Annotated in this window: 51 protein-coding genes (1 of these 51 cut by a window edge); 20 read left to right on the top strand and 31 right to left on the bottom strand. The window is 72.0% G+C overall.

What is annotated here, in order from left to right; translation table 11 throughout:
* Positions 1–307, bottom strand: the 5' portion of a protein-coding gene (locus JT362_RS31915) for a GNAT family N-acetyltransferase (RefSeq protein ID WP_260195601.1). It extends 227 nt beyond the left edge of the window; 307 of the gene's 534 nt are visible here — the first part of the coding sequence; it begins with the start codon at positions 305–307; its stop codon lies beyond the left edge, outside the window.
* Between the two features lie 74 nt (positions 308–381).
* Here JT362_RS31915 and JT362_RS31910 point away from each other — a divergent pair, with 74 nt between their 5' ends.
* The 3 genes from JT362_RS31910 to JT362_RS31900 all read left to right on the top strand — a co-directional run bounded on the left by JT362_RS31910 (position 382) and on the right by JT362_RS31900 (position 3,947).
* Complete coding sequence (locus tag JT362_RS31910; RefSeq protein ID WP_260195600.1) at positions 382–1,383, top strand: aldo/keto reductase; 1,002 nt, start codon at positions 382–384, stop codon at positions 1,381–1,383.
* Positions 1,384–1,575: 192 nt separating this feature from the next.
* Positions 1,576–2,937 (top strand): hemolysin family protein, encoded by a 1,362-nt coding sequence (locus JT362_RS31905; RefSeq protein ID WP_260195599.1) that lies wholly within the window; start codon positions 1,576–1,578, stop codon positions 2,935–2,937.
* Positions 2,934–3,947 carry a hemolysin family protein gene (locus JT362_RS31900; RefSeq protein ID WP_260195598.1) on the top strand — a complete coding sequence of 338 codons (1,014 nt, stop codon included), beginning with the start codon at positions 2,934–2,936 and terminating at the stop codon, positions 3,945–3,947. Before JT362_RS31905 ends, JT362_RS31900 begins: the two co-directional genes overlap by 4 nt.
* On the opposite strand, the gene JT362_RS31895 is transcribed toward JT362_RS31900, so the two are convergent.
* The 3 genes from JT362_RS31895 to JT362_RS31885 form a co-directional block, all read right to left on the bottom strand.
* A complete protein-coding gene (locus JT362_RS31895) occupies positions 3,934–5,022 on the bottom strand; it encodes a Gfo/Idh/MocA family protein (RefSeq protein ID WP_260195597.1) in 1,089 nt (362 codons plus the stop codon). The genes JT362_RS31900 and JT362_RS31895 overlap by 14 nt on opposite strands.
* Positions 5,007–5,651: a ThuA domain-containing protein gene (locus tag JT362_RS31890; RefSeq protein ID WP_260195596.1), complete on the bottom strand. Its 645-nt coding sequence runs from the start codon at positions 5,649–5,651 to the stop codon at positions 5,007–5,009. The genes JT362_RS31895 and JT362_RS31890 overlap by 16 nt, the downstream gene beginning before the upstream one ends.
* 80 nt (positions 5,652–5,731) lie before the next feature.
* On the bottom strand, positions 5,732–6,040 hold the full coding sequence (locus JT362_RS31885) for a hypothetical protein (RefSeq protein ID WP_260195595.1): 309 nt from the start codon (positions 6,038–6,040) through the stop codon (positions 5,732–5,734).
* Between JT362_RS31885 and JT362_RS35705 the strand changes: the two genes are divergently transcribed.
* Positions 5,931–6,266 (top strand): Scr1 family TA system antitoxin-like transcriptional regulator, encoded by a 336-nt coding sequence (locus JT362_RS35705; RefSeq protein WP_446014142.1) that lies wholly within the window; start codon positions 5,931–5,933, stop codon positions 6,264–6,266. The genes JT362_RS31885 and JT362_RS35705 overlap by 110 nt on opposite strands.
* 102 nt (positions 6,267–6,368) lie before the next feature.
* On the top strand, positions 6,369–6,710 hold the full coding sequence (locus JT362_RS35505; protein WP_311202781.1) for a DUF397 domain-containing protein: 342 nt from the start codon (positions 6,369–6,371) through the stop codon (positions 6,708–6,710).
* Here the strand turns inward: JT362_RS35505 and JT362_RS31870 are convergent.
* Genes JT362_RS31870 through JT362_RS31860 form a run of 3 tightly spaced genes read right to left on the bottom strand, consistent with a single transcriptional unit; the run spans position 6,608 to position 8,751 of the window.
* Entirely contained in the window at positions 6,608–7,495 is an 888-nt protein-coding gene (locus JT362_RS31870) for a phosphotransferase family protein (RefSeq protein WP_260195594.1), read from the bottom strand. The genes JT362_RS35505 and JT362_RS31870 overlap by 103 nt on opposite strands.
* 21 nt (positions 7,496–7,516) lie before the next feature.
* Complete coding sequence (locus JT362_RS31865; RefSeq protein WP_260195593.1) at positions 7,517–7,972, bottom strand: glycine-rich domain-containing protein; 456 nt, start codon at positions 7,970–7,972, stop codon at positions 7,517–7,519.
* Positions 7,969–8,751 carry a TauD/TfdA family dioxygenase gene (locus tag JT362_RS31860; RefSeq protein ID WP_260195592.1) on the bottom strand — a complete coding sequence of 261 codons (783 nt, stop codon included), beginning with the start codon at positions 8,749–8,751 and terminating at the stop codon, positions 7,969–7,971. The genes JT362_RS31865 and JT362_RS31860 overlap by 4 nt, the downstream gene beginning before the upstream one ends.
* Positions 8,752–8,912: 161 nt before the next feature.
* Here JT362_RS31860 and JT362_RS31855 point away from each other — a divergent pair, with 161 nt between their 5' ends.
* Both JT362_RS31855 and JT362_RS31850 read left to right on the top strand, forming a co-directional pair.
* Positions 8,913–9,350, top strand: coding sequence for an NUDIX hydrolase (locus tag JT362_RS31855; protein ID WP_260195591.1), 438 nt, complete (start codon positions 8,913–8,915; stop codon positions 9,348–9,350).
* Positions 9,351–9,356: 6 nt separating this feature from the next.
* Positions 9,357–10,550: a helix-turn-helix domain-containing protein gene (locus tag JT362_RS31850; RefSeq protein ID WP_260195590.1), complete on the top strand. Its 1,194-nt coding sequence runs from the start codon at positions 9,357–9,359 to the stop codon at positions 10,548–10,550.
* 62 nt (positions 10,551–10,612) lie between these two features.
* Here JT362_RS31850 and JT362_RS31845 read toward each other — a convergent pair whose 3' ends face one another.
* Together JT362_RS31845 and JT362_RS31840 are read right to left on the bottom strand one after the other, a co-directional pair.
* Entirely contained in the window at positions 10,613–12,148 is a 1,536-nt protein-coding gene (locus JT362_RS31845; protein ID WP_260195589.1) for a hypothetical protein, read from the bottom strand.
* A 55-nt stretch (positions 12,149–12,203) separates the two neighbouring features.
* A complete protein-coding gene (locus JT362_RS31840; RefSeq protein WP_260195588.1) occupies positions 12,204–13,622 on the bottom strand; it encodes a pyridoxal phosphate-dependent decarboxylase family protein in 1,419 nt (472 codons plus the stop codon).
* A 54-nt stretch (positions 13,623–13,676) separates the two neighbouring features.
* Between JT362_RS31840 and JT362_RS31835 the strand changes: the two genes are divergently transcribed.
* The 3 genes from JT362_RS31835 to JT362_RS31825 all read left to right on the top strand — a co-directional run bounded on the left by JT362_RS31835 (position 13,677) and on the right by JT362_RS31825 (position 16,996).
* Positions 13,677–14,675 carry a DNA topoisomerase IB gene (locus tag JT362_RS31835; protein WP_260195587.1) on the top strand — a complete coding sequence of 333 codons (999 nt, stop codon included), beginning with the start codon at positions 13,677–13,679 and terminating at the stop codon, positions 14,673–14,675.
* A gap of 229 nt (positions 14,676–14,904) precedes the next feature.
* Entirely contained in the window at positions 14,905–15,999 is a 1,095-nt protein-coding gene (locus tag JT362_RS31830) for a carboxylate-amine ligase (RefSeq protein WP_260195586.1), read from the top strand.
* Positions 15,983–16,996 carry an iron-containing redox enzyme family protein gene (locus tag JT362_RS31825; RefSeq protein WP_260195585.1) on the top strand — a complete coding sequence of 338 codons (1,014 nt, stop codon included), beginning with the start codon at positions 15,983–15,985 and terminating at the stop codon, positions 16,994–16,996. The genes JT362_RS31830 and JT362_RS31825 overlap by 17 nt, the downstream gene beginning before the upstream one ends.
* On the opposite strand, the gene JT362_RS31820 is transcribed toward JT362_RS31825, so the two are convergent.
* Positions 16,978–17,190 (bottom strand): CDGSH iron-sulfur domain-containing protein, encoded by a 213-nt coding sequence (locus JT362_RS31820; RefSeq protein WP_260195584.1) that lies wholly within the window; start codon positions 17,188–17,190, stop codon positions 16,978–16,980. The genes JT362_RS31825 and JT362_RS31820 overlap by 19 nt on opposite strands.
* A gap of 85 nt (positions 17,191–17,275) precedes the next feature.
* Between JT362_RS31820 and JT362_RS31815 the strand changes: the two genes are divergently transcribed.
* The 4 genes from JT362_RS31815 to JT362_RS31800 are packed head-to-tail and all read left to right on the top strand — an operon-like array spanning position 17,276 to position 21,184.
* Positions 17,276–19,183, top strand: coding sequence for a SpoIIE family protein phosphatase (locus JT362_RS31815; protein WP_260195583.1), 1,908 nt, complete (start codon positions 17,276–17,278; stop codon positions 19,181–19,183).
* A gap of 19 nt (positions 19,184–19,202) precedes the next feature.
* On the top strand, positions 19,203–20,099 hold the full coding sequence (locus tag JT362_RS31810; RefSeq protein WP_260195582.1) for an RNA polymerase sigma-70 factor: 897 nt from the start codon (positions 19,203–19,205) through the stop codon (positions 20,097–20,099).
* A gap of 3 nt (positions 20,100–20,102) precedes the next feature.
* Positions 20,103–20,807, top strand: a complete 705-nt coding sequence (locus tag JT362_RS31805) for an SDR family oxidoreductase (RefSeq protein ID WP_260195581.1) — start codon at positions 20,103–20,105, stop codon at positions 20,805–20,807.
* Positions 20,804–21,184, top strand: a complete 381-nt coding sequence (locus JT362_RS31800) for a hypothetical protein (protein ID WP_260195580.1) — start codon at positions 20,804–20,806, stop codon at positions 21,182–21,184. The genes JT362_RS31805 and JT362_RS31800 overlap by 4 nt, the downstream gene beginning before the upstream one ends.
* On the opposite strand, the gene JT362_RS31795 is transcribed toward JT362_RS31800, so the two are convergent.
* The 4 genes from JT362_RS31795 to JT362_RS31780 are packed head-to-tail and all read right to left on the bottom strand — an operon-like array spanning position 21,150 to position 24,371.
* Entirely contained in the window at positions 21,150–21,893 is a 744-nt protein-coding gene (locus JT362_RS31795) for a GNAT family N-acetyltransferase (protein WP_260195579.1), read from the bottom strand. The genes JT362_RS31800 and JT362_RS31795 overlap by 35 nt on opposite strands.
* On the bottom strand, positions 21,890–22,891 hold the full coding sequence (locus JT362_RS31790; RefSeq protein ID WP_260195578.1) for a LacI family DNA-binding transcriptional regulator: 1,002 nt from the start codon (positions 22,889–22,891) through the stop codon (positions 21,890–21,892). The genes JT362_RS31795 and JT362_RS31790 overlap by 4 nt, the downstream gene beginning before the upstream one ends.
* 41 nt (positions 22,892–22,932) lie before the next feature.
* Positions 22,933–23,505, bottom strand: coding sequence for a DUF305 domain-containing protein (locus JT362_RS31785; protein ID WP_260195577.1), 573 nt, complete (start codon positions 23,503–23,505; stop codon positions 22,933–22,935).
* Entirely contained in the window at positions 23,502–24,371 is an 870-nt protein-coding gene (locus JT362_RS31780; RefSeq protein ID WP_260195576.1) for a DUF1996 domain-containing protein, read from the bottom strand. The genes JT362_RS31785 and JT362_RS31780 overlap by 4 nt, the downstream gene beginning before the upstream one ends.
* Before the next feature lie 275 nt (positions 24,372–24,646).
* On the opposite strand from JT362_RS31780, the gene JT362_RS31775 reads away from it, so the two are divergent.
* Complete coding sequence (locus JT362_RS31775) at positions 24,647–26,380, top strand: discoidin domain-containing protein (RefSeq protein WP_260195575.1); 1,734 nt, start codon at positions 24,647–24,649, stop codon at positions 26,378–26,380.
* Here the strand turns inward: JT362_RS31775 and JT362_RS31770 are convergent.
* Entirely contained in the window at positions 26,377–27,378 is a 1,002-nt protein-coding gene (locus JT362_RS31770) for a DUF742 domain-containing protein (protein WP_260195574.1), read from the bottom strand. The genes JT362_RS31775 and JT362_RS31770 overlap by 4 nt on opposite strands.
* Positions 27,379–27,525: 147 nt before the next feature.
* Here JT362_RS31770 and JT362_RS31765 point away from each other — a divergent pair, with 147 nt between their 5' ends.
* Positions 27,526–29,628: a M14 family zinc carboxypeptidase gene (locus JT362_RS31765; RefSeq protein ID WP_260195573.1), complete on the top strand. Its 2,103-nt coding sequence runs from the start codon at positions 27,526–27,528 to the stop codon at positions 29,626–29,628.
* Between the two features lie 450 nt (positions 29,629–30,078).
* Here the strand turns inward: JT362_RS31765 and phoU are convergent, their stop codons facing one another.
* The 10 genes from phoU to JT362_RS31715 all read right to left on the bottom strand — a co-directional run bounded on the left by phoU (position 30,079) and on the right by JT362_RS31715 (position 39,751).
* A complete protein-coding gene (gene phoU / locus JT362_RS31760; RefSeq protein ID WP_260195572.1) occupies positions 30,079–30,723 on the bottom strand; it encodes a phosphate signaling complex protein PhoU in 645 nt (214 codons plus the stop codon).
* 71 nt (positions 30,724–30,794) lie between these two features.
* Positions 30,795–30,950 carry a hypothetical protein gene (locus JT362_RS31755; protein ID WP_260195571.1) on the bottom strand — a complete coding sequence of 52 codons (156 nt, stop codon included), beginning with the start codon at positions 30,948–30,950 and terminating at the stop codon, positions 30,795–30,797.
* Positions 30,951–31,130: 180 nt separating this feature from the next.
* A complete protein-coding gene (locus JT362_RS31750) occupies positions 31,131–31,706 on the bottom strand; it encodes a GTP-binding protein (RefSeq protein WP_260195570.1) in 576 nt (191 codons plus the stop codon).
* A 108-nt stretch (positions 31,707–31,814) separates the two neighbouring features.
* Positions 31,815–32,927 carry an acetate/propionate family kinase gene (locus JT362_RS31745; RefSeq protein ID WP_260195569.1) on the bottom strand — a complete coding sequence of 371 codons (1,113 nt, stop codon included), beginning with the start codon at positions 32,925–32,927 and terminating at the stop codon, positions 31,815–31,817.
* Positions 32,924–35,257 (bottom strand): phosphoketolase, encoded by a 2,334-nt coding sequence (locus tag JT362_RS31740; protein ID WP_260195568.1) that lies wholly within the window; start codon positions 35,255–35,257, stop codon positions 32,924–32,926. The genes JT362_RS31745 and JT362_RS31740 overlap by 4 nt, the downstream gene beginning before the upstream one ends.
* Before the next feature lie 508 nt (positions 35,258–35,765).
* Positions 35,766–36,584 carry a DUF2382 domain-containing protein gene (locus JT362_RS31735; RefSeq protein WP_260195567.1) on the bottom strand — a complete coding sequence of 273 codons (819 nt, stop codon included), beginning with the start codon at positions 36,582–36,584 and terminating at the stop codon, positions 35,766–35,768.
* Positions 36,585–36,717: 133 nt separating this feature from the next.
* Positions 36,718–37,785: an ABC transporter ATP-binding protein gene (locus tag JT362_RS31730; RefSeq protein WP_311202780.1), complete on the bottom strand. Its 1,068-nt coding sequence runs from the start codon at positions 37,783–37,785 to the stop codon at positions 36,718–36,720.
* Entirely contained in the window at positions 37,764–38,585 is an 822-nt protein-coding gene (gene modB / locus JT362_RS31725; RefSeq protein ID WP_260195566.1) for a molybdate ABC transporter permease subunit, read from the bottom strand. The genes JT362_RS31730 and modB overlap by 22 nt, the downstream gene beginning before the upstream one ends.
* The gene (gene modA / locus JT362_RS31720) at positions 38,582–39,352 is read right to left on the bottom strand and encodes a molybdate ABC transporter substrate-binding protein (RefSeq protein WP_260195565.1); all 771 of its coding nucleotides are present in this window, start codon (positions 39,350–39,352) and stop codon (positions 38,582–38,584) included. The genes modB and modA overlap by 4 nt, the downstream gene beginning before the upstream one ends.
* Positions 39,353–39,751: a TOBE domain-containing protein gene (locus tag JT362_RS31715; RefSeq protein WP_260195564.1), complete on the bottom strand. Its 399-nt coding sequence runs from the start codon at positions 39,749–39,751 to the stop codon at positions 39,353–39,355.
* 234 nt (positions 39,752–39,985) lie between these two features.
* Here JT362_RS31715 and JT362_RS35500 point away from each other — a divergent pair, with 234 nt between their 5' ends.
* Entirely contained in the window at positions 39,986–43,138 is a 3,153-nt protein-coding gene (locus JT362_RS35500; protein ID WP_311202779.1) for a glycosyl hydrolase 115 family protein, read from the top strand.
* 334 nt (positions 43,139–43,472) lie between these two features.
* The gene (locus JT362_RS31700; RefSeq protein WP_260195563.1) at positions 43,473–46,649 is read left to right on the top strand and encodes an AfsR/SARP family transcriptional regulator; all 3,177 of its coding nucleotides are present in this window, start codon (positions 43,473–43,475) and stop codon (positions 46,647–46,649) included.
* 54 nt (positions 46,650–46,703) lie between these two features.
* On the opposite strand, the gene JT362_RS31695 is transcribed toward JT362_RS31700, so the two are convergent.
* Together JT362_RS31695 and JT362_RS31690 are read right to left on the bottom strand one after the other, a co-directional pair.
* Positions 46,704–47,822, bottom strand: a complete 1,119-nt coding sequence (locus JT362_RS31695) for a ScyD/ScyE family protein (protein ID WP_260195562.1) — start codon at positions 47,820–47,822, stop codon at positions 46,704–46,706.
* Between the two features lie 95 nt (positions 47,823–47,917).
* Positions 47,918–48,115, bottom strand: a complete 198-nt coding sequence (locus JT362_RS31690; protein ID WP_260195561.1) for a hypothetical protein — start codon at positions 48,113–48,115, stop codon at positions 47,918–47,920.
* 180 nt (positions 48,116–48,295) lie between these two features.
* Between JT362_RS31690 and JT362_RS31685 the strand changes: the two genes are divergently transcribed.
* Both JT362_RS31685 and JT362_RS31680 read left to right on the top strand, forming a co-directional pair.
* Complete coding sequence (locus tag JT362_RS31685; RefSeq protein WP_260195560.1) at positions 48,296–49,129, top strand: hypothetical protein; 834 nt, start codon at positions 48,296–48,298, stop codon at positions 49,127–49,129.
* A gap of 130 nt (positions 49,130–49,259) precedes the next feature.
* The gene (locus JT362_RS31680; protein ID WP_260195559.1) at positions 49,260–51,965 is read left to right on the top strand and encodes a helix-turn-helix transcriptional regulator; all 2,706 of its coding nucleotides are present in this window, start codon (positions 49,260–49,262) and stop codon (positions 51,963–51,965) included.
* A gap of 57 nt (positions 51,966–52,022) precedes the next feature.
* Here the strand turns inward: JT362_RS31680 and rfbB are convergent, their stop codons facing one another.
* Genes rfbB through JT362_RS31660 form a run of 4 tightly spaced genes read right to left on the bottom strand, consistent with a single transcriptional unit; the run spans position 52,023 to position 56,534 of the window.
* Positions 52,023–53,006, bottom strand: a complete 984-nt coding sequence (gene rfbB, locus JT362_RS31675; RefSeq protein WP_260195558.1) for a dTDP-glucose 4,6-dehydratase — start codon at positions 53,004–53,006, stop codon at positions 52,023–52,025.
* Positions 53,007–53,009: 3 nt separating this feature from the next.
* Positions 53,010–53,891 carry a glucose-1-phosphate thymidylyltransferase RfbA gene (rfbA, locus tag JT362_RS31670; RefSeq protein ID WP_260195557.1) on the bottom strand — a complete coding sequence of 294 codons (882 nt, stop codon included), beginning with the start codon at positions 53,889–53,891 and terminating at the stop codon, positions 53,010–53,012.
* Positions 53,892–53,894: 3 nt separating this feature from the next.
* Entirely contained in the window at positions 53,895–55,121 is a 1,227-nt protein-coding gene (locus JT362_RS31665; protein ID WP_260195556.1) for a nucleotide disphospho-sugar-binding domain-containing protein, read from the bottom strand.
* Between the two features lie 3 nt (positions 55,122–55,124).
* Positions 55,125–56,534 carry a hypothetical protein gene (locus JT362_RS31660; RefSeq protein ID WP_260195555.1) on the bottom strand — a complete coding sequence of 470 codons (1,410 nt, stop codon included), beginning with the start codon at positions 56,532–56,534 and terminating at the stop codon, positions 55,125–55,127.
* Positions 56,535–56,689: the final 155 nt, after the last annotated feature.

The raw sequence follows: 56,689 nt of genomic DNA, 5'->3' as shown, positions 1-56,689 counted from the left end.
GGCGCAGCTGCCAGCTGAGTTCGAGGTCCTCCTCGTACGGCGGCAGCAGCCGGATGCCGAGCCCCCCGATGACCTCGTCGGTGTCGCGGCGCTGGATGGCCCAGCGGCCGCGTGGCGGCAGCATGTTCGGCTGGTCCTCGATCCACGCCTGTAACAGCAGGCGCATCGCGTCGGTGTCGGCGATCTGGCCCATGGCCGGCGTCAGCCACCGGGTGACCTTGTCGACGCCGTAGATCTCCAGCGCGGCATCCGCGTCGTCGAGCTCCCACTCGCGCACGACGAGCCGCTCGGTGGTGAGTACGCCCATGCGTGCAGATTACTCGCGCGGCGGATATCAGTGATACTCTTAAACTGGTATCAACGGAAACATCGAGGAGTTCCATGCGCACGCGCCAGCTCGGGTCCACCGGTCCGACCGTCTCGGAGATCGGTCTCGGACTGATGGGCATGTCCGACCTCTACGGCCCGGCCGACGAGGCCGAGTCCGTGGCCACCATCCACGCCGCCGTCGAGGCAGGCGTGACCCTGCTCGACACCGGCGACTTCTACGGCATGGGCACCAACGAGCTGCTGCTCCGCGACGCCCTGCGCGGCGTCGACCGCGACCGGGTGGTGATCAGCGTCAAGTTCGGCGCCCTGCGCGGCCCCGACGGCAGCTGGCTCGGCCACGACGCGCGGCCGGCCGCGGTGAAGACCTTCGCCGCCTACAGCCTGCGCCGGCTCGGCACCGACCACATCGACGTGTACCGGCCGGCGCGGCTGGACCCGGACGTGCCGATCGAGGACACCGTCGGCGCGCTCGCCGAGCTGGTCGAGGCAGGCCACATCCGCCACATCGGCCTGTCCGAGGTCGGCGCCGAGACCATGCGCCGGGCCGCCGCCGTGCACCCGATCGTCGACCTGCAGATCGAGTACTCCCTGCTGTCCCGGGGGATCGAGGCGGAGATCCTGCCGGTGGCGCGGGAGCTGGGGATCGGGGTCACCGCGTACGGGGTGCTCTCCCGCGGCCTGCTCAGCGGGCACTGGGACCCGTCGCGCGAGCTGACCGCGACCGACTTCCGGGCGAGCAACCCGAGGTTCCAGGAGGGCAACGTCGAACGGAACCTGGCGCTGGTCGAGTCGCTGCGCGCGGTCGCCGAGGCCAAGGGCGCGACCATCGCGCAGGTCGCGGTGGCGTGGGTCGCCCAGCGGGGCGCGGACATCGTGCCGCTGGTCGGCGCGCGCACCCGGGAGCGGCTGGCGGAGTCGCTCGGCGCCGCGGCGGTCCACCTCGGCGCGGACGACCTGGCCGCGATCGAGCGCGCGGTGCCCAAGGACGCGGCGGCCGGCGACCGGTACCGGGCGCCGATGATGGCCCAACTGGACAGCGAGAGGACACGTTAGCCACTCGACGGGGACGGGTGTGCTGGTATTTTGGGGACACGTATCCGGACAGTGCGCGGGTGAGAGGATCATGGACCCCTATCGAAGTACCGACAGCGTCCCCTCGAGCGACAGTGGACGCTGCGCCCCAGATCCAGATCCGCCCTGCCCTAGACACGTGCCCGCCGATGAACACTCCGAGGCGGTGGGCACGTGATCGCCAGCCTGCTCGGTGTGTTGCTCGGAGTGGTCGTCGTCGTCCTGCTCTCCGTGCTGACGGGGTACTTCGTCGCGCAGGAGTTCGGGTACATGGCCGTCGACAGGTCGCGGCTGAAGGCCAGGGCCGCGGCCGGTGACGCCGGCGCCGCGCGTGCGCTGAAGATCACCAGCCGTACCTCGTTCATGCTCTCCGGAGCCCAGCTCGGCATCACCGTCACCGGTCTGCTCGTCGGCTACGTCGCCGAGCCGCTGATCGGCCACGGCATCGGAGTGCTGTTCGGCGGCGTCGGTGTGCCGACCGGGGTCGGCGTCGCCATCGGAACCGTGTTCGCGCTGCTGCTGTCCACCGTGGTGCAGATGGTGTTCGGCGAGCTGTTCCCGAAGAACCTCGCCATCGCCCGCCCGGAGCCGGTCGCGCTGCGCCTCGCCCGGTCGACCGGGATCTACCTGAGCCTGTTCGGCTGGCTCATCTGGCTGTTCGACCGGGCCGCCGAGCTGCTGCTGCGCGCGATCCGGATCGAGCCGGTGCACGACGTCGAGCACGCCGCCACCCCGCGCGACCTCGAGCACATCGTGGCGCAGTCCCGGGACCGCGGCGACCTGCCGGCGGAGCTGTCGGCGCTGCTGGACCGCGTGCTGGACTTCCAGGAGAGCACCGCCGAGCACGCGATGATCCCGCGCCCCAGGGTCACCACGATCGGTGCTGGCGAGCCGGTGCGCGAGGCGGTCGCGCTGATGGCGTCCGGCCACTCGCGACTGCCGGTACTCGGCGGCGACGTGGACGACGTCGTCGGCGTGGTGTGCCTGCGCGAGGTGCTCGCGCTCGGCGAGGACCGGCTGGACACCACCACGGTCGCGGAGATCGCGCGCCGGCCGGTGATGGTGCCGGCGTCGCTGTCGCTGACCACGGTGCTCGACCAGCTGCGCGACGCGGGCGAGGAGTTCGCCTGCGTCGTCGACGAGTACGGCGGCCTCGCCGGCGTGGTCACCAGTGAGGACATCGCCGAGGAACTGGTCGGCGAAATCACCGACGAGCACGACCCGCTCGGCGCCGACCGCGCCAGCCCCGGCGAGGAGGGCGGCTGGCTCGTGCCCGGCACCATGCACATCGACGAGGCGGAACGCCTGCTCGGCCACGACCTCCCGGCCGGTGACTACCAGACCGTCGCCGGCCTGGTGCTCACCGAGCTGCAACGCCTCCCCGCGCCGGGCGACAAGGTCACCGTCGACCTCCCGTCCGAACCAGGCGCCGCGGAGGACTCCCCGACCAGGCTGACCGTCGAGGTCCGCACGGTCGTCCGGCGCGTCCCGGACACCGTCCGCCTGGTCCGCCACGACGCGGAGGTGGCCAGATGAGTGAACTGAGTCCGCTGGTCGCCATTGTGATCACGGTGCTGGTCGTGGCGTTGTCGGCGTTCTTCGTGGCGATCGAGTTCGCGCTGGTCGCCGCGCGTGGGCACCGGCTCGCCGAGGACGCGGAGCACAGCGTCTCCGCCCGCGCGGCGCTGCGCAGTGCCCGTGACCTGTCCATGCTGCTCGCCGGTTCCCAGCTCGGCATCACGCTGTGCACGCTGGTGCTCGGCGCGGTCACCAAACCCAGCGTGCACCACATGATGACGCCGCTGATGTCGTCCTGGGGTCTCCCGGCGGCGAGTGCCGACGTGATCGCGTTCGTGCTCTCGCTCATCATCGTGACGTTCATCCACCTGGTGGTCGGCGAGATGGCCCCCAAGTCGTGGGCGATCGCGCACCCGGAGCGCTCCGCCACCCTGCTCGCGATCCCGATGCGCGCGTTCATGTGGCTCACCCGCCCGGCGCTGGTCGCGCTCAACGGGCTGGCGAACCGCTGCCTACGCCTGGTCGGCGTGCAGCCGGTGGACGAGCTGGACAGCGGACACACGCCGGAGGACCTGCGTCAGCTGCTCGACCACTCCAGCGAGGTCGGCGCGCTCGACGAGCGCCGGCACGACCAGCTCGCCACCGCGCTCGACCTGCACACCCGCCCGGTGCGGGAGATCATGCGGCCGCGCGGCGAGCTGGTCACCGTCGCCCCGACCGACGGCGCGGAGGCCGTCCGCGCGGCGGCCAGGGAGAGCGGGCACCTGCGGTTCGTGGTGTGGGACGGCGAACCCCGGGGTGTGGTGCACGTGCGGGACGCGCTCACCGGCACCCGCACCGCGGGCGAGCTGATGCACCCGGTGCTCACCATCCCGGACGACACGCCAGCGCACACCGCGCTCACCACGATGCGGGATCGCAGCAACCACCTCGCGCTGGTCTACGCCGGCGGCGAGCTGGCCGGTCTGGTCACCCTGCACGACCTGCTCGACCAGCTGCTGCCGTCGGCGGGGGTCAGTCCGAGCTGAGCGGCACCGGCGCGGGCCGGGGACAGGTACTCGTGACCTCCTCGGCCCGGCCGGAGTCCGCCGCCCGCAGCAGCGACTCCATCACGTCCAGCACGTGGTGGGCCAGCTCGCCGGAGGCGCGGTGCGTGCCGCCGTCGACGAGCGCGCCGGCCAGGTCGGCGACCCCGATCCCGCGCCCCGCATCGCGATGACCAGAGGACACCGCGACGTCCGTCCACTGCGGACTGACCGAAGTGAACAGCCGGACCTCGCCGCCGAACCCGTTCGGGTCCGGCACCGACACCGACCCCTCGGTGCCGTACACCTCGATCCTCGGCAGCTGCGCCGCCCACACGTCGAAGCTCATCACCAGCGTCGACAGCGCGCCCGACTCGTGTTCCAGCAGCCCGGTCACGTGCGTCGCCACCTCGACCGGCACCTCGGTGCCCTGAAGCGGTCCGCTGCCCACGACCCGGGTCGCGCGCGGCGTCGCGGCCATCCCCGACACCCGCGCCACCGGCCCGAGCAGGGTGACCAGCGCCGTCAGGTAGTACGGCCCCATGTCGAACAGCGGCCCGCCCCCGGTGCGGTAGAAGAACTCCGGCGACGGGTGCCAGCGCTCCGGCCCGGACGAGGTGAGGAACGCGGTCGCGGCGACCGGCCGCCCGATCCGCCCGTCGTCGACGCAGCGGCGCGCGGTCTGGGTTCCGGTGCCGAGCACGGTGTCCGGCGCGCACCCCACCCGCACGCCCGCGCGGGCGGCGGCGTCGAGCACCTCACGCGCGGCGCCGGTGGTGAGTGCGAGCGGCTTCTCGGTGTAGACGTGCTTGCCACCGGCGATCGCGGCCAACGCCACGTCCGCGTGCGCGGCCGGCACGGTCAGGTTCAGCACCAGGTCGACGTCCTCGGCCGTGCACAGGTCGGCGGGGTCGGTGGCCCGAACGCCGTCGTGCGCGTCGGCGACCGCCGCGGCCCGGGCCGGATCGAGGTCGGCGACCGCCGTGATCCGCACACCCGGCAGCCGGGGGAGCGTGTCGAGGTACTGCCCGATGATGTTGCCGGCGCCGATGACACCGATCCTCAACGCGTCGCCCACGCGAGCCCCCTCATGATCATCGTGTCGACCTCGGGAACCTCGAGGTCGGCGAGGCGGTGCCCGACGGTCGTGACGAACACCCGGCCCGCGCCGTGCCGCCGGACCCACGTCACCGGCATCGTCGGGTGGCCGATCCAGGGCAGGTCGGGGTCGTCGTTGTAGTCGGTGACCGCGAGCACCTCGTTGCCCGGGTCGGCGTGCACGTAGTACTGCTCGCTGTGCACCTCGAAGGTGCCGATCCCGTCGACGATCGGGTGCTCGGCGACCACGCGCACGTCGTACCGCGTGAACTCCTTGGCGTGGTGGACGAACTGCCCGCCGGTCAGCAGGTGGTAGCCGGGCCGGTCGCGAAAGGCGTCGACGATCCCGCCGTGCCAGCCCGCGAACCCGGTACCCGCGCGCACCGCGGCGCTCAACCCGGCGACCTGCGCCTCGGTGGCCTGCCCCATCGACCAACACTGCACGATCAGGTCGAAACCGGACAGATCGTCCAGGTAGACGTCCAATGAGTCCGAAATGGACACCTCATACCCGGTCAGCCGGGCGGCATAGCGGTCGGTGGCGGCCACGGGTTCGTGACCCGGCCAGCCTCCCCGCACGAACAGGGCGCGCTTGTTCACTGCGTTCATTCGCCCAGGGTAGTTCGAAAGATCGCCGCATCACTCGCATGCGGCGGTGTTGATCGAGGAAACGCGGCTCTGACGCCGGCTCATACTGGCTCCGCCGTCAGGGTCGGCGAACCGCAGCTGGACGCGATCGCGCGAGTGACCCGGATGGTCGGCTCGTCGTCCAGGTGCGGCAGGTCGACGAACTCGCCGCGTATCGGGCAACTGTCTGGAACGGCCGGTGTCACCGCTCCGAGCGCCCGCGTGCGACCGGACCAGCACGAACGGTTGGTCGGCCTGCGCATGGAGCGCAACAGCGGGTGTTCCGAGGACAATCCGCTCCAGCTCACAGCCATGATCGAAGAGACGATCCTCGATCGCCCGATCGGTGGCGACAACGCCTCGGTCGTCATGGGCGGCCAACTCCGTCACCTGGTTGACCTGGCCGAGCGTGACATGTCGAGATTCTGGTCCTGCCGACCGCCGTCGGGCGCCACGACGGTCTGGAGGGCCGGTTCGACGTACTGCACTTCCTCGACGCGGAGGGCCACAAGCAGGCGCAGTCGATTGGCTACGTCGAGATCCCCGACGATTCGGTTGACATTCAAGATCAGCATCAGGTGGAGAAGCGCACTATGAGCGCGGAACTCCTGCGCTCCGTAGCGCTGCCGCGGCAGCAGCCGGTCGAGGCGATCACGGCGCGGCTGGCGGCGTTCGACTGATCTTGGAAGGAACGACCCCATGGGTACCGCACCGCGTCCCCCTCGGTGGCGGACGTCGAGCTTCAGCAGCAACGGCACCAGTTGCGTCGAGGTGTGGAACGACCTCGCGGCTCTCCGTGACTCGAAGAACGCCGAGGGACCGGCCCTGCGTGTTGACCTCCGTGGGTTCGTTACCCCATCCAGGCTGGACGGCTCAACCTCGGCTGACGTGCCGAGTAACCCGGCGGCAAGACGACGTGCGGGAGCGCCAGCTCAGGTCTATTCGCCTGACCTGTGCATCGCCCAGCGTCTGGCGGCTCTGGTCGGTGCTTCTCGGATCGGGCGTGGATCGGTGTGGCGTAGGTGTTCCCACATGCCGTAGATCTGGATCGCGAACGCGTCGACGGCGCTTGGCGCCGCGCGCCAACTGTCGACGGTGGTTGCCCACGATTCGGCCTCGGCCGGGGTGTGCCCGTGCTGGATCAGCCGGATCAGGAGGAACGCGGTGTCCACCCACGCGGCGGCGTGGTGCGCCCATGCCCAGTCGACGAGGTGTGCCGACCGGTCGTCGACGAGTAGGTTGAGTTCGTGCACGTCGGTGTGCGTGAGCGTGTGGCCGGTCACCAGCTCCGCGGCGACGGGCTCCAGTGCCGCGAACCGGTTCAGGCGGGCTCGGGTCCACTCGTCGAGTCCGGGCGCTGGGTCGTCGCGGAGCCGGTGCCATGGTTTGGCACGAGCCCACTTGTGGCTGAGGCTGGGGATGTCGTCGACCGGGTTCGGGGTCAGGTCCCGCGCCAGGGATGACAGGGTCTCGGCGATGACGGGCAGGTCAGCGGAGCCCGGAGTGAGGCTGGGGTGTCGGCCGGTGACGTGCTCGAAACCCAGCATCAGCCATCCGTCGGTTTCGATCCGCCACAGCAGACGCGGCGCGAACGCCGTGTGGATGGCCCGGTTGACGTGAGCCTCTCGCCGATGCGTCCGGGCCGCGTTGCTGTCGACCCGCACGCCCTTGCAGAACACGGTGCCACCGGTCGCCAGGTGCAGGGTCGCGGCGAAGTGGGAGTTGCGGCCCGCGTCCGGTGTGCGTGTGTCGACGACGTCTCCGCAGTGCTCGCGCACGGCTGCGCGCACGCTGGCGGGCAGCTCTCGCCAGTCGTGGCGGTGCACCGGCCCGTACCTCTCTCTGCCTCAGGGGCGTGGGGAGTCCGAACAGCCTTGGTAGCACTGGCTGCAGTCGACGACCGAAGGCTTCCACAGGTCCTCGTCCACTTCGAACCTAGCACGCCGAATCTCGGCCACGGTTCGCTCGATCACGGCCCTCGCGGCCGCTCCATGGAGGGTTGGGTCCGCGTCATCGGTCGGCACGTGGTGGAGGAAACGCCCGCCTACCAGGGAACAGAAGGCCGCGTACTCCTGGGTGTGGAGGATGAACGCGTGCCAGCCCGGATCGACGGCGGCGCTCGGCGCGAGCACGAGGTCGGACACCGCACACGTCCCGAGGAACGCGAGTGTCTGGTCCACGACCCGGTCGGCATGGTTCTTGTCGACCCGCTCGTCCGTGGCGACGCGCTGGGCCAGCTTGGTGAACAGGCCCGTGGGAACGAGCGCGCGTCCTGTCTTCGGGCCCGAAACGACTGCGGTCATGCTATTTGCCCTTCCTGTTCTCGCTTGTTCGTGTGGTGTGGCCGAAAACCTGCTGTCAGGCCAAGATTCGGCAGGGGGTTTCCGGCGATGCGGAACATCACGCGCTCGCCGGTGAAGGCTCGCCTGCCATGTATCCAACGGTAGTTGTCGAGGATGTAGCCATGGCCCGCGTCAAGGCGGAATGTTGTGGCGTGTCGATCCAACGCGGCGCGTAAGGTGGGAAGCCGACGGGCGACTTCTGGTGAGAACTGCGCGAGTTCGTCCAGTCGGAGACGCACCGCTATGTGATCCCCGATTCGAGTGAAGACCGAACCGAGGTGGCCCGCCGCGCCGCCGAACAGGACGGATCGCGCTGTGCACAATGCCGTCAGTGCCTCCGTGTCGAATTCGGCGAGGTCGTCGTACACGAGTTTCCCGTCGATGACAACGCACTCCCCGCCGCTGGCCGCGGGCTGCCCACACGACATCATGAGCAGGGCAGGAGGATCTGCCACGCCGGATCGGTCCGTGTGTGGCTGGAGCGCGCGTGCGGTGAAGCCGGCGAAGCCGCTGCGCACGTGGCCACCCATGTCGGCGATGGTGGTGATTCCTGCGGCGTCACTGTCTCGGTGAGGCACGATCTCGGCGACCGCGCGGGCCAGTTGCAGCAGGTCGTGTGGGCCGTGAAGACCGTCGAGCAGGACGATGCCGTGCTCGGCCAGCGCCGGTACGAGCTCGGCGGCCGCATCGCTGCCCTCGTTCCAGTTCGCTCGGTACTTCGTCCACGAGGTGGGCGTCATCCCGTATGACCTCCGAGAGGGTGGTCTGTCACGTTCGTCATCCAGGAAATGCCTCGGTGCCGGCGGCGTCCAGTGACAGATTGTCAACACCGCGAACGCGGGCAACCGCCGTCCCATGCGCTACCGTGCCCGGAGAGCGTCGAGGTGACAGGAGGCACCAGGTGGGCCAGGAGACGTACAATCCGCAGAAGTTTTCGGTCTCGGTCAAAGGGGTCGTGGTTCAGGACGGCAAGGTACTTCTCCTGCGCAACGAGCGTGAGGAATGGGAGCTTCCGGGTGGACGCATCGAGGTTGGCGAAACACCGGAAGAATGCGTCGCCAGGGAAGTTTGGGAAGAAACACAGTGGAAAGTCGCGACGGGACCTATTCTCGACACCTGGATGTACTACATCAACGTTGCCGAGAAACACGTGTTCATCGTGACCTACGGCTGTCATCCGCTCGGCAACACATCACCGGTACTTTCGCACGAGCACAAGGAGATCGGCCTGTTCAGTGAAGCCGAGGTACCCGCACTGGTCATGCCGGACGGCTACAAGCGGTCCATCGCGACCTGGTACGCGCGGCTTGACGAGAACGCCGCGCAGTCGTCCAGGTAGACCACGATGCGGGGTCGTCTCGGTCCAGCGCTGTGGCTATGGTCGACCCGCGACGCCGCCTCCGCGCTGGCCAGTCGCGACCTGGCCGTCATCCTGCGCACCTACCGCCGCCTGAACGGATACAGTCAGCAGGTCCTCGCGGACCGCCTCGGGTACGACAAGACGTACATCTCCATGATCGAAACGGGACGTCGCCTGATCAACGACGTCGGCACGCGCCGCTACATCGCACACACTCTCGGCCTGCCCACCCACGTGCTCGGCGTGACCGACGGAGACGACGCGGACTTCGCCGCCATGGTCCAGTTCGGCGACTCCACCATCCGCCTCGCCGAGATCGCCCGACAAGCCGGCCGCGCCGTCGACGCCGTGAACGAACTATGGCCCCTGGTCGCTCGACTCGAAGCACGAGCCGCCGAAGGACACCTCGAGCATGACACCCTCGTCCTGCTCACCCACGCGCGCGTAGCTCTCGGCGTCTCGCTCGGCACCATCCTCCCCGAGGAGCGCATGGCGGCCGCCGCCAAATGGACCGGCAAGGCACTGGCTGTCGCCGAACACCTCGACGACCCGGCCTTCCACGCCCACACGCTGCGGATGCACGGCAACGAACTACGCAAGGCGAACAGACTCCCGGCGGCCATCGCACGCCTGAGCCGCGCCGCTGCCCTGTCCATCGACCGAGAAGGGCGAGCAACGGCGCTCGCGTTCCTCGCTCGCGCAGCAGGAGAGCAACGCAACTCGCCCCTGTTCGACGCCGCGATCGAGCGCTACCGCTGCCTGCTCGACCGCGGACCAGCACGAGGCATGCTGGTCAACCCCTTCACCTATCGGGAGATCCACCTCCGCGGTCTCGTCTCGACCGGACGCGCAACCGAAGCGGCCCGGATCATGCAGAGCAACCCGCCGGATGCCGCACCGGCCGCCCCGCAGTGGCACATCATCGAACGAGTCACCGCCGGGCAGGTCCACCTCGCCGCCGGCGACCACGACGCTGCCGAAGAGCCTCTCCGCGCCGCACTCAGCGTCGCTGAGGCACATCGAGTACCCCAGCAGATCCAACGCGTCATCCGCGCGGCCGACAAGAGCGGCCTCACCGAGGTCAAGGCCGAAGGCCAAGCCTCGCTAGCGCGATTGAACGTCGGGTGTGGCTTCAGTGTCGGCTCGAAGCCGCGGCGCCTCGGTTCGGGGTCGAGTTGAACGGCGAGGTGGTGAACATCTTCGACATGCACTCCGCCCGCGCCGCTCCTGGGGCAAGCTCGTCAGGCCAGGGTATCCAGGTCGATCGCTGCCCTGGCCAGGTTGAAGCTCTCCGGCGGGACGCCCGTCGGCTTGTCGAGCCAGTCGCCTCGGTTTCTGGCGTGGAACTTGGGGTCGTCGATGAGCAGGGACACGTAGCAGCCGTAGTCGACGGCGAAGCCGTCGTACTGGGTGCCGGGGTGGTGCGGGTCGGCGATGCCTCGGCGGAGCAGGTGCAGCAGGCGCGCGTCGTGTAGGTCCTCGAGGGTGCCGAAGCGTTCGGTCGCGAGCTGGTCGACGACGAACGTGCGGGACCGGCGGTGGCCGACGACCTCGTCGACCAAACCACGCAACAGCGTCCGCGCCGGTTCGTTCGACGCGATCGCGGTCTGCTTGTCGCGCAGGAACCAGTCGCGCGCCGCGCGTCGCACGTCGCCGACGGAGATCGGCTCGTCGTGTGCGTGCTGGGCGGCCAGCGCGGCGATGTTGATCGCGTCCCTCGGCACTCCCTCGGCGGCCCGGACCAGTTCGGCGAAGCCGCCGCGGCGGAACGTCTCGTCGACGAAGCTCTCCGGGTCCGAGGGCGGATCCTTGATCATCGAGGTGAGCCGCACCCACACGTGGTTGTAGAACAGCTGCCCGAAGAACGCCCGCGCCTTGGCCCGGCCGTGGTCCAGCGACAGCAGCTCGTCGAGGTTCACCGCCGACGCCGCGTCCGAGCCGACCTCGATACCGAGGTAGTCACCGGTCCCGGCCGGCCGGGCGAACCGCGACCGGCGCTCGATGGCGGCGATCTTCACGGTGATCCCACCGATCGGCAGCACGCTGCGCCGCAACAGGTCGGCCAGGAACGGCTGCAGGTCGCGGGGAATGCTGCTCCACTCGTCGAGCAACAGCCACAGTCTTGTTCCGCCGAGTGCACGGGTGACCCCGCGCAGCGCCCTGGTGAGCGGTCCGAACAGCACGTGGTGCTGCTCCACCCCGGAGTGCAGCAGCCGGCTCTGCGCGGTCACCGACCGCCGGTGGCTTCCGGTCAGCTTCGGGGTCGTGCTGACCTCCACGTCGCCGCCGGACTCCGCGGACCCGCCGACCGTGGTCTCCCGCTCGACCGCGCCGACCACCTTCACCTCGGTCGCCGCCTCGGCCAGCGCGTCGAGGTGCCCGAGCAGCGCGCCGGCGTCGTCGACGTCCTGCTCGACGGCCACGGCCAGCAGCTCGTCGTGCACCGCCTCCAGGGCGTCCACGAGCAGGTGGGTGCCCCGCACGGCCGCGGACTGCGAGCTGTCGGCGTACAGCCCACCGGCCGAGCCGATCGTGCGCAGGTCGACGTAGACCGGGATCTCGCCGGTGTCGGTCAGCAGGTGCGCGAGGTGCAGCAGGGCGTGGGTCTTCCCGGTGCCACGCCGGCCGTAGAGGACCTGGTGGTCGCTGGAGTGCAGCAGCGCGGCGAACGAACCGGCGGCCACGTAGGTCGCGGCCAGCGTGTTCCGGTCCGCGCTCTCGGCGCGCCTCGGAATGCGCAACAGGGCCTGGTTGAGGTGCTGGTGCCGGTTGCTCATCGGCTCCACTGTGCCGAAACCGGACCGACCGGGGTAGCCGCCGGCCGGGTGATGATCACGTACGCGCCCCCAGCTCGCGGACCACGTCGAAGAGCAGCTCGACGTCGGCCTCGGTGGTGCGCCAGTTGACGATCGCCGCGCGTAGGGCTCGTTGTCCTCTGTAGACGGTGGTACCGGCGTACACGCGGCCGTCGGCGAGCAGAGCGCGGCCGAGTGCGGCGTTCAGCTCGTCGAGGCGGTCCTCCGGGACGCCGGGTGGGCGGTACCGGAAGCAGACCACGCACAGCCGCACCGGCGCGAGCAGTTCCAGGTCGGGGGCGGCCTCGACGAGGCGGCCCAGGTGCTCCGCCACGTCGAGGTGGCGCTCGACCATCGCCCGGTGCCCGGCTCGCCCGTACGCCCGCAGCGTCGCCCAGATCGGCATGGCGCGGGCCCGCCTCGACGACTCCGGGCCGAACTGGTTGTAGTCGATCTGCCGCTCGTCCATCGACGCCAGGTACGGCACGCCCCAGGCGCCGAACGTCTCGTGCAGCGCTCTCGGGTCGCGGACGAACGCGAACCCGCTCTCGTACGGCACGTTGAGCCACTTGTGCGCGTCGGCGGCCACCGAGTGCGCGCGGTCCACCCCGCGCACCAGGTGCTCGGTGCGCGGCGACACCGCGGCGAACAGGCCGAACGCGCCGTCGACGTGCAGCCAGCACCCGTACCGCTCGGCCAGGTCGGCCATCGCGTCGATCGGGTCGAAGTCGCCGGTGTTGACCTCGCCGGCGCAGCCCACGATCACCGCCGGGCCGTCCAACGAGGCCAGGGCACGCTCCATCGCGTCGAGGTCGACCCGGCCGGCGTCGTCGCGGCTGAACACGCGGATCGTGTCCCGCCCGACGCCGAGGATCTGCAGTGCCTTGCGCACGCTCGGGTGCACGTAGCCGCCGGCGAGCACGGGCATGGCGGGCAGTCCGGCGAGGCCGTCCGCGGTGACGTCCCGCCCGTGCTTCCCGGCCCACCAGTGCCGGGCGGCGGCGAGGCCGGTGAGGTTGGCGAACGTGGCGCTCGGCGTGAGCACGCCGCCCCACTCCGCCGGCAGCCCGACCAGGTCCTTGAGCCAGTCGAGCGCGACCGTCTCCAGCGTGGCGGCCAGCGGCGAGGCGGTCCACAGCCCGGCGGCCTGGTCGAGCAGGGACGTCACCCAGTCGCCCGCGGCGGCCGCCGGGGTGGCACCGCCCACGACGAAGTGGAAGAACCGCGGCCCGGACGAGTGGGTGGCGGCCGCGGTGCCGACCCGCAGCAGCTCCTCGATCGTGTCGGTGCCGCCGAGTCCGTCCTCGGGCAGCGGCCCCGGCAGCTCCGCGAGCAGCGGCGTGCCCGCCGGGTCGGCGACGCGCCGCTCGTCCAGGTCGGACAGGTACGGGGTCGCGGCCTTCGCCACGGTGTCGAGCAGCGGGCCGGCGAGCGACCGTTCGGTCAGCGGATCCATGCGCACCATTCTGCCCGGGTTCACCGAGCGCCGGAGTGGGGTAGCCCCTCGGGTATGCGGCTGCGGCGGAGCAACATGTCGGGCAAGGGGATTCGGCGGCGGCGGCGCGGCCGGGGGTTCTCCTACCTGGACGAGCGGACCGGCGACCCGGTGGCCGACCAGGAGATCCTGGACCGGATTCGCGGCCTGGCCATCCCGCCGGCGTGGCGGGACGTGTGGATCTGCCCGTACCCGAACGGCCACATCCAGGCGGTCGGCGTGGACGACGCGGGCCGCCGCCAGTACCTCTACCACGAGCAGTGGCGGGCGCGCCGTGACCAGGAGAAGCACCGGCGGGTGGTGGAGCTGGCACGCGGGCTGCCCGACCTGCGGGCCGCGGTCGACGCCGACCTGTCCGCCTCGGGGCTCGGGCGGGAACGGGTGGTCGCGGGCGCGTTGCGGATGCTCGACCGGGGCGTGTTCCGCACCGGCGGCGAGGAGTACGCCAACGACAACGGCACCCGGGGCGTGGCGACCCTGCTGTGCGGCGACGTCCGCGTGCGGGGCGGCGAGGTCCGGTTCGACTACCCGGCGAAGGGCGGCGTAGAGCGGCGGGTGCGCATCCGCGACGGCGCGCTGGCCGCGCTGGTGACCGCGCTGCGCCGAGGCAGGGCCGGCGACGACCGGCTGCTGTCCTATCGGGACGGTCGGGAGCGGCGGGACGTGCACGCCGAGGACGTCAACGAGCGGCTGCGGTCGCTGACCGGTGCGGACTTCACCGCCAAGGACCTGCGTACCTGGCACGCCACCGTCCTGGCGGCGGTGGCGTTCGCGGGCATGGAGACGCCGACGTCGGCACGGGGCAGGACGCGGGCGGAGAAGGCGGTGATGCGGGAGGTGGCCGAACAGCTCGGCAACACGCCCGCGGTGGCCCGCCGGTCCTACGTGGATCCCCGGGTGATCGCCGCCTGGGAGCGCGGCGAGACGCTCACCGGCCTGGCGGACCTGGACGGCCTGGCCGACGACGAGCTGCGCGGCGCCATCGAGAAGGCGGTCATTCGGCTGCTGGACTGACCTCGTCGGTGCCCTGAAGGTCACCTTCGGGGCACTGGAGGTCGTCCTCGAGGCCTGGCTGGGGTTCCTCGTCCTGAGTGGCCATGCGCTCGCGGCACTGCCGGGCGAACTGACGCGCGTGTACGGTCATGACGTCTCTCCTCTTTCCGGCCGACGGGTACCCCGCGGACCGGTCACCACACCCCTGTTCTCGCGTTTGCGGGCACGGTGTTACGGCTATACCGCCGCCATGACGACGGTCGGTGTCGAGGAGGAGTTCCTGCTCGCCGATCCGGCCACGGGCCGCACGGTGCCGGCGGCCGATCGGGTGCTGGCGAACGCGCGCGGGCTGCCGATGGCCGCCCGCGACGCCAGACTGCACGCGGAACTGCTGGCCACCCAGGTCGAGGCGGCCACCGGGATCTGCCACTCGCTGTCCGAGCTCGCCGACCAGCTGGTACACGCCCGCCGCCAGCTGGCGACCGCCGCGGGCGAGCTGCTGGTGGTGCCGAGCGGCATGGCCCCGCTCGGCGGCGACGTCGAGATCGCGCCGGGGGAGCGGTTCGCCGCCATCGCCGACCGCTACGCGGCGGTGGCAGCCGACTACCAGGCGTGCGGTTGTCACGTGCACGTCTGCGTGCCGGACCAGGAGACCGCGGTCGCCGTCACCGACCACGTGCGGCCGTGGCTGCCGACGCTGCTCGCGCTGTCGGCGAACTCGCCGCTGTGCGACGGCCGGGACACCGGCTTCGCCAGCTGGCGGATGATGACGCAGTCCCGGTTCCCCGGCTCCGGCGTGCCGCCTCGGTTCGGTTCGGCGCGCGCCCACGCCACCCGGGTCGCGCGGCTGGTGTCGGCCGGCGTACTGCTCGACGAGGCGATGACGTTCTGGCTGGTACGCCCGTCCCCGTCGCTGCCGACGGTCGAGTTCCGGGTGGCGGACGTCTCCGTCGACCCCGAGGGCGCGGTGCTGCAGGCCGCGCTGTCCCGCGCGCTGGTGCACACCGCGCTCGCCGACCTCGCGCTCGGCCGCCCGGCCCCCGAACTGGACGACCAGGTCGCCGCGGCCGCGCTGTGGTCGGCCGCGCGGTACGGGCTGGACGGCCCCGGCGTGCACCCGTACCTGGCCGTGCGGGTCCCGGCGACCGAGCTGGTCGCCGACCTGGTCGGGACCGTCCACGACGCGCTCGAGGAGGCGGGCGACCTGGCCATGGTGGAGTCCCTGCTGGCCAACCACCGCACCGGCGCGCGACGTCAGCGCGCGCTCGGTGACCCGCTCGCGGTGGTGCGGATGCTGGCGAGAACCTCGCGGACAACGGGAGAAGCGCATGCGCTCAGTCGATAGTGGACGGTTGCCGCGACCGCGCGGCCCGCTCTCCGAAGCGGTCGTCGACGCGTTGGCGGCCGAACCGGGGCCGGTGTCGCTGCCGGTGCACGACGCCGACCCGTTCGGCGCGGACCTCGCGGTCGCCCTGCACACCTGCTATGAACTGCACTACCGCGGCTTCGCCTCGGTCGACCCAGCCTGGGAGTGGGAGCCAGGACTGCTCTCCGCGCGCCGCGAGCTGGAGCGGGTGTTCCACGGCGCGCTGCGGGACGCGGTCGAGGACGGTGACGGTGATGACGACGTCGACGGCGTCCTCGACGGGCTGCTGGTGGAGCACGTGCCGGGCACCGGCGTGTCGCACTTCCTGCGCGACGAGGGGGAGTGGTGGCAGCTGCGCGAGTACCTCGTGCACCGGTCGGTGTACCACCTCAAGGAGGCCGACCCGCACGCCTGGCTGATCCCCCGACTGCGCGGGCGGGCGAAGGCCGCGCTGGTCGCGGTGGAGTTCGACGAGTACGGCGGCGGGCACGCCGACCGGGTGCACGCGCAGCTCTACGCCGACCTGCTGGACGCCTCCGGCCTGGACTCCGGGTACCTGCACTGGTTCGACGACGTGCCGGCGCCGCAGATCGCGATCGTGAACCTGATGTCCATGCTCGGCCTGCACCGGGGCTCGCGCGGCGCGATGGTCGGCCACTTCGCCGCAGCCGAGATCACCACCGCGCCGAGCGCGCAGCGGCTCGCGGCGGCGCTGACCCGGCTCGGCGGCACCGAACGCACCACGCACTTCTTCACCGAGCACGTCGAGGCGGACGCCGTGCACGAGCAGGTGCTGCGCCACGACGTGGTCGGCGACCTGCTCGCCGGCGAGCCGGAGCTGGCCGGGGACGTGGTCTTCGGCGTGCGGGCCACCGAGTACCTCGAGGGCCGGCTCGGCGAGCACCTGCTCGGCTCGTGGCGAGCGGGCCGGAGCTCACTGCTGCGTCCGCTGCCGGCTCACCCGGGGCCGGGCTGATCGCGGACCCGCTTGCGGTGGCTGGTGTCGCACAGCGGATAGCGCTTGCTGCGCCGGCAGGTACAGACCGCGACCACGAACCGGTCGGCCACGACGGTCTTCCCGTCGGCGCCGACCAGCTCCACCGGACCCTCCACGAGCACCGGTCCGTCGGGTGCGACTCGGACCCGCCGGCGCACTGTTGGATCGTTCACGCCGGGGTACTACCTCCGTGCGGCCGGCGCAAACGCCGCCGTGCGATCCACCGGGTCACGTGAAAGGGTCACCGCGGGAGTGCACATGACTGATCACGAACCGCTGGGGGACAGGGAAGCCGCACTCGCGGGCTTCGAACAGGGACTCGGCCTCGTCGCGGTCTTCGCCGGCCCGGACTGCCGGATCGCCGCGATGAACGCGACCGCCAGAGCGATGCTCGACAACCGCGAGGTGATCGGCCGCCCCGCCCGCGAGGCACTGTTCGACCTGGCCGGTCAACAGCTGATCGAGCAGGTCGAGGGGGTGTACCGCACGGGCCGGCCGTTCCAGGCACCCGAGGTCCGGATGCGGGTCGAGACCGCGGCCGGGACCCGACAGGAGGTGTTCGTACACCTGTCGTACACCCCCTGGCGGCACGCGGACGGCCGGATCCGCGGTGTGCTCGTGTTCGGCATGGACGTCACCGAACCGGTCCTGGCGCGGCGGGCCGCGGAAGCCGAGTCCGCCGACCTCGCCGAGCGCCACGAACACGCGCGGACCGAGGTCCCCACCGTGCAGCGGGCACTGCTGCCGACCGACCTGCCGCTGCTGCCCGGCGTGCGCCTGGCCGCCCGCTACCTGCTGGCCGAGCAGGACTGCGCGGCCGGCGGCGACTGGTTCGACGCGGTGCCGCTGCCGGACGGGCGGATCGCGCTGGTGGTCGGCGACGTGGTGGGGCACGGGGTGGCCGCGTCGGCGGTGATGGGTCAGCTCCGCACGGTGCTGCGGGAGCGGCTCGGCGCCGGCGCCGAGCCGGCCGACGCGTTGCGCGCCGTCGAACGGTACGCGGCCGGGCTGCCCGGCGCCCGCGGCGCGACCCTGTGCGTCGCGGCGCTGGACGTGGGCACCGGCGAGCTGGCCTACTGCACGGCCGGACACCCGCCGCCGCTGCTGGTGTCCGCGGACGGCGTCGGCCGGTACCTGCCCCCCACCGGAAGCGGACCGCTGGCCACCGGCTCGACCGTGCGGCTCGAGACCGGAACGCTGGCCGCGGGCGAGGTGCTGCTGCTCTACAGCGACGGCATCGTCGAGCGGCCGGGGCGCGAGCCGGCCCAAAGCACGGTCGAGCTGGCGCAGGTGGCCGCGGACGCCGCGATGAACCGGGTGCTGCCGAAGGGCGCGCCACTGGAGACGGTGGAGCGGGTGTGCGAGCAGACGGTCGAGGTGCTGATCCGGGGCACCGGCTACCGCGACGACATCACGTTGCTCGCGGTGGAGCGGGTTCCGCCGCCGCCGGTGCTGGAGCTCGAGCTGCCCGCCGAGCCGCGGGCGGTGCGGGAGGTGCGGTCGGAGCTGGACCACTGGCTGTTCGCGGTGCGCGCGGACACCGACGACCTGCTCGCGTTGCAGCACGCGGTGGGCGAGCTGGTCACCAACGCGGTGGAGCACGCCTACCCGAGCGAACACCCGCACCGGACGGTCGCGGTGCGGGCGGTGCAGGAACGCACCGGCGAGGTGTGCGTGAGCGTCGCCGACCGGGGCCGATGGCGGGAGACGCCGGCGAACCCGTTGCGCGGCAACGGTCTGGTGCTGGCCGAGGCCTTCGTCGACGAGCTGCGGATCGACCGCCGCGAGCACGGCACCACCGTCGTGGTCGGGCACCGGCTCACTCGTCCGGCGCGACTGCTGACCACGATCGCCCCCGAGCGCCGCGCCGCCCACCGCCCGGAACCGTTCGGCACCGACCTGCTGCCCGGCCCGGAGCCGAGGCTGGCCGTGCGCGGCGCGATCGACGTCGACACCGCCCCGGCGCTGCGCGCCGAGCTGACCAGGGCGAGCCACGGCGGGACGACGCCGGTGGTGGTGGACCTGTCCAGGGTGACGCACCTGGCGAGCGCGGGGGTGCAGGTGCTGTACGAGCTGGTCCACCAGGCCGCCGGGCAGCGGCTGCACGCCCCGCCCGGCACCGTGGCCCAACACGTCCTGGCTACGGTGGCCCTGCCACACGACTGAACACGGCCTGGGAGGCAAGGTGGCCGACGAGTTCGCCGAGCAGCGTCCACGCCTGTTCGGCCTGGCCTACCGCCTGCTCGGCGCGGCGACCGAGGCCGAGGACGCGGTGCAGGACGCCTACCTGCGCTGGCGCGGCGCCGACCGGTCCACCATCGACAACCCCGGCGCGTGGCTGACGACGGTGGTCACCAACCTGTGCCTGACCCGGCTGACCTCGGCCCGCGCGCGCCGCGAGACCTACGTCGGCCCGTGGCTGCCGGAGCCGGTACTCACCGACGGCGCGGTGCTCGGCCCGATGGACACCGCCGAGCGGCGCGAGCAGGTGTCGATGGGTCTGTTGCTGCTGATGGAGAAGCTGACGCCGGTGGAGCGGGCGGTGTTCGTGCTGCGCGAGGCGTTCGGCTACCCGCACCGCGAGATCGCCGGCATCGTCTCGCTGAGCGAGGAGAACTGCCGGCAGGTGCACAGCCGGGCCCGCCGGCGCATCGCCCGGCCAGGCGTGCGCCCGGTCGACCGCGCGGGCTGGCGGGCGCTGGTCGACCGGTTCCTGCGCGCCGCGGCCGACGGCGACCTGCCGGCGCTGGAGCGGCTGCTGGCCGAGGAGGCGACCTCGGTGGCCGACAGCGACGGCCGGCTCAACACGGCGCGCAGGCCGGTGTCCGGCCGGGCGAAGGTGGCCCGCTACCTGTCCGGCGTGTCCGGCACCTGGCTCGCCCGCCTAGGCGTGACGACGACCTTCGCCGAGGTCAACGGAGCGCCCGCGGTCCTCGCCCTGGCCGGGGACGCCCTGGTCGGGGCGATGGTGCTGGACGTGGCCGGCGACCGGGTGACGGCACTGCACATCGTGGCGAACCCGGACAAACTGGCGTACCTGGGCGGCCAGCTGTCACGTTCGGTGGCGCTGCCCAGTCGTTAGGGCATGATCCTCGTTACCGGAGGCACCGGAACCCTCGGCCGCGCCGTCGTGACCGGGTTGCGCGCGGCCGGCCACACACCACGGGTACTGAGCCGCCGCGGCGACACCCGCGGCGACCTGCGCACCGGTGCCGGCCTGCCCGCCGCCCTGGCCGGTGTGGAGACCGTCGTGCACTGCGCGACCTCCCTGCGCCGGCACGACCTGACGCACGCCGCGAACCTCGTCGACGCCGCGCGGGGAGCCGGCCGCCCGCACGTCGTGTTCGCGTCCATCGTGGGCGTGGACACCATCCCGTTGCCCTACTACCGGACGAAGCTCGCGGTGGAGCGGATGCTGGCGTCGTCTGGTCTGCCGTGGACGGTGCTGCGCGCGACCCAGTTCCACGACCTGGTGCTGCGGTTGTTCACCCTCCAGCGGTGGTCGCCGGCACTGCTCCTGCCGGCCGGCACCCGGTTCCAGCCGGTCGACGTCCGGGACGTGGCGGCCCGCCTGATCGAGCTGGCGGCCGGTGGCCCGGCCGGACGGGTGCCCGACTTCGGCGGCCCGGAGGTCCGCCGGCTGCGCGACCTGGCCCGCGCATACACCCGCCGCCCGCTGCTGCCGATCCCGTTGCCCGGCAAGGTGATCCGCGGCTACCGTACCGGCGCGAACCTGGCGGAGAAGGCCGGCACGATCACCTTCGAGCAGTACCTCGAGGACCAGAGGTGAGGGCGGGCCTGGCGTTCCTGGCGCTGGTCCAGGCCGTGGTGGGCGGCTGGATGCTGCTCGCGCCGAGGTCGTTCTACGCGAACCCGTGGGTGCACCTGCACCTGCCGTACAACGGACACCTGCTGCTGGACTACGGCGCGATGAACCTGGCCATGGCGGTGCTGCTCACGATCGCGGTGTTCCGCCGCGCGGTGGTGGTGCCCGCGCTGTGGGTGTACCTGGTGCACAGCACCCTGCACCTCGCCATCCACATCGGCTTCGCCGGTCAGCTCCCCGCGGGGCAGTCCGCGGCGCTCGTGGCCGCGCTCGGCGTCCCCGTCCTGCTGCCCGCGCTGCTGCTGGTCACCCGCCGCGTGCGGCGGACCCCGCGGGCGTGACCGGTGCGCCGCGGTAGTGGTACCCGCACAGCTCACGGAACCCGGCCCGGTCGTAGAGCCGCGACGCCGGGCCGTTGTCCCGCTCCACCTGCAGGTACATCCGCCCGACCCCGCGCGCGGCCGCCCAGCCGGCGAGCGCCGCGAGCACCGCCGTGCCCGCGCCGTGCCCCCGTGCGCCGGGCAGGGTGGCCATCCCGAACACCCCCGCCCATCCCGCGTCGGCGACCGCCCGCCCCACCGCGACGACCTCACCCCCGACCACGAGCCGGGCGAACCCGGAGGGCCGGGTGACGCGCCCGAGCAGGTCCCACTCGCCGGGTGCGCCGTCGTGCACGGCGTGCCAGACGTCGAACCACGCCCGCGTCGGGCCGTCGTCCACCAGGACGTTCGCGCCGGGCAGCGCCGCGACCCGCTCGGTCGGGGCCACCCGCAGCGACATCGTGCCGCCGCGTTCGTAGCCGCGTTCCGCGAGGACGGGGTCGAGCCACGGCGGGCCCGCCGGGCTGACCTGGAACCGGGCGGTCGCGCCGAGTCCCGCGTAGAACGCCTCGGCGCGGGCCAGGTCGCCGTCCCCGTGCGGCAGCACCGTGCCCACCCACCAGGAGCAGCCGGGCGCGTACCGCAGCCACCATCCGCCCGCCTGCTCGACGCGCTCGGCCGGGAGCGCCCGCGCCGCCCGCTCCTGCAGCTCCAGCACCAGGCCCGTCACGCGGACCCCCGGTGCACCAGCGTCGGCGGGAAGACCGAGGCGGTGACCGGCGTGTCCGGGTCGTCGACCTGACGCAGCAGCAGCCGGGCCATCTCCGCGGCCATGTCCTCGACGGGTTGCCGCACGGTCGTGAGCGGCGGGTCGCAGGCCAGCGCGGCGCTGCTGTCGTCGAAGCCGACCACCGCCACGTCCGCCGGCACCGACCGGCCCGACTCCCGCAGCACCGCCAGCGCCCCCTGCGCCATCAGGTCCGACGCCGCGAACACGGCGTCCAGGCCGGGGTGCGCGCGCAGCAGCTGCGCCATGCCGACCGCGCCGCTCTCCCGGGTGAAGTCGCCCTCCACCCACGGCAGGTCCGGGTCGCCGAGGGCGTCCCGGAAGCCGATCAGCCGGTCCTGGCCCGCGGTGGTGTGCTGCGGCCCGGCGATCGTCACGATCCGGTTCCGCCGCAGCGAAGCCAGGTGCCGCGCCGCGAGGGCGCCACCCGCCGGCTGGTCCACGTCCACGTAGGTCACCGGCAGCGGCACCACCGGGCGGGACGACACCACCACCGGGTGCCGTTCCTCGATCAGCAGCCGGGGCAGCGGGTCCGCCCGGTCGGTGTGGATCAGCACCACCCCGTCCAGCCGGCCGCGCCGCAGGTCGCCGAGCACCTGGTCGCGGGTGTTCGCGTCCATCGTCATCAGCACCAGGTGCACGCCGCTCGGACCGAGTACCGTCATCACGCCCCGCACCACCTGGCCGAAGAACGGGTCGCCGAGCAGGCGGGACTCCTCGGGCAGCACCAGCGCGACGGCGTCCGCCCGGCGGGTCACCAGCGCCCGCGCGGCCGGGTTCGGCACGTAGCCGGTGTCCTCGATCGCCCGCCGCACCGCGGCCCGGATCGTCTCGTCGACCGTGGTCACGCCGTTCACCACGCGCGACGCGGTCGCCCGGGACACCCCGGCGACCCTGGCCACCTCCTCGAGCGTGACGCGTTTCGACGAGGAGCGGGGCACGGCATTCTTTATACCCGCGCGCGCCGGCCGGGACGTGCTGGTCAGCCGAGTCCGTCCAGCCGCGCCAGCGCCGCCCTCCGCTCGTCGACCATTCCCGTTGCCACCGCCTTCGTTCCGGCGTGGGTCACCTGCTCGGCGGCGGAGCGCGCCACCGTCGTCGACTCGGTCAGGTGGGCGCGCACCAGCCGGGCGAACTCCGCGTCGAAGTCCGCCGACGTGCGCAGTGCCGCCAGCTCGGGCTCGGTCGGCATCCCCGGCATGTCGTGGCCCTGGTGCAGGTTCTCGTAGGGGATCGACGCCGAGTCGAGCAGCCCGTGCAGTGCGGTCAGCTCGTCGCGGCGAGCGGCGGCGAGGTCGCTCGCGAGGTCGCGGAGCGTCGGTTCGGCCACCCGCGCCGCCCCCAGGTCGAGCAGCTTCACCGCCTGGTCGTCGGTCGCGATCGCGAGCTGCACGAACGCCTGCTCGGTGACCCCGAACCCGCCGGGCGGCGCCGAGGACACCGGCCGGGCCGGCTGACCGGACGGAGGTGCGGCCGGGGGAGCGGAGGCCTGCTGGCCACAGGCGGCGAGGCCCGTGGCCAGCAGGACGATCACGAACAGGCGCAGGGTCGTCACAGGGGACGCCCGTCGTGACCACACTTGATCACCGGTCGGATGCAGTCCCGCACCCGCCGCTCCATCTCCGCCGCGGGCCAGACGTTGATGAAGTCGCCGTGCATGGTCCGCCCGTCCCCGGACGCCAGCCGGAACGCGGACGGGTCGCCGTTGACCGGGTACCGCAGCACCATGCGCAGCTTGGGCACCTGCACCGGGTGCGTCGACGGGCAGTTGCCGCCGACCGGGTAGGCCATGTGGCTCTTGTGGTCGGCCGAGTCGAGGTCGCGGCCGTTCCAGCACTGCGGGAAGTCCAGGTAGGTCTCCAGCTGCGTGCCGGACGGGCAGTGCACGAAGTTCTTCGACGGCGGCACGTGCCCGGCGTGCAGGCAGGACCATCTGGCGATGCTGTCGTGGTCGCCGGTGGCCATCGCGTTGCCGGCGACGATCTTGAGGCCGACCGGGGTCGGCTGGGTGGCGGCCGGGTTGTTCACGCCCTCGCCGAGGTAGTAGAACGTGATGCCGGTCGGCACCACCGGCTGGTCGTGCCGGAACAGCGTCGGCACCCAGTAGGAGGAGATGTCCTCGGCCGGGTCGCAGTTGCCGGTGGAGCTGTTCAGCTCGTCGTAGTCGGAGTGCGCGTCGGTGGCGTGGTTGCCGAAGAAGTCGTGCGAGTGCGACGCCCCCGGCAGTCCGGGGAACACGATCGGGTCGTCCGGCAGGCGGTGGCTGAGCTGGCAGTCGGCCGGGAACTCGGCCACGCGGATCACCGCGTCGGCCCGTTTCGCCTCGCCGGTGATGCCGCCGCTCACCACCGCGCCGGCGACGAGGGCGACCACCAACCCGATCTTGGTGAGGGCGCGCCGGCTGGGTCTGTGCTTCGTCATCGAAGACTCCCTCGAGCTCTCAGGTTTTGCAGGGCACTGAGAGAGCGCTCTCACAACTCAGCATGACGTGGCTCACACCACGGGTCAACGCCTTTGTTCCCGACGAGAACAAACAGCGGCCGTTCGTCGCAACCCGTTGCGCCACAAGGCCCTGTCCTTGACAGCAGGTAGCCCGAAAGGCACTCTCTGTCCGGAGAGAGCGCTCTCACGCCCCTGCCTCCCCTTGTTCGTGTCACGCCGCCGGCTCCCGCGCCGCGGCGTGCGAAGGAGCACGCATGAGTCCGGTTCCCTCCCGCCGTCGCTTACTCCCGTTCGTCCTGGCCGCCGCGCTCGCTGTCCCCCTGGTCCAGGCCGTGGGTTCCGCCACCCCGGCCGCCGCGGCCGGCGAACTGTTGTCCCAGAACCGCCCGGTCACCGTGTCCTCGACCGAGTCGGCCGCCTTCCCCGGTTCCGCCGCCGTGGACGGCGACGCCGGCACCCGCTGGTCGAGCGGGTTCGCCGACCCGCAGTGGATCCAGGTGGACCTGGGCGCCACCGCCACCATCGACGAGGTCCGCCTGTCCTGGGAGGCCGCCTACGGGCGCGCGTTCACCGTCCAGGTCTCCGGCGACGCGTCCTCGTGGTCCACCGTGTACTCGACGACGACCTCGGCCGGTGGCGACCAGGTGCTGCCGGTCACCGGCACCGGCCGGTACGTCCGGCTGCACCTGACCACCCGGGCCACCCAGTACGGGTACTCGCTGTGGGAGTTCCAGGTCTTCGGCACCGTCGACGGCGGCGGCCCCGACCCGGGGCAGGGCGGCCTGTTGTCGTACCGGAAACCGGCCACCGCGTCCACGTTCCAGGACGACGGTGCCTGCGGCGGCTGCACCCCGGACAAGGCCACCGACCTCGACCCGGCCACCCGCTGGGCGACCAGCTCGACCGACGGCTGGGTCGACCCGGGCTGGATCACCGTCGACCTCGGCGCCACCGCGACCATCGACACCGTCGTGCTGCAGTGGGATCCCGCGTACGCGGTGTCCTACGAACTCCAGGTATCCGACGACAACGCGACCTGGCGGACCGTCCACTCGACCACCGAGGGCGGCGGCTTCAAGGAGACCGTGAGCGTGTCCGGCACCGGCCGGTACGTGCGGATGTACGGCACCGAGCGCTCGAACGGCTACGGGTACTCGCTGTGGGAGTTCCAGGTCTACGGCACCGGCGGCGCGCCGACGCCCCCGCCGCCCGCGCCACCCGCGCCGGACTTCGACCGTCTCGTGTGGAGCGACGAGTTCAACGGTCCCAACGGCGCCACGCCCGACCCGGCGAAGTGGACCCCGGAGACCGGCCCCGGGGTGAACAACGAGCTGCAGTACTACACCGACAACGAGAACGCCAGGATGGACGGCGCCGGGAACCTGGTCATCCAGGCGCGGCGCGAGGTCACCCCCGGCTCGGCCTGCCCCCCGGACCCGAACAGCGGCGGCTCGACGACCTGCCAGTACACCTCGGGCCGGATCACCACGGCCGGCAAGTTCGAGACGACCTACGGCCGGGTCGAGGCGCGGATCAAGGTGTCGTCCACCCCGGGCCTGTGGCCGGCGTTCTGGATGCTGGGCGCGAACTTCTTCGACGGCGTCCCGTGGCCGGCGAGCGGCGAGATCGACATCATGGAACACATCGGCCGGGAACCGAACCTGGTGCACTCGACCCTGCACGCGCCGGCCTACTTCGGCGCCGGCGGTGAGGGCGCCGCGCTCGACCTCGGCGAGCCCGCGAACGCCGCGTTCCACGTGTTCGCGGTCGAGTGGGACGCCGAGCACCTGACGTTCTTCGTCGACGGCAACCCGTTCCACACCGTCGACCGGGACACCCTCGAACAGACCCGCGGCCCGTGGGTCTTCGACCACCCGTTCTTCCTGATCCTGAACAACGCGGTCGGCGGCGACTGGCCCGGCCCGCCCGGCCCAGGCACCGTCCTCCCGCAGGACATGCTGATCGACTACGTCCGCGTGTACCGCTAGGGCGTTCGCAGGCCGGCCAGGACGCGTTCCAGTAGGTCGACGGGTGGGCCGTCGGCGCCGACGGTCTCGTGCACGATGACGAGGCCGCCGACGGCGAGGTCGCCGACCAGTGCGCGGGCCACGTCCAGCGGCAGGTTCAGCCGGGCCGCGACCTCCGCCACCGCCCGCGACTCCCGGCACAACCCGCAGATCGCCCGCTGCTCGGCGGGCAGGGTGTCGGCCACGGCGTGGCCGTCCTCGCTGGTCAGCACCAGCGCCTCGATCGCCAGCCGGTCGGGGTCGACCGGCGGCTCCGGCTCGATCAGGGCGTGCCGCGCGTGCCGGCCCCGGCTGGGCAGCCGCAGCTGCGCCACCACCGAGGTGAACCGGTTTACCGCGTCCTCGAAGTCGTGCGCGGTCGCCCGCTGGAAGCACAGCGCCGCCCCGCGCAGGTCGCCGCGCTGCTCGCACACCAACCCCAGCGCGTAGTCGGTCTCCGGGTCGTCGTCGGCGGCAGCCGGCAGCGGGAGGTCGAGCCGCTCGTAGGCGGTGTGCAGCAGCTCGACGCCGTGGTCGACGTCCGGCGCCTCCTCGGCGGGCAGGGTGAACCCGCCCGAGTAGTCCGGGTCGCGGTGACCGAGTGCGAGGTGCATGCGCACGACGTGGTCGGTGGAACGCTGGATCGCCGCGATCTCGCCGACCTGCAGCTCCAGCAGGTCGTGCAGCACCACGGTCGCGGACCGCCGGGGGGTGCGGGAGACCTGGCCGCGGAACGCCTGCACCTGCTCCAGCACGATGGCGAACAGCTCGACGTGGGCGTAGTCGAGGTCGTCGAGCGTGGCCCAGCGGCAGCGGTGCCGGAGCAGGCTAGCGCGCAGGATGTCGTCGACGAGGTCGGGGTCGCGGTCGCAGATCGAGGTGAGGAAGGCGCGCAGCCGTGGCCGCCAGGCGTTGTGGAACTCGAGCCACGTCGCGTCCCACACTTCGCCCGACTCCGGTTTGCCACCAGGGGCGCTCACGACTGGCAACTTACAACGTCCGTGCCGGTTCCCGCGTTCAGCCGCCGCTCCGCGTGTACGGGTTCGTTGCACAGGGAGAAACTTCTTGCCTTTTCAACGAACTGGGGAAGGATTTCCTCGTTCACACCGTCCGCCTGGGAGGCGCCCATGTCACGACGTAGATGGGGAAACGCGGCAGCCGCGGTCACCTTGCTGTGCACCGCCGCACTCGGGGTCAGCACGATGCCGGCGAACGCGGCGCCGCCGGGCAAGGGGATCGTCGTCGCCGCCGACGAACTGGCGCTGGTGCGCTTCGAGTTACCGGGCGAGTCGATGCTGCACCAGCTGGTCGCGAGCGGCGCCGACGTCGCCGCGCACGGCCGCGACGCCGACGGCCGCGTCCTCGCCGACCTGGTGCTCGACGGCCGGGCGATGGACCAGCTGGTCGCCGAGGGCGCCACTCCGCTGCAGCTGATCCAGCGCGAGTCGGACGCCGCGCAGCGCTACCAGCGCAGCGTGGCGTCGGCGGAGGCCAGGACACTCGCCGCCCAGCGCGCGGACACCCTGCAGTTCCTGTCGGCGTACTGGTGGACCAGCGAGGGCCAGACGTTCCTGGAGACCAGGGTGGCCACGACCGCGGTGTTCGACCCGGACGTGGAGATCACCGTGACGTGGCGGACCGCCGACGGCACGACCGGCTCGTTCCCGCTGCGGCGGTTCGAGGACGCCGGCGAGTACCAGTACCACATCGCCGAACCGGAGGCGCTGCCCGCGAAGCCGGTCGAGGTGACCGCGACGTCGAGCCTGGGTGGGGAGACCAGGCCGAAGGCGCCGGCCGCGTGGCCAGGGGACAGCCCGCCGGAGCTGCCGGACGGGTACCAGAAGGACTTCGTCGACGCGTACATGACGCCGGTGGACATCAAGGCCCGGATCGCGCGGCTGGCGCGGCAGTACCCGGACCTGCTGGAGGTCATCGACCTGCCGAACAAGACCCAGGGCTACCGGCGCACCGCGACCGCGTACCTGGGTGACCCGGCCACCGCCGCCGTCGTGGTGGAGTCGGTCCGCTTCGGTGACCAGGGCCCGAACGGCTGGCAGGTGCGCACCGTCGACCCAGGCAAGCCGAACCGCCCCGCCCGGGCGACGTGGCGCGACCGCGTGCTGACCGTGTCGCTGGCCACCGACCGCGAGGGTGCGGTGATCAGCACGACCGACCAGGTGGCCGCCCTGATCAGCGCCCGTTTCCCGCAGCGGATCAGCGCGTTCGTCGAGGACGGCTCGGCGGGCCAGGTGATGCCCGTGACCGGCCCGGTGCGGATGTCCGACGGCCTGGACGCCCCCGCCGGCGTGCCGCACAAGCCGTGGACCGTGCAGGCACTGCGGATCGGCGCGCACCGGGACGGTTCCAAGATCGGCGTGCTCGCGTACTCCCAGGAGCACGCGCGGGAGTGGGCGACCCCGTTGGTGACCCTGGAGTTCGCCGAGCGCCTGCTGGCGAACTACGACACGGACGCGGAGACCCGGGACCTGCTGGAGAACGTCGACGTGTTCGTCATCCCGATGGTGAACCCGGACGGCGCGAACTACTCGTTCCACGACGCGTCCTTCCAACGGAAGAACCTGTCGAACCACTGCACCGACGAGCGCCGCGACCCGCGCTATGCCGACTCGTGGGGTGTGGACATCAACCGCAACTACACCGTCGGCTCGGTCTTCGACGGCTACGTCGGCGCGTCGAACACGAACTGCCTGTCCGGTACCTACGCGGGCACCGAGGAACTGTCCGAGGCCGAGGCGGAGAACGTGATCGCCCTCGCCGAGGCGCACCGGAACATCAAGTTCGCGATGAACGTGCACAGCTATGGCGGGTACTTCATGTGGCCGCCCGGTGCGTACGCGATGCCCGGCCGGATCACCCTCCCGCGCCCGTCACCCGAGGAGGCGGCGATGTTCCAGGCGTCCGCGAAGCGGATCGTCGGCGCGATCGCGTCCAGCCGGGGCACGGTGACCTGGCCGTCCCGCACCGGTCCGGTGGCCGACGTCCTGTACTCGGCGGCCGGCAACTCCGCCGACCAGCTGTACTACGAGCTGGGCATCTACGCGTGGGACTTCGAGGTCGGCAACGACCGCTGGAACCCGGAGACGGGGGAGTGGGAAGGCGTCGGCTTCCAGCCCCCGTTCCCCGAGGCACACGCCGAGTCCCAGGAGTACGCCGCGGGCCTGATCGAACTGCTCCGGGTCGCCCGCGACCACCAGCAACAGACGAGCTGACCCGATCACCGGAACCGGCGGCGGAGCTTTCGCCGCCGGTTCCGCCGGTTCACTGCTCCAGCCTCCACGGGCCGACGAGGTGAGCTGCGCCGACGGCGGCGTTTCGAGCGCCAGCGGTGAGGTCTGGGTCTTCGACGGGCCGCCGTACGGCTGGATCCAGGTCGGGGACTACGAGCTGGTTCGCGGCGTCTGAGGGTGGCATGCACTCCGCGTGACCGACAGCACGTCCCGTAACGGAAACGGATCCGGCGCTCGAACCGTTGTAACAGTTGGTCGCCGCCTGAGCCAGGAACGGGTCGGACATTCCGGCGGTGCGAAACCCCCAGCCACCGCTGACGCGGTCCAGCCTGTTGCGCCGGCGACCAGAACCGCCGGCCGGTCGGAACCCCCCAACCACCGGCCGGCGGTCCCAACTTTCGTAGTGTCCCGCGAGAGTCCTGTGTGGACGGTCTAGGCCGCCATCACGCCCGTGACCACGAAGTCCAGCCGCTTGGCGACCGACACCGCCTGGTCGGCGAACCGCTCGTAGTACCTGACCAGCAACGCGAGCGACGTCGCCGACGGGATGCCGTGCGGCCAGTCCTCGCGGGTGATCGTCTCGAGCACGCCCACGTGTCGTGCGTCGACGTCCTGGTCGGTCTCGTTCAGCTCGGCGAAACCGCCCTTGCCCGGGTCCCGGATGAGTTCCACGAGACGGTCGGCCATCGCGGCGGTGATGGTGCCGAGGGCGGTGAACGCGTCGGTCAGCTCGGCCGGCACGACCCGCTCCGGCTGACGGATCCGCGCGGTGTCGGCGATGTGCGCGGCCAGGTCACCCATCCGCTCGATCTTGTCCGAGCAGTGCACCGCGGTCAGCACGAGCCGAAGGTCACCGGCCACCGGTGCCTGGAGCGCGAGCAACCGCTGGGCGGTGTCGTCGCACCGGTCGCGGGCGACGTCGAGTTCGGCGTCCGCGGCGACCACGCGTGCGGCCAGCTCCCCGTCGGCGGTCAGCACCGCCCTGGTCGCCGCCCGCATGGCCTCGGCCGCCTGTGCGCACATGTCGCCGAGCTGCTCGCGGAGGGCGTCCAACTCCGTCTGGAAAAGCTCTCGCATGGGTCGCACCCCTCGTGTTCATGTCCTGTTAACCAGCTAGACATGTCAGGATACCAACCGCGACCTGCTGGTCAGGCGGCGTCGTGGTCCCGGTCGCCGGGCGGGGAGATGTTCAGCACCGCGGTGAGCGGGATCAGGTTCAGCATCCGTTCCGGTGGTGCGTGCCAGATGCGCACGCCGATCCAGGTCTCGCCCGTCTGCGGGTCCGGCTCGACCGGGCCGGTCACTTCGCCGACCCTGAACCGTTCGCCGTCCTTGTCCCGCAGCAAGAACGTGACCAGCGAACCGCATAAGGGGGCGTTGTCGGGGGGACGGGGCATCGAACTCACCTCGCGTGGTCGAAAAGTTCCGGGCGACATCGGATACCCGTCCACGATCCGGTTACACGCAGGAATTCCGAGAACTACTCACTGTGACGCACCGAGCAGCGACAGCGCGTACTCGCTGGCCGCGATGAGCACCCGTCGCGCCTCCTCCGGGGACCGGGCGTCGCACTCGATCACCTGGACGCCGGGCGGCAGGGCCAGTGCGTCGCGGATGTCCTCCTGGCGGAACCGGTGCGCGCCCTCGAACTGGTTGACCGCCACCAGGAACGGCACGCCCCGGCTCTCGAAGTAGTCGATGGCGGCGAAGCAGTCGGCGAGGCGGCGGGTGTCGATCAGCACGACGGCCGCGATCGCCCCGTGCACGATGTCGTCCCACATGAACCAGAACCGGTGCTGGCCCGGGGTGCCGAACACGTACAGCACGAGGTCGTCGCCCAGCCGGATTCGACCGAAGTCCATGGCGACGGTGGTGGACTCCTTGTCGGGCACCGCGGCGATCTCGTCGATGCCGACGCCGGCGGTGGTCATCGCCGCCTCGGAGCGCAGCGGCTCGATGTCCGACACCGAGGCGATGAACGTCGTCTTGCCGACCCCGAAACCGCCGGCCACCACGATCTTCGCCGCGGTAGCACCGGAGTCGTCGTGCGTGTAGTCCACAGAGGACCCTTTCGGTGAGTCTTCCCCCGCGCGGGAGCCAATCGGATATTTACTCAGAGTGTCAAGAATTGTCACCTGATCGGGTAAGAAACAACGGATTGTGGAAACTCAGGAAATCCCGTTGATCGCCGACATCGTGTCCCGGCAGACCTGCAGCTCCTCCCTCGGGCGGACCACGACGACCGGGACCTCGGCTCCCGGCGGGCTCACCGGGCCGTCGTCGTCCCGGTTGCCGGACAGGTGGCGCGGCACCCCGAACAGCCCGAGCCCGGCCGCCACCTCGGTCCGCACCTCCGGCTGGTCCCAGCCGATCTCGCCGGTGAACACCAGCGCGTCGATCCGGTCCAGGCTGGTCGCCGCCGCGGCGAGCCCCCGGCGGGCGTGGTGGCCGAACACCCGCAGCGCGAGCGCGGCGGCGTGGTCGTCGCCCGCGGCCGCGACCAGGTCACGAGTGTCCGGCGAGCGACCGTCGGACAGGCCGAGCAGGCCGGACCGGTGGTTGAGGCCGTCGTCGAGCGCGGCGGCGTCCAGGTCGGTCTCGCGCAGCAGCCACAGCAACAGCCCGGGATCGACCGAGCCGGAGCGCTTCGACATGACCAGGCCCTCCAGCGGGGTCAGCCCCATCGAGGTGTCGACGCTGCGCCCGTCGCGCACCGCGCACACCGAGCAGCCGCCGCCGAGGTGGGCGAGCAGCACCTGCAACTCGCCGGCCGGGCGGTCGAGCACGCCGGCGACCCGGTCCAGCGCCCAGCGGTAGGACAGGCCGTGGAAGCCGTAGCGGCGCAGGTCGAAGGCCTCGCGCCAGTCCGTGGGCAGCGCGTAGGTCGCCGCGTGCTCCGGCAGGTCCCGGTGGAACGCGGTGTCCGGGCACACCACGTGCGGCACCTCCGGCAGCCGCTCGACGAGCCGGTCCAGCAACGCCAGGGTGGCCGGCAGGTGCAGCGGCGCGAGCGAGGTGGCGCGCTCGATCGCGCGGCGCACGTCGCCGTCCACACCGTCGACGATCGTGGGTGCGCGCAGGTCCGGGCCGCCGTGGACCAGCCGGTGCCCGACGGCGTCGAGGTCGCCCGCGCGGTCGAGCAGCTCGTCGAGTTCCCGCCACGCCTCGTCGGAGTCCGGCGGGTGCTCGACCTCGGCGGCGTGCTCGACGGTCTCGGCGGCCGGGTCGACCAGGTGCGCCTTGAGGCTGCCCGAGCCGGGGTTGACGGTCAGCAAGGTCACCGCGCGTCTCCCGGTGTCCAGCGCCAGTCGGTGATCTCCGGCGGATCGACGCCGTCGCGGTAGGCCATGGCGCGCAGCTCGTCGCGCTCGCGCAGCAGCGCCTCGGCCAGCTCGCCACCGGCCGACGCGGCGCTCGGCGCACGGCGCAGCGCGTCGGCGGCGAGGTCGTAGCGGCTCATGCCATTGCTGACCAGCAGGTCGAACGGCGTGGTCGTGGTGCCCTCCTCGAGGTAGCCGTGCACGTGGAACCGGTCCGGGTCCGGGCGGCCGTGCAGCAGTTCGTGGACGGCCGACGGATAGCCGTGGAAGCCGAACACGACGGGCGTGCTGGTGCCGAACAGGGCGGCGAACCCGTCGTCGCTCATGCCGTGCGGGTGGCTGCGTGGCCGGCTGAGCACCAGGAGGTCCACGACGTTCACCACGCGCACCCGCAGCCACGGCGCGCGTTCGCGCAGCAGCCAGGCCGCGGCCAGGGTCTCGACGGTCGGGATGCCGCCCGCGCAGGCCAGCACCACGTCCGGTTCGACCGGGTCCGGATGGCTGCTCGCCCACTCCCACACGCCGGCGCCCGCGCGGCAGTGCTCCTCGGCGTCGGCGAGCGGGAGCCACTGGGCCGCGCTGTTCTTCCCGGCGACCACGAGGTTGATCCGGCCGGTCGAGGACAGGCAGCGGCGGAGCGTGACCAGCAGGGTGTTCGCGTCCGGCGGGAGGTAGACGCGGCTGACCGAGGCCTTCTTGCTCAGCAGGTTGTTGATGAAGCCGGGGCCCTGGTGGCTGTAGCCGTTGTGGTCCTGGCGCCAGCCCTCGCTGGTCAGCAGGTAGTTCAGGCTCGCGACCGGGGCGCGCCAGGCGACCTCGCCGGCCATCTTGAGGAACTTGGCGTACTGGTTGACCATGCTGTCCACAATGGACGCGAAGGCCTCGTAGCACGGGAACAGCCCGTGCCGGCCGGTGAGCAGGTAGCCCTGCAGCCAGCCCTGGCACAGGTGCTCGGACAGCACCTCCAGCACCCGTCCGTCCGGCGCCACGTGCTCGGCGTAGGTCGGCACCGGCCAGGCGAACGCGCGATCGGTGGCGTCGAGGACGGCGCCGAGCTTGTTGGACTCCAGCTCGTCCGGACACACCACGCGGAAGTCGCGCCGGTCCTCGGTGACCCGCATCAGCTCGGCGAGCCACTCGCCGGCCTGCCCGGTCGGGCTCGCCTGCCGCTCGCCCGGCGCGGTGACCTCGGTGGCGAACGGCGCGACGTCGGGCAGCGGCAGGTCACGACGCAGCCGGCCGCCGTCGGCCTGCGGCACCCGGCCGAGCCGCAGGTGCTCGGGCGGCAGGTCGGCGAGCAGGTCGTCGTGCGGCCGCCCGTCGTCGTCGAAGAGGTCCTCGGGGTGGTAGGAGCGCAGCCACCGCTCGATCAGGTCGAGGTCGGTGTCCTCCAGCGGCACCTGGTGGGCGTGGAAGGTGCCGGCGAGCGGTTCGCCGTCGGCGTCGCGGTCCGGGACGCCCCAGCCCTTGGGGCTGCGCATGAGGATCAGCGGTGGGGCGTAGCCGGCGGTGGCGTCGCGGAACTCGGCGTGGGCGAGGTCGAGGGTCGCGGCGAGCAGGGCGTCCGGGTCGTCGGTGGCGGTGACGTCGACGACGTGCGGGGACCAGCCGGAGCCCCGGAAGTAGGCGGTGAGCTCGTCGTCGGACATGCACCCGTAGACGGTGGGGGAGGAGATCTTGTACCCGTTGAGGTGCAGGACCGGGAGCACGGCGCCGGAGGTCGCGGGGTCGAGGAACTTGTGGCCCTGCCAGGATCCCGCGGTCGGGCCGGTCTCCGCCTCGCCGTCGCCGACGAGGCAGGCGACCAGGAGGCCCGGATCGTCCAGCGCGGCCCCGAAGGCGGTGGCCAGGGCGTAGCCGAGCTCGCCGCCCTCGTGGACGACACCGGGGACCTCGGGGGAGAGGTGGCTGGGGAAGCCGCCCGGCCAGGAGAACCGCCGGACCAGCTCGGCGAGGCCGCGTTCGTCGCGGGTCAGGGCGGGGTCGTAGTGGGCGTGGGTGCCCTCCAGCCAGAGGTTCGCGTGGTTGGCGGGAGCACCGTGTCCCGGCCCGGTGACCAGGAGCGTGCGCTGCCCGGTGCGCCGGACGAGGCCGTTGAGCCCGCTGTAGAGGAACGTGATGCCCGGACAGGTGCCCCAGTGCCCGAGCAGCCGAGGCTTGAGGTGCCCGGCCCGCAGCGGTTCCCGAAGGAGCACGTTGTCCCGCAGGTAGATCATGGCGGCGGCGAGGTAGTCGGCGGCCCGCCGATAGCGGACGGTGGCGACGGTGTGGGGGTCGGTGCTGGTCGTCACGCCAGTGACTACCCGTTCGTGCCGCGATCACACGTTTCGGTGGGTGATCGGACGGGCACCCGCGCCGCATGAGTACCCCGTCACCGACCCCGGACCCCGTTCCGCCGGGTCCCGCACCGGATCCGAGTCCGGTTCCGCCGGGTCCCGCACCGGATCCGAGTCCGGTTCCGCCGGGTCCCGCACCGGATCCGAGTCCGGTTCCGCCGGGTCCCGCACCGGATCCGAGTCCGGTTCCGCCGGGTCCGGGACCGGATCCGAGTCCTGTTCCGCCGGTGCCGGGGCCGGATCCGCAGCCGACCGACCCGCCGCAGCCGCCGGCACCGCCCGGTCCCGATCCGCGCCCACCGTTCCCGACGCCGGATCCCACCCAACCCAGGCAGGCGGACGAGTGAGGCGAGGGCTACCGACACGATCACCTGTATCCAGTGGCGACCGCCGAGTCGGTTGAGGGGCCCACGGATGCGGTGATGCCCCTCAACCAGACGACGCCGGGGTCAGTGAACGGAGGTCACTTCGTGGGCGGCCGGCGGCCGGCGTCCCGGTCGTCCTCGACGTCGATCTCTTCCCTGCGGACCTCGTCGGACACGGTTTCCTCGCCGGTGACGGTGTCCTTGGTCAGCCGCACCCGTTCCATCGGCACGGTTTCCTTGCCCACCACCGGTTTCTCGGCGTGCAGGCGGACTTCCTGCTCGTCTTCGGAGATGTTCGTGTCGGTGCCGCGCGGGTCGGTGACCGGTTCGCGTTCGACGCGGACCTCCTCGTGGGACACCGGGACCGAGACCTGCTGCTCGTCGGTGACCACGTGCTTGACCAGGCGCACCCGGCCGGCCTCCACCTGCTCGGTACCGACGCGCAACCGCTCCTCGGCGCGCGTCATGCTCTCGCCGTCGCGCGTGTCGTCCGCGTCCCACCGGCCGTCGTCGCGTTGGCCCGAGGGCGAGCGCTGTACCGAACCGGGTTGCTGACCCATACCTCGACGGTCATCGGTTCGGTGCCGGCCGTCGCCGTCGGACGCGCCCATGCCGTAGTACCGGTAGAGCGTCCGCTGCTCCTCGTCGCTCATCTGGTCGCCCTCGGCGTCGATCCGAGGGGCGTCCTTGACCTGCGCCTTGTCCACCGGTACCTGCAGCTGGTCCTCGTGCAGCTCCGCACGTTGCAGCGGGACGAAGGTCTCCTTCAGCCCGAACATCCCCGTGTGTACCGAGGCCCAGACGGGGTCACCCGTCCGGCCGTCCAGCCAGATCCGCTTGACCGGTCCGATCCGTTCGCCCCCGGGGTCGACGACCTGGCAGTCGTACAGCCGGTTCACCATGTCCTGGCCAATCATGGCTTATCACCTGCTCCTCCTCTTTAGACAGTCGCGTGTCATCGCGACATGCCCAGATCCGCACGGTGCTATGCGAACGGGCGGCCCATGCCACCCGACCGGGGGACCCCCACATACGTTCAGTGTTCGCTGGTCAGGCCGGGTAGACCGCGGCCTCGGTCGCCTTGACCGTCGCCCATACGCGGGCGCCGGGGGACAGGCCCAGCTCGGCGATCACGGCCGGCGTGACGTCGGCCAGGACCGGCGGGTCGCCGTCCAGGCGTACGCGAACGGTGTGCGCGTGCTGTTCGATGTCGGCCACGGTCACCGGCCACGCGTTCCGGGGGCTGCCCTCTGGAACGTCGCGGTGCAGGCTCACCGCGGTCGGGGAGAACGCGATGTGCACCGCGCCCGTGGCCGGCTCGGCGACGGTGAAGCTGCCACCGTCGTCGAGCCGCACGCCGGTGCCGGACGCGACGCCGCGGTAGAGGTTCAGCCCAACGAGGTGGGCGACGTAGTCCGTTCGCGGCCGGCGGGCCACCTCGGCCGGCGGGCCCTCCTGCACGACCTGGCCGTGCTCGACGATCACGATCCGGTCGGCCAGGACCATGGCGTCGAGCGGGTCGTGGGTGACCAGCAGGGTGCGGCCGGGGTACTCGGCCAGGTGCCGCGCGAGCGAGGAGCGCACGTGCAGCCGGTTGCTGGCGTCCAGGGCCGCCAGCGGTTCGTCGAGCAGCAGCAGTCCTGGCTCGGTGACCAGCGCGCGGGCCAGCGCCACCCGCTGCGCCTGCCCACCCGACAGCGCCCGGGGTCGCTTGCCCGCGTGGTCGGCGAGCCCCACCCGGTCCAGCCAGGTGCGCGCCCGCGCCCGCGCGCTCGCCCGGTCGAGTCCCCGCGCCCGCGGGCCGAACGCGACGTTCTCCAGCGCGGACAGGTGGTTGAACAGCAGGTAGTCCTGGAACACCACGCCGACCGCGCGGTTCTCGGGGGGCACGAACAGTTCGGGCGGGCGGTCCCACACCGCGTCGTCCAGCCGGATGTCCCCGGACGTGACGGGCAGCAGCCCCGCCAGTGCCCGCAGCGCCGTGGTCTTGCCCGCACCGTTGGGGCCGAGCAGCGCCACGACCTCGCCCGGCTCGACCGTCAACGGCAGGTCGAGCCGGAAGGCGCCCCGCGTCACGTGCAGGTCGGCGCGCAGCGTCACGGCGTCCCGCCGATCCACCGGTCCCGCAGGCTGACCAGCACGACCACCGACACCAGCAGCAGCACGACGCTCAACACGATCGCCGCGCCGGGATCGGTCTCCAGCGCCAGGTACACGGCGAGCGGCATCGTCGTGGTCCGGCCGGGGAAGTTGCCGGCGAACGTGATCGTGGCGCCGAACTCGCCCAGGGCGCGAGCCCAGCACAACACCGTGCCGGCCACCACCCCCGGCGCGATCGAGGGCAGCGTGACGCGACGGAACGTCAGCCACCGCGAGGCGCCCAGGGTCGCGGCCGCCTCCTCGAAGCGCGAGTCGGCTCCGCGCAACGCGCCCTCGACCGCGATCACCAGGAACGGCATCGCCACGAACGCCTCCGCCACCACCACGCCGGCGGTGGTGAACGGCAGCGAGACGCCGAACCACTCGTGCAGGTGCTCGCCGATGAGCCCCCGGCGGCCGAGCACGAGCAGCAGTGCCACCCCGCCGACGACCGGCGGCAGGACCAGCGGCACCGTCACCAGTGCCCGCAGCACCCCGCGCCCCGGCAGGTCGCTCCTGGCCAGTAGCCAGGCCAGCGGCACGCCGAGCACCAGGCAGAGCACCGTGGCCAGGCTGGCGCAGACCAGCGACAGCAGCAGCGCCTGCCCGACCTCCTGGCTGAACAACTGGTCGCCCAGCGTGGACCACGGGGTCTGGACCAGCATCCCGATCAGGGGGACGACCAGGAACGCCAGCCCGATCAGCGCGGGGACGGCCAGGACGACCGGCAGCCGCCCGCGCCGGACGGTCCTGCGCCGGACCCGGCTCGGAGCGGTCACGGACCGTCGAACCCGGCGTCGGTCAGCACCGAGCGGCCGGCGTCGGACAGCACGAAGTCGACGAACGCCCGTGCGCCCTCGGTGTTGGGTGCCTCCGCCATGGTCGCGATCGGGTAGTCGTTGACCGCCCGCTCCGACTCCGGGAACGCGATGCCCTCGACGGTGTCGTCCGCGGCCCGGACGTCGGTGCGGTAGACCAGCGCCGCGTCGACCTCACCGAGTTCGACCTTGGTCAACACCGCCTTGACGTCGCGTTCCAGGGTGTCCGGCGCCGCGGTGACCCCGGCCGCGTCGAGTGCCTTCCTCGCCGCCGCCCCGCACGGCACCTCCTCGGCGCAGAGGGCGATCGTCCGGTCCTCGTCGGCGAAGTCCGCGATCCCGGTGACGTCACCCGGGTTGCCCGCCGGGACCGCGATCTCCAGCCGGTTGCGCACGAACACCGTCGGCTCGCCCGACACCGCGTCGGTCTCGGTGACCTGCTCCATGTTCGCCGGCGAGGCCGAGGCGAACACGTCGACGGGAGCGCCCTCGACGATCTGCTTCGCCAGCGAGGAACTGCCGGCGAAGTTGAACGTCACCGTCGTGCCGGGGTTCGCCTCCTCGAACCGCCGGCCGAGTTCGGTGAACGTCTCGGTGAGCGACGCGGCGGCGAACACCACGACCTCACCCGAGGCTCCGTCCTGGTCGTCGGCCGGTGCCGCCGATCCGCAGGCGACCGGGAACACGGCGAGGGTGGCGAGCGCGGCCACCCAGAGTGAGCGGACCATCTACGTCTCCGGGATCTCGACGACGACGAGAGTGGACTTGATCGAGGCCACGGCCACGCTGCCGGGCTCGAGACCGAGTTCCTCCGCGGCCTCCCTGCTCATCAGCGACACCAGGCGGAACGGCCCGGCCTGCAGCTCGACCTGCGCCATCACGCCGTCCTTGGTGACGCGGGTGACGATGCCCCGCATCCGGTTGCGCGCCGACGCGGCGACGGTCGCGCCCGGTTCCGGAGCGTCGGACAACCGCTGGACGAACGCGGCGAGCTCGCTGCCCTCGACGGCCATGCGTCCGTTGTCGCCCTGCACCACCGGCAGCCGGCCCTGGTCGACCCAGCGCCGCACGGTGTCGTCGCTGACCCCCAGCAGCGTGGCCGCCTCACTTATCCGCAGCTTCGGCATACGCGCGAGCATATATCCGCAGACGCGGAACTATCCAAGACTCTGGATCGCATCCGAGGATCGGATCGATGTTCACGAGATCGAGTGTCGAAAATTTCGGTGCGACGAATTGAATTATCGCGCCGTTTTCGTGGGTTCTGGTGTCTGGCTTTGGACTGTGCTGGCCGCTATCGTGACCATGTTGCGGAATTTGGACGGAAGTTTCGGCCCGGTTCGTGATCAACGGAGATCGCCATGAGAATGCCTGTCCGGCTGCTGGTCGCGGTTCTCGTCGTGACGACGGCGGCACCGACCCCGGTGTCGAAGCCCGTCGAGACCTCGGGTTGGCAGCCGGCCGATCCGGACTCCTACGTCGTCACGTCGCCGAGGCCGGGAAGCTTCCCCCTGGTGGCCAGGCGGAAGGCCGCGCCGATCGTGGTCAGTGCCGGTGACCACGCCGGCGTGGTCCGGGTCGTGAACGACCTGCGGTCGGACGTCGAGCGCGTCACCGGGGTGCGCCCGGTCGTCGTCCGGGACCGGCCGCCGGCGGGCAGTCAACCGGTGCTCGTGGGGACGATCGGCCGCAGTCCGCTGATCGACGGGCTCGTGACCGCCGGCAAGCTCGACGTCACCGGGATCGCGGGCAAGTGGGAGACCTCGTTGCAGCAGGTCGTCGACAACCCGCTGCCCGGGATCCGCCGCGCGCTGGTCATCGCGGGCAGCGATCAGCGGGGAACGATCTTCGGTGCCTACGACGTGTCCAGGCGGATCGGGGTGTCGCCCTGGTACTGGTGGGACGACGTGCCGAGCCGGCACGCCGCGGAGCTGTACGTGCTGCCGGGCCGGCACACGCAGGGCACGCCCGCGGTGAAGTACCGCGGCTTCTTCATCAACGACGAGAACCCGGCCCTCGGCACCTGGGCCCCCGACCACTTCGGGCCAGGGCACGCGCCGGGCCATCCGGGTGGGTTCACCAGCGCCTTCTACGCCCGCGTGTTCGAGACCATGCTCCGGCTCAAGGCCAACTACCTCTGGCCCGCGGTCTGGGGACGTGCCTTCGCCGAGGACGACCCGGCCAACCACGCCACCGCCACCGCGTACGGCGTCGTCATGGGCACCTCGCACGAGGCGCCGATGATGCGGGGGATCGAGGAGTGGAACCGGCACGCCGTGCCCGCCGTGCGCGACGAGGACGGCAACGTCGTCACGCCGGGCCACGACCCGTACGGCGGCACCGGCGAGTGGAGCTTCCGGCGTAACGCCGAGGCCGTCAAGGCCTACTGGGCGGACGGCATCGAGCGCATGGTCGAGGAGGACATCGAGGGCGTGGTGACGCTCGGGATGCGCGGCAACGGCGACGTCAGCCTCCCCGACGGTGACGGGATCGAGCTGATGCGGGAGATCCTCGACAGCGAGCGGAAGATCCTGGCCGACCACGGTGCGCTCGACGTCCCGCAGGTCTGGACGCTGTACAAGGAGGTCCAGCGCTACTGGGACAAGGGCCTGCGCGCCCCGGACGACGTCACGGTCGTGTTCACCGACGACAACTGGGGCAACATGCGCAAGCTGCCCGACCCCACCCTGCCGCCCCGGTCCGGCGGGTACGGCATGTACTACCACTTCGACTACGTCGGCGGCGGCCGGAACTACAAGTGGGTCGACACCATCAACCTGGCGAACACCTGGGAGCAACTGCACACGTCCTACCGGTACGGCGTCGACCGGTTGTGGGTGGTGAACGTCGGCGACCTGAAGAACGCGGAGCTGCCGACCCAGTTCTTCCTCGACTACGCCTGGAACCCCGACGCGTGGCCCCTGGAGCGCCTGCCCGAGTGGGAGCGGCGGTACGCCGCGCAGAACTTCGGGCACCGGCACGCCGACGAGATCGCCGACGTGCTGCACACCTACGGTCACCTGCAGTCCCGGCGCAAGCCGGAGCTGCTCAACCGCCGGATCACCACCGGGCCCGGCGACACGGTGACCTACGACGACGAGCAGACGCCGTTCTACCTCGAGCACTACCGCGAGCTGGACCGGGTCACCGCCGAGTGGCAACGGCTCGCGCGGCGCGCGGAACGAGTCGGGTGGCGGCTGCCGCCGTCCTACCGGGACGCCTACTTCCAGCTCGTGCTGTACGCGGTGAAGGCCACCGCCAACCTGTACGAGCTGCGCCACGCGGAGTTCACGAACCTGCGCTACGCCGCGCAGGGGCGGGCGGCGACCAACGACTACGCCGACCGCACCGACGCGCGGTTCGCCGAGGACCAGGCGTTGTCCGACTACTACAACAGCGAGCTCGCCGACGGGAAGTGGCGCGGCTTCCAGACCCAGCCCAAGATCGGCTACGGGGACGTGGAGCGCTACGGCCCGAACGCGCCCTGGCAGCAGCCCGAGATCGACAACCAGGTGCTGCCGGACGAGGTCTTCCCGGCGGTGCGACGGATCGAGGTGCCGGACGGCGCGGAGCTTGGCGTGGCGATCGACGGCTCGGACCAGTGGTGGTCGCCCGGGACGGCGTCGCCCGGGGCGACCGCCGGGCAGCCTCCCTCGGACGGGCCGGCCGTGTTGCCGACGTTCAGTCCGTACCAGAGCCAGCCAGAGCAGTACATCGACGTGTTCAACCGCGGGCGGGACTCGTTCGCCTACCGGATCGAGCCGGGGGTGTCCTGGGTCAGGGTGACGCCGGCGCGCGGAGTCGTGGACAAGGAGGTCCGGGCGGAGGTCCGGGTCGACTGGCGGCGGGCACCGGAGGGCACGACCCGGGTGCCGATCCGGGTGGTCGGGCCGGAGGGCGCGAGCGTGGAGGTCACGGCGGTCGTCGACAACCCGCGCGACAACCCACGCGACACGCCGCGGCGCGGGTTCGTGGAGGCCAACGGGTACGTCTCCATGGCCGCCGAGCACGCCGACCGCGTCGTCGGCGGCAACGGGGTGGAGTGGCTGCGGATCCCCGGCATCGGCCGGGAGGGTGCGGGAATGCAACCGACACCGGTGACCGCGCCTCGGCAGACGCCGGGCGGCCGGGGCCCGCGGCTCGAGTACACGATGAACCTGACCACGACCGGGCCGGTGACCGTGTGGGTCCACCTGTCGCCGAGGAACAACGTGCACCCGACCGACGGGCTGTCCTACGCGGTCTCCCTCGACGGGCAACCGCCGCAGCGGGTCAACGTGACCACGGCCACGGGTGCCGACGACACCAGCATGAACCGGCAGTGGGAGCGCAACACCTCCGACAACGTCAACCGCACCGCCACCACGCACCTGGTCGAGCGGCCGGGCGAGCACGTGCTGAAGCTCTGGATGGTCGATCCGACGGTGGTGGTGCAGAAGATCGTCGTCGACACCGGTGGGCTCGCACCCAGCTACCTCGGGCCGCCGGAGAGCCGCCGGATCGGGCATCGTTGACGCGGAAACCGCGTGAGCGCCGGATCACCCAGCGTCGAGCAAGCGACGAACGTCAGGTGATCGTCAGGGATTCACGGCGCGTTCACGGCGATCGCATGTGGACACGAAAAGTCAGTGGGCCGACGCTTTGCGTCAGACTCTCAACTCTACGCCGTACTCTTCGGCGGCCGAACGGCGCCGGAAACGCGCCGCCGTTCGGGTGAGTTTCGCCGTCGCGGCGCGGGTTCCCCAGTAGACGGATGAATGCCGCGGTGGTATTGGCGCCCCTGGTGCGACCCCCACCACGCGTGTACTGTCCCTCGTGGGCGATTAGTCTGACCAGGGGCAAATAAATATGTATGTCAGGCTTCTTGGCGCGCTCGAGCTGATCGCCGAACGGCGAGCACTCGACATCGGAGGGCCACGGCAGCGGACAATACTGGCAATGCTCGCGCTGAACGCGAACCGCGTCACAGCAGTCGAGCAGCTGATTGACGCCGTGTGGGACGTGGCTCCGCCGGAGACCGCGCGCGGGCAGATCCAGACGTGTATCTCCGGGCTGCGGAAACTGTTCGGGTCGGCCGGACGGCCGGACGTCATCAACACTTATCCGCATGGTTACCTGCTCGAACTGTCCGAGCGGGAACTGGACAGCGAGGAGTTCGCCGGTCTCGTCGCGCAGGCCCGCCGGGAGGCCGACGACGGGCAGCTCGCGCTCGCGGCGACCACCCTGCGGACCGCCCTGCAGCTCTGGCGGGGCCCGGCACTGGCCGACGTGCAGAGCCCGCAGGTGCGCCGGGGCACCGCCCTGCTGGAGGACCGCAGGCTCTCCGCGCTGGAGGAACGCGTCCGGCTAGACCTCGCGCTCGGCAGGCACAAGGAGATCGTCGACGAGCTCGCCGCTCTGGTCCACGAGAACCCGCTGCGCGAGCGGTTGTACGGCTTCCTCATGCTCGCGCTCTACCGCTCCGGGCGGCAGGTCGACGCGCTCGAGGTCCGCCGGCGGGTGCGCGACGTCCTCGTCGAGGAACTCGGCATCGAGCCGGGGCAGGAGCTGCAGGACCTGGAACGGGCGATCCTCAACCGGGATCCCGCACTGGACTGGCGGCCGGCGGACGAGCGAGCGCCGGACCAGGATGCTGCGGACGGCTCGGTCGGCCCCGAGGACGGAGCCGGCGGCGCGGTGGTCCCGCTGCCGGCCGGGCCGGCGGCCGCGCGGGCCGACCTGCCGATGGTGCCGCACGAGCTGCCGTTCAGCATCGCCGACTTCACCGGCCGGGAGGAGCTGATCCAGCGAATTCGGAGCATTCTTCTCGGCGGTTCCGCGGAATGTGTCGCGCCCTATTCCGTGCGTATCGTCGCGATTTCCGGAAAAGGCGGTGTCGGGAAGTCGAGTCTTGCCGTCCGGGTCGCGCACGAGCTGATGGACCAGTTCCCGGACGGGCATCTATACGGTGATTTCCAGGCCGCCCGGGAAAGCAGCACCGGGACTTTGCTGGCTCGTTTCCTCAGGGCGATGGGCGTCAGCGGCTCGGCGATCCCGGAGGACGTCGAGGAGCGCGCCTGGATGTACCGCAGCACGGTCGCCCGCAACCGGGTGCTCCTCGTGCTCGACGACGTGACCAGTGAGGACCAGGTGCTTCCGCTGCTGCCGGGCAGCCCGAACTGCGCCGTCCTCGTGACCAGTCGTACCCGGCTGTCCGGTTTGCCCGGCGCGGTCTGGGTCGACGTGGAACCGTTCGACACCGACAAGTCCATCGAACTGCTCACGAAGATCATCGGCGTGCCGCGGGTCCGTTCCGAAGAGGACGCGGCGGTCGAACTGGTCCGGTTCTGCGGCGGGCTTCCACTCGCCCTGCGGATCGCCGGTGCCCGGCTCGCTTCGCGGCCGCACTGGCGGATCTCCGAACTGGTTCGCCGGTTGGGGAACGAGGCTAGACGGCTCGACGAGTTCTCCCATCGCGGACTCGAGCTGCGTACCAACATCGGACTGACCTACCGAAGCCTGCCGAGTCGCGCGCAACACCTGTTCCGGTTGTTCGCCCTTGTTCAGTCGCAGGACTTCCCGGGCTGGATCGCCGCGGCCCTGCTGGACACCACGCTCACCGACGCCGAGGACGTGTTGGAGAGCCTGGTCGACGCCCGCATGCTCGACACCGTCGAATACCCGGGCGAACGCGTCCGCTACCGCTTCCACGACCTGATCCGGGTCTACGCGCTGGAACGGCTCGCCGAGACCGAGACCCCCGAGCAGCGCGACGAGACCGTCGCCAGGGTGCTCGGGGCCTGGCTCGCGCTCGCCGAGGAGGCGCACCGCAAGGAGTACGGCGGGGACTACACGATCCTGCACGGGACCGCGCCCCGCTGGCGCCCGCCGGCCGAGCACGGCGTCGGCGCGCCGGACGACTGGTGGGGCACCGAACGCGACTGGTGGGACATCGAGCGCGGCTCCCTGGTCGCCGCCATCCGGCAGGCCGCGGCCGACGGGCTCGACGAGCTGTGCTGGGACCTCGCCCTCACCTCGGTCACCCTGTTCGAGAGCAAGGGCTACTTCGAACTGTGGCGGGAGACCGCCGAACTCGGCCTGGCGGTGACCGAACGGGCCGGCAACCGCACCGGGTACGGCGCGATGCTCTACTCCCTCGGCACGCTGCACATGTTCCAGAAGCGGCTCGGCGACGCCCAGGAGTGCTTCACCGCCGCGCTCGGCATCTTCGACGCGAGCCGGAACGCGCACGGGCGCGGGCTGGTGTTGCGCAACGTCGCGCTGGTCGACGGCCTGCGCGGCAACTCGGCCGCGATGCTGGCCAACTACGACGAGGCCCTCACCGCGCTGCGTACCGTCGGCGACCGGATGGCGGAGGCGCAGATCCTGCGCAGTACCGCCAAGTTCTGGATCGACGAGGGCGACGTGGAGCGCGGCGAGGCGCTGCTCGAGGAAGCCCTCGGCATCTGCAAGGACGTCCGGTGCCTGCGGGGCGAGGCCCAGGTGGTGCACCAGTTCGCCCACCTGTACCTCAACACCGGGCAGATCGAGCGGAGCCGGCAGGCGCTGCACCGGGTCCTGCTCATCGTGCGCAACATCGGTGACCGGATCGGCGAGGCGTACGCGCTGTACGCGCTCGGCATCGTCCGCTACCGGGAGGGCCGCGCGGACAACGCCGAGCAGACGCTCCTGCACGCCCTCGCCCTCTCCCGCCGGGTCGGGGAGCGGCTGGTCGAGGGGGAGACCCTGTACGCGCTCGGCGAGATCGCGCTCGCCGGCGGCGACACCGCAGCGGCCGCCGACCACCTCGCCGCCGCCGGCCAGCTGTTCGAGGAGCTGGGTTCGGTGTTGTGGCAGGCCAAGACGCTGCGGGTGCTGGCCGGCCTGCACGCCGTCAACGCCGACCTGGGGCTCGCCGCCGACAAGCTGGAGCAGGCGGCCGAACTGCTGGCGGACCTGGACTCCAAGGAGGCCGCGCGCTGGCTCGCCCAGGTCGAGACCTCCCGGTCGGCCCTGCACACCCACCAGACGACCGAGCGCGGCTGACACGCCGAGCGCGGCCCCCGGATCCCGGGAGCCGCGCTGGTCGGTACGACCCGGTCAGGGCAGCCGCAGCTTGACGATCTCCCCGAGTCCGGGGGAGACGCCCTGGTTGGAGACGTACACGGTGTTGCCCTCGACGGCGATGCCGGTGGGGGAGATCAGTCCCTCCGGCGTGAACGACGTCTTGCTGCCGTCCCGCTCGATCCGCACGATCTCGCCCTGCTGCGGCGGGAAGATCGCACCCGTTCGCGTCATGGACAGGGCCAGCAGCCTGCCCCGGCGGTCGAAGGCCAGGTCGGTCAGCACGGTGAAGCCGTCGGCGTACACCTCTGGCTCCTGACCGGGCACCACCCGGTACACCCGCGCGGTCCCCGGCGCCATGCTCAGCTCGGCCACGTACAGCGCCCCGTCCGGACCGACCTCGACCGCGGTCGGCGCGCTCTGCAGCTTCCTGCCGTCGACGTCCTTCGCGGGGAAGACGGCCAGCGTGTGCACCCGGCCGAACCGGTCGACCCACAGCAGGTCGTTGCCGCCGGCGTCGACCACCGCGTAGCCGCCCCGGTAGGGCGTCATGCCGTACGGGTTCGACTCGATCTCGAAACCGGGCGGCGCCCCGATCCCGTCGTCCGGGTTGTGCACACCCTCGTACAGCCCGAAGTCCGGGCCCATCCGCATGTCACCCGCACCGTTGCGGTCGAACCGCAGCAGCCGGCCCATCTCCGGGCCGTTGTCGCCGAACGGGTTCGCCCCGGTGACCGGGTCGATCCCGGACGTCGACATCAGCACGTCCAGCTTGCCCCTGGACAGCGCGAGGTCGGCCGGGCCGGTGGCGTAGGAACCGTCGAGCGGCGCGCCGAGCGACGGCAGCCCCTCGATGATCCGGCGCACGCTACCGTCCCGCCCGACCTTGACGATCGCGCCGGAGCGGCCGAGGCACTGCTCGCCCTCCGGGGTGATGATGCACTGCAGGTCGCCGCCGACGCCGGCCTCCGCGACCCACACCTTGCCCCGGTCGACGACCAGGTGCCTCGGGTTGTTCAGCCCCGACGCCAGTACCTCGAGGGTCGGTTCGGCACGATGACCGGCGGGGGCGGCTGAGGCCGCGGTCACTCCGGAGACCAGCAGTGCGGTGACACCGGCGAGCACCAGCAGCGACCGCTTCCGTAACTTGCTCATCTGGCTTTCCCTTCTGACCGGGCGCGATCGGTTCGCACCCGGGCGTCGTGGTGGTGGGAGGTCGGGGGAGGGACGTGGGGGAGCGAGGGGACCGGTCACCAGTGCATGTCGTCCGGTAACCGGTCGAGAATGTCCTCGAGGACCTCCTCGACCGGCAGCGGTGGGTCGGCGACGTGCCGGCCGTCACCGGACCCGGCCGCGCCGTCGAACGCACCCTGGTACGCACCGTGGAACACCGCCAGGGCACCGAGCAGACCGAGGCCGGCCGCCGTCACCTTCCGTTGGACTCGCATCTCTTCGCTCCCGCCTTCGTGCCGTCCCGCACGAGCAGTTCAAGTGGACGACTCGAGCATCGCTTGAGCGGCTCTCAACCGGCTCTCGATCAGGTGAGAGCGAAGTGAGAGTCCGGCAACAGAAAAGAACGGCACCGTGGACTCCGACAGCCGGCGCACCGCGAGGAGGCGGCCCCAGCCATGAACAACGACCTCCGCCAGCTCAACACGGACGAGCTGGTCAGCGCCTGGACCGCGATCGATCCGGTGCGGGTGCTGGCCGTCGGGCTCGTCGAGCGTTCGGCGGAGCGCGAACCGGCTGGTCGGTTTCACTCGTACGCCCGGACGGCGGACGCGGTGCTCTTCGAGGACCTGCGGGCCGGCCGTCGGTGCGTGCTCCCGGCCGAGGCGCTGATCGCGTGTCACACCGCCGCGCTGGCCACCGTCGCCGCCCGCACACTGGTCGCTCCGGGAGTCGTCACCGCGGCGGTGCTCGGCTCCGGCCCGGTCCTCCCGCTGCTCCTCACCCTGCTCACCCGGCACGTGCCGGGGCTCAGCCACGTCGCGGTGTGCCCGGCCGGCGGGCCGCTCGGGCCGGACGTGCTCGACCAGCTCGACGAGGCCGGGATCGGCTGGTCGTTCACCGACGTGCCGGCCGAGGCGGCCCTCGGCGCGACGCTGGTCGTCGCCCTGGCGGCCGACCTGGCGCGGCAGGTGCCCGGCCCGCCCACGGCCGGCGCCCTGCTGGTCTACGTCGCCGGGTCGGATCTCGCCGACGACGTCGCCGACTCGGTGAGCCAGTTCTACGTCGACGACGCCGCGCTGGTCGACCCCGCCCGGCGCAACGGCAGGCGGCAGCGGCGGGTCGAGGCCGACCTCGGCCGCGTGCTGCGCGGCGACCACCCCGGCCGCACCCACGTCGACGACGTGCTGCTGGTCGAGCTGCTCGGCGCGCACCGCCTGGACGGGTGGCTCGCCGGCGAGCTGCACCGGGCGGCACTGGTACGCGGACTCGGGGTCGCACTCGACGAATGACCGTCCACGGTGGACGCGAAGGGGCGTCCGGTGAGCAGGAGGAGACCGAGATGGACAGCACACGACAGTCCAGCCAGGCGGCGACGATCAGGGAGGATCACGCCACGGGAGGGGAAACAGGCGAAACGTTATGGTCGTAGAACGGGATCGTGAACTCGAGACGTTACGTGGGCTGCTGGCCGAGGCCGTCGGCGGCAGCGGCCGGGCCGCGCTGGTCGTCGGGGGACTGGCCAGCGGGAAGACGGAGCTGCTCGCCGCGTTCGCCGAGGAGGTGGTCTCCGGCGACACGCTGCTGCTGACCGCGAGCGGCGCCCAGGTGGAGCGGGAACTGCCGATGGGCGTGATGTGGCAGCTGTTCCGCAGCGCACCGCTGCCCAAGGAGCTCCTGGACCGGGTCTCCGAACTGATCACCTGGGACGCCGCCGCCCTCGGCCGGCGCCCGGAGGCGGACGCGCGCGCCGTGCACGGGCTGTGCGCACTGCTGCTCGAGCTGGCCGCCGAGCGCCCGCTGGTCCTCACCGTCGACGACCTGCAGCACGTCGACAGCGCCTCGCTGCGGGTGCTGCTGAGCCTGCGGCGGCGAATGCGCTCGGCGCGGGTGCTGCTCGTACTCGCCGAGTGGGAGCGGCCGAGCATGACCAGGACCGTGCCGCACGCCGAGCTGGTCCGCCAGCCGCACCGCCGGATCCCGGTGGCGCCGCTGACCCCGGCCGGGGTCGGTGCGCTGGCCGAGCGGCGGCTGGGCGGCGCGGACCAGGCGGCCGCCCTGCACGAGCTGGCCGGTGGCAACCCGCTGCTGACCAACGCGCTGATCGAGGACCGGCTGCGCGGCGCGGAGCCGGTCGGGGCCGTGTTCCGCCAGGACGTCCTGGACTGCCTGGACCGGTGGCACGACCCGGACATCACGGCCGTCGCGCGGGGCGTCGCCGTGCTGGACGAGCACGCCACGCCGGACCTCGTCGGCCGGCTGCTCGAACTGCCGGACCGGGCGGTCGCCCCGGTGTTCGACGTGCTGCGCGCGGCCGGGCTGATGACCGGGAACCGGCTGCGTCACCAGGTGATCGTCGCGACCGTGCTGGAGAGCGCCGAGCCGGACCGGCTGCACCTGCGGGCGGCCGAGCTGCTGTACGGGCGTGGTGTGGACGCGACCGAGATCGCCCGGCACCTGGTGGCGGCCGACGACGTGCCCGGCCCGTGGGCGGTCGGCCTGCTGCGGCGGGCGTCGGACCGGTCGGTGGTCGTCGACGACCGGTTCGCGGTCGCGTGCCTGGAGCTCGCGCTGCGGGTGTGCGACGAGCCGGACCGGGTGGCGGTGCGGGCCGCGCTGGTGCGGGTGGCGTGGCGGGTCAACCCGTCGGCGGTGGCGCCGCAGGTACCGGCGCTGCGGTCCGCGCTCGACGCGGGCGAGCTGGGCTGGCGGGACGCGGTGCCGGTGGTCCGGCACCTGCTGTGGCAGGGTGACCTGCCGGCCGCGGCCGACCAGCTGCGCGCGGTGCGCGCGGCGTGCGGTGGGCCGGACGCCGACGTCGCGGCCGAGCTGCGGTTCGCGCACGAGTGGATCTACGGGGCGCTGCCCGAGGACGTCCGCTCGCTGCTGGAGCCCGACCGGGCCGTTCCGCCGGCCACGACGAGCCCGCTCGCCCGGACCCCGAACCTGCTGTCCCGCGGTGCGGACGCGGTCAGCGGCGCCGAGCACATCCTGCAGGGCTGCCTCGGCGACGTGCTGCCCGAGGTGGGCGCGATGGCCGTGCTCGCCCTCGACCACGCCGACCGGCAGGACCGGGCCAGGTACTGGAGCGACGCGCTCGCCGACGACGCCGAGCGCCGCCGGGCCACCACGTGGAGCGCGCTGCTCGGGTGCGTGCGGGCGGAGCTGTCCTGGCGCCGGGGCGACCTGGCCTCGGCCGCCGCCGGGGCCCGTGCCGCACTGGACCGGCTGCACCCGCAGAGCTGGGGCGTGCTGGTCGGTCTGCCGCTGTCCACCGAGGTGCTGGCGTTGACCGCGATGGGCCGGCTCGGCGCGGCCGCGGAGCTGCTGGAACAGGTGGTGCCGGACGCCATGGCCGGCACCGTGTTCGGCGCCAGGTACCTGCACGCGAGCGGCAGCCACAGCCTCGCGGCCGGGCGCCCGCTCGCCGCGGTGGACGAGTTCGAGCGTTGCGGCGCGCTGTTGCGGTCCACCGGGTTCGACGTGCCGGCGATGGTGCCGTGGCGCAGCGACCTCGGCCACGCGTATCTGACGGTCGGGATGCGCAAGCGGGCCAGGGAGCTGGCGATGGAGCAGCTCGACCGGGCCGGCAGCGGGGTGGGCGCGCGGACCAGGGCGATGTCGCTGCGGGTGCTGGCCGGCGCGAGCGACCCGAGGAACCGGGCGTCGATCCTGCGGGAGGCGATCCAGCTGCTCGAGAAGTGCGGGGACCGGCTGGAGCTGGCCCGCGCGCTGACCGACCTCAGCCAGGTGCACCGCGAGGTCGGCGAGCTGGCCGAGGCCCGGCTGGTGCTGCGCCGTGCGGAGCAGGAGCTGAAGGCGTGCCGGGCGGTCGTCCCGGACCGCGAGCCCCGCCGGGAACCCCGCCCCGAGCCAGGACCCGCCGTCCAGGCCCGCCAGGAACGCGCGCCGGAGCCGGCCGCGAGCGGCGTGTCCGCGCTGTCCGAGGCCGAACGCAACGTGGCCGCGCTGGCCGCGCTCGGGCACACGAACCGGGAGATCGGGCGCACGCTCTACATCACGGTCAGCACCGTGGAGCAGCACCTGACCAGGGTGTACCGCAAGCTCAAGGTGAGCAGGCGCACGGACCTGCCCTCGGAGCTGTCCCACCGCGTCGTGCTCGTGTGAGATGCCGTGAAGGTCACCTTCGGGACGCTCGGCGTCCGAAGGTGACCTGCACGGCGTTCAGGCCACGGGGACGGGCTTGAGTGGCTCCCACCAGGTGCGGTTGGCCTCGTACCAGCGGACGGTGTCCTCGAGGCCGGTGGTGAAGTCGACCCGTGGGGTGTAGCCGAGTTCGCGGGTGGCCTTGGTGATGTCGACCGAGTAGCGGGCGTCGTGGCCCTTGCGGTCGGGCACCCGGCGGACCATGGAGAAGTCGTGGCCGGTGATCGCCAGCAGCCGCTCGGTCAGCTCCCGGTTGGACAGCTCGGTGCCGCCGCCGAGGTTGTAGACCTCACCGGCCCGGCCGCGCTCGGCGACCAGCGCGATCCCCCGGCAGTGGTCGTCGACGTGCAGCCAGTCCCGGATGTTGCCGCCCGCGCCGTACAGCGGCACCGGGACGCCGTCGGCGAGGTTGGTGACGAACAGCGGGATGACCTTCTCCGGGTACTGGTAGGGCCCGTAGTTGTTGGAGCAGCGGGTGACGCACGTGTCCAGCCCGTGCGTGCGGTGGTAGGCCCGCACCAGCAGGTCCGACGACGCCTTCGACGCCGAGTACGGCGAGTTCGGCTCCAGCGGCCGGTCCTCGGTCCACGACCCGGACTCGATCGACCCGTAGACCTCGTCGGTGGACACGTGCACGAACCGCCCGACCTCCGCCTCGAGCGCGGCGGCCAGCAGCACCTGCGTGCCGAGCACGTTGGTGCGCACGAACTCCGCGCCGCCGAGGATCGAGCGGTCCACGTGCGACTCGGCGGCGAAGTGCACCACCAGGTCCACGCCGGCCATCGCGGCCGCGACCGCCGAGGAGTCGCAGATGTCGCCCCGGACGAACCGCAGCCGGGGGTGGTCGACGCAGTCCTCCAGGTTGGCCAGGTTGCCGGCGTAGGTGAGGCTGTCCAGCACCACGACCCCCGCGCCGGCGAAGGCCGGGTACCCGCCGCGCATCAGCCGGCGGACGAAGTGCGAACCGATGAAGCCGGCGCCGCCGGTGACCAGGATCCGCATGGCTCACGCCGCCCGGTCGTGCTCGGCGGCCACGGCCATCAGGTACTGCCCGTACCCGGTCTTGGCCAGCGCCGCGCCGAGCGCGTGGCAGGCCGGGGCGTCGATGTACCCCATCCGCAGCGCGATCTCCTCGATGCACGCGATCCGCACGCCCTGCCGGTGCTCCAGGGTCTGCACGTACTGGCCGGCCTGCAACAGCGAGTCGTGCGTGCCGGTGTCCAGCCAGGCGAACCCCCGGCCGAGCTCGACCAGCTTCGCCTTGCCGCGCTCCAGGTACACCCGGTTGACGTCGGTGATCTCCAGTTCGCCCCTGGCCGACGGGGAGATGTTCTTGGCGATGTCCACCACGTCGTTGTCGTACAGGTACAGCCCGGTGATGGCCTTGTTGCTCCTCGGCCGCGCCGGCTTCTCCTCGATGGACACCAGGTTCCCGGCCCGGTCGGTCTCGCCGACGCCGTAGCGGTGCGGGTCGGTGACCGGGTAGCCGAACAGCACGCAGCCGTCCACGTCGGACGCGTTGGTGCGCAGCAGCTCGGAGAAGCGCGGGCCGTGGAAGATGTTGTCGCCGAGGATCAGCGCGACGGAGTCGTCCCCGACGTGGTCGGCGCCGACGACGAACGCGTCGGCCAGCCCGCGCGGGGTCTCCTGCACGGCGTAGTCGATCGAGATGCCGAGCGCCGAGCCGTCGCCGAGCAGCCGTTCGAAGTGGGGCAGGTCGCGCGGGGTCGAGATGAGCAGGATGTCGGTGATGCCGGCCAGCATCAGCACGGACAGCGGGTAGTAGATCATCGGCTTGTCGTAGACCGGTAACAGCTGCTTGGACACCGGCAGCGTCACCGGGTGCAGGCGGGTCCCCGCCCCGCCGGAAAGGATGATGCCCTTCACGATTTACTCCAAACTGGACAGTAGCTTCTCCAGGTTCTCCACCAGGTCGACCGCCGTCGGCCGCAGCTGGCTCTCCGCGCGCAGCCGGGCCGCGCGCTCTCGGTAGGACGGTTCGGACACCAGCGCGAGCACCGAGTCCCGCAGGGTGTCCCGGTCGGCCAGGTCGCCCTGGACGTGGATGCCGACCCCGGCCGAGGCGAGCCGCTCGGCGGTCACCGTCGTCTCGGTGGTGAAGGTGACGGCGAGCTGCGGGGTGCCGGAGACCAGCGAGGTCATGGTGTTGCCGCTGCCGCCGTGGTGCACGATCGCCGCGCAGCTGGGCAGCAGCAGGCGCAGCGGCATCCGTTCCAGCACCCGGACGTCCGGCGGCACCGGCCCGAGCGCGGCCACGTCGTCTGCGGTCGCGGTCACGAACACCTCCAGCCCCTGCCCGGACAGGGCGTCCACCAGCCGGGGCAGCAGGTAGGAGTTCGGGCCGGACATGGTGGACAGCGCGGTGGACCAGGCGACGCACACCCGAGGGCGGCTCGGCTCGTCCAGCAGCCAGGTCGGCGCGGGCGAGCTTCCGTTGTACGGCACGAACCGCACCGGCAGCCGGCGGGACTCGACCAGCGGCGCGACCGACGGCGGGCACGGGTCGACCACGTTCTCGACCATGCCCAGGTCGAACTCGCCCGCGCCGTGCCGGGGGAACGCGCCGCTGACGTCGGTCGGCACGATCCGCCGGTGCGGCGGCTCGTGCGAGCCGACCGGCCCCCACAGGCACAGCGCGGACGGCACGTCGAGCACCCGGGCCGCGAGCAGGCCCTCCAGGCTCGTCGGGTCGTGCAGCACCACGTCCGGGCGCCAGCGCCGGGCGAAGTCGACGGCCGCGTCGAAGCCGGCTGCGGTGCGGGCCACGATCCCCGGCTCGACGTCCCGCCGGTAGGCCTCGACGTCGAAGTCGTCCAGGCTGGTCATCTCCGCCCCGGTGAGCGGGTGCAGCGGCAGCCAGGGGTACCGCCACCGGCCATCGGCCGCCTCCTGGTAGTACTCCATCCGGTTGGCGGTCACGATGTCCATGCCGTCGAGGACCGGCACCGGGACCAGCCCGGTGGCCGACACCGGGGCCACCTGGGACGGCGGGCAGAGCACCCGCACGTCGTGCCCCATCGCCTGCAGTGCCCACCCGATCGGCACCATCGCGGCGTAGTGCGTCGGCCAGGACGCCACCGTGAACAGCACGCGCACGGCTCAGCTCCCTTCGGATCGGGTGACGAACACGGGGGTGACGCCCACCGGCAGCCGGACCCGCCCGGCCAGCACCTCGGCCGCCGGCGTGGCGCCGAGCGCGTCCACGGCGTGCGCCGACGGCTCGGACCACGGCAGGTCCAGTTCGACGTCCGGCTCGTCCTCGCCGGTGAACGGGTCCCGGTCCAGCCAGGTGACCAGCAGCGGTCCCCGGCCCGGTCGGTCCACCTCGAACAGGTACTGGTCCGCGCGGTCCGGCACGTCCACCCGCCGCACCGCCTCCGCCCCGGCGAGCGCGCGGGCGACCAGCTCGAACGCGTCCGCCGACGGATGGCGCACGGCCAGCTCGTGACCGGCGAAGTCCATCAGCGCGAACGTGCGGAACATGATGTCCATCATGGACAGCGGGTTGGCGAAGCCCGGTGCCTCCGGCGCCAGGTTCCACAGCACGGTCCGGCGAACCCCGGCGGAGAACGCGAGCAGGTTGCGCATCACGATCTCCCGGCACGCGATCCGGTACCGCTTGCGCTCCAGCTCCGGTTCGCAGCCGGACATGAACATCCGCAGCGTCGGCGGCAGGGTGTCCCGCCGCTCGTACAGCTCGACCATCGCGGCCCGCTCCGCCGGCCGGCCGCCCTCGCCCGCCGCGTTCGCCGGGCCGGCCAGGACCGCCATCGCGTCCTGGAACAGCGCGGGCCACGGCCCGTTGTACTCGCCGACCACCACCGGCTTCTCGTACCCGTACTCGCGCATCAGCCCGCGTACCGTCTCGACGTGCTCCGGGATCGCGGTCGCCGGCCCGTACAGGTGCACGTCGAACAGGTCGAAGTGGTCGCCACCGGTGCGCAGCAGCACGTCGAAGAACCGCCGCTCGTGGCTCTCCGGCGGGTACATCGGCAGCAGGAACGGCGCCCCGCCGAGGACCACCGCCGCGGCCGGGTCGGTCTCGCGCACCACCCCGTGCAGCACCGCGAGCTGCCGCACGTACTCCTCCGCGGTGCCGGCCCACAGCATGGCGTTGTCGCTGGGTTCGTTGTCGCACTGCCAGTAGTGCACCCGGCCGGCGCAGTGCTCGACCAGGCGGCGCAGGAACTTCTGGTAGCGCTTGAGGCTCTTGGCCGGTGACGGCGGCAGCAGCGTGGTCGGCGTCCTGGTGGCCCAGGTGGAGCTGGAGCAGACGGTGACCCACACCTCCTCGGTGCCGTCGAGCTGCTCGAACAGCGCGTCGACGACGTCGAAGGTGAAGCGGTTCGGCCTCGGTTCGATCTGTGACCAGTAGACGTACACGCGCACCAGCCCGGCGCCGAGGCGGCGGACCTGGGGCACGAAGCGTTCCGGCTCGCCGTACATGCCGTAGCTGATGCCGCGCACGACACCGAGTCGGAGGTCGGTGCCCTTCGCGAGGGTGGTCACGGTCGAAGACTCCTTGCGGTGGCTAGGCGTTCGAGGGTGGTGGTGAGGTGGTTGGGGGTGGGGGTGGTGTGGATTTCTTGTTGGATGGTGGTGGCGTTGTGGTGGTAGGTGGGGTTGGTGAGGAGTTGGTGGAGGGCGTTTTTGAGGGTGGTGGG

The organism is Actinophytocola gossypii (genome assembly GCF_025165815.1).
Taxonomy (GTDB): Bacteria; Actinomycetota; Actinomycetes; order Mycobacteriales; family Pseudonocardiaceae; genus Actinophytocola; species Actinophytocola gossypii.
Note: the sequence above shows the minus strand (reverse complement) of the source record. Positions and strands in the feature narration are given on the sequence as shown.

What these genes read in the sequence shown, in the direction of transcription:
- JT362_RS31840 (WP_260195588.1), bottom strand. Translation starts at nt 13,622, where the DNA reads ATGGATCCGCTGACCGAACGGTCGCTCGCCGGCCCGCTGCTCGACACC.
- JT362_RS31715 (WP_260195564.1), bottom strand. Translation starts at nt 39,751, where the DNA reads ATGCCGAAGCTGCGGATAAGTGAGGCGGCCACGCTGCTGGGGGTCAGC.
- JT362_RS31865 (WP_260195593.1), bottom strand. Translation starts at nt 7,972, where the DNA reads ATGACCGCAGTCGTTTCGGGCCCGAAGACAGGACGCGCGCTCGTTCCC.
- JT362_RS31900 (WP_260195598.1), top strand. Translation starts at nt 2,934, where the DNA reads ATGAGTGAACTGAGTCCGCTGGTCGCCATTGTGATCACGGTGCTGGTC.
- JT362_RS35705 (WP_446014142.1), top strand. Translation starts at nt 5,931, where the DNA reads ATGGAGCGCAACAGCGGGTGTTCCGAGGACAATCCGCTCCAGCTCACA.
- JT362_RS31845 (WP_260195589.1), bottom strand. Translation starts at nt 12,148, where the DNA reads ATGAGCAACCGGCACCAGCACCTCAACCAGGCCCTGTTGCGCATTCCG.
- JT362_RS35505 (WP_311202781.1), top strand. Translation starts at nt 6,369, where the DNA reads ATGGGTACCGCACCGCGTCCCCCTCGGTGGCGGACGTCGAGCTTCAGC.
- JT362_RS31805 (WP_260195581.1), top strand. Translation starts at nt 20,103, where the DNA reads ATGATCCTCGTTACCGGAGGCACCGGAACCCTCGGCCGCGCCGTCGTG.
- JT362_RS31690 (WP_260195561.1), bottom strand. Translation starts at nt 48,115, where the DNA reads ATGCGAGTCCAACGGAAGGTGACGGCGGCCGGCCTCGGTCTGCTCGGT.
- JT362_RS31860 (WP_260195592.1), bottom strand. Translation starts at nt 8,751, where the DNA reads ATGACGCCCACCTCGTGGACGAAGTACCGAGCGAACTGGAACGAGGGC.
- JT362_RS31830 (WP_260195586.1), top strand. Translation starts at nt 14,905, where the DNA reads ATGACGACGGTCGGTGTCGAGGAGGAGTTCCTGCTCGCCGATCCGGCC.
- JT362_RS35500 (WP_311202779.1), top strand. Translation starts at nt 39,986, where the DNA reads ATGAGAATGCCTGTCCGGCTGCTGGTCGCGGTTCTCGTCGTGACGACG.
- phoU (WP_260195572.1), bottom strand. Translation starts at nt 30,723, where the DNA reads ATGCGAGAGCTTTTCCAGACGGAGTTGGACGCCCTCCGCGAGCAGCTC.
- JT362_RS31910 (WP_260195600.1), top strand. Translation starts at nt 382, where the DNA reads ATGCGCACGCGCCAGCTCGGGTCCACCGGTCCGACCGTCTCGGAGATC.
- JT362_RS31680 (WP_260195559.1), top strand. Translation starts at nt 49,260, where the DNA reads ATGGTCGTAGAACGGGATCGTGAACTCGAGACGTTACGTGGGCTGCTG.
- JT362_RS31685 (WP_260195560.1), top strand. Translation starts at nt 48,296, where the DNA reads ATGAACAACGACCTCCGCCAGCTCAACACGGACGAGCTGGTCAGCGCC.
- JT362_RS31700 (WP_260195563.1), top strand. Translation starts at nt 43,473, where the DNA reads ATGTATGTCAGGCTTCTTGGCGCGCTCGAGCTGATCGCCGAACGGCGA.
- JT362_RS31775 (WP_260195575.1), top strand. Translation starts at nt 24,647, where the DNA reads ATGAGTCCGGTTCCCTCCCGCCGTCGCTTACTCCCGTTCGTCCTGGCC.
- JT362_RS31780 (WP_260195576.1), bottom strand. Translation starts at nt 24,371, where the DNA reads ATGACGAAGCACAGACCCAGCCGGCGCGCCCTCACCAAGATCGGGTTG.
- JT362_RS31815 (WP_260195583.1), top strand. Translation starts at nt 17,276, where the DNA reads ATGACTGATCACGAACCGCTGGGGGACAGGGAAGCCGCACTCGCGGGC.
- JT362_RS31890 (WP_260195596.1), bottom strand. Translation starts at nt 5,651, where the DNA reads ATGAACGCAGTGAACAAGCGCGCCCTGTTCGTGCGGGGAGGCTGGCCG.
- JT362_RS31885 (WP_260195595.1), bottom strand. Translation starts at nt 6,040, where the DNA reads ATGACGACCGAGGCGTTGTCGCCACCGATCGGGCGATCGAGGATCGTC.
- modA (WP_260195565.1), bottom strand. Translation starts at nt 39,352, where the DNA reads ATGGTCCGCTCACTCTGGGTGGCCGCGCTCGCCACCCTCGCCGTGTTC.
- JT362_RS31735 (WP_260195567.1), bottom strand. Translation starts at nt 36,584, where the DNA reads ATGATTGGCCAGGACATGGTGAACCGGCTGTACGACTGCCAGGTCGTC.
- JT362_RS31835 (WP_260195587.1), top strand. Translation starts at nt 13,677, where the DNA reads ATGCGGCTGCGGCGGAGCAACATGTCGGGCAAGGGGATTCGGCGGCGG.
- JT362_RS31825 (WP_260195585.1), top strand. Translation starts at nt 15,983, where the DNA reads ATGCGCTCAGTCGATAGTGGACGGTTGCCGCGACCGCGCGGCCCGCTC.
- JT362_RS31850 (WP_260195590.1), top strand. Translation starts at nt 9,357, where the DNA reads ATGCGGGGTCGTCTCGGTCCAGCGCTGTGGCTATGGTCGACCCGCGAC.
- JT362_RS31695 (WP_260195562.1), bottom strand. Translation starts at nt 47,822, where the DNA reads ATGAGCAAGTTACGGAAGCGGTCGCTGCTGGTGCTCGCCGGTGTCACC.
- rfbB (WP_260195558.1), bottom strand. Translation starts at nt 53,006, where the DNA reads ATGCGGATCCTGGTCACCGGCGGCGCCGGCTTCATCGGTTCGCACTTC.
- JT362_RS31765 (WP_260195573.1), top strand. Translation starts at nt 27,526, where the DNA reads ATGTCACGACGTAGATGGGGAAACGCGGCAGCCGCGGTCACCTTGCTG.